Raw genomic sequence first — 57,671 nt, forward strand, 5'->3', positions numbered from 1 at the left:
GATCGGCATCAATCACTTCAACAGATCGCAAAGCTTTGACTTTATTGGCTACCGCACTTTTGCCTGATCCAATGCCTCCAATCAGAGCTATTGTAGGAATGAATGTGTGAGAAGACACAAGATGATTGTGACAACTTGCATTGGTGGAAAATGGTTTTCTTACACATTCCTTCGCAACAGAAACTTACCACACAGGAGGTTTGTGATTGCTGAATCCATTAGCAACATTTAGATGAGACACATTGGTATGTAATAGTATGGTTACCGATACCCAACTGATTGTCAACAAAAAAAAACAAACTTCCTACTTTTCTACTTAAATTTTGTGGTTTTGGCTCCGATTCTAATCATTGGAGATCAAGGTATCTTGATATGATTGCTGGCCGTTTCCAGTACCTAAATGAGGCTCAGGATTTAGAGGCTGGGGATTTATAGATTGGTTTGTTCAAGCCAGTTAGATCCGAACGACATGTCCACAATCAGCGGGACATCCAGTTCGATCGCTGATTCCATTTCTTCCCGAACAATCTGGCTAAGTGACTCTATTTCGGACGTGGGTGCTTCAAAGACTAATTCATCGTGTATTTGCATCAACATTCTTCCCGGATGCTGACCCTGTTTGAGACGCTCACCCACGTTGATCATGGCTTGTTTAATCAAGTCGGCTGCAGAACCCTGGATCACTGTGTTGATCGCCGTTCGTTCGGGCATGTTCAGTTGCTTTTGTAATCCGGAGCGTACACCTTGGATAGTCCGTTTTCGACCGCAGATCGTCTGCACAAACTGATTTTTAGAACAATCTTCCAGAATCTGGTCCAGGAATTCCCTGACACCTTGATAGCGCTGAAAATAGTCTTCAATGAATTGAGCTGCTTCCGATTGCGGAATGCCGATTGCTTCCGACAATCCGAAAGGGCTCTGGCCATAGATGACACCAAAGTTGACTGCTTTCGCCGTCCGCCGCATTTCACTATCGACATCCTCAGGTGAAACCCGAAAGGTCTCTGCCGCGACTGCAGTATGAATATCAGCACCTTCACGGAACGCCTGACTGAGTGCTGTATCCTGGCTGAGATGGGCGAGAACTCGTAGTTCAATTTGAGAATAATCGGCACAAAGCAATTTCCAGTCTTCATTCTCCGGGATAAATGCTTTTCGAATCTGTCGCCCCTCTTCAGTTCGGATCGGAATGTTTTGTAGATTGGGGTCACTGGAACTTAATCGGCCTGTAGCGGCCACGACCTGATTAAAACTGGCGTGAATGCGACCTGTTTCAGGATTCACAAGTTCTGGTAATGCATCCAGATATGTACTTTTTAGCTTGGAAAGGTGCCGATGCTCACTGATTTTTGCCGGTAACTCATGCAGGGGAGCTAACTTTTCCAAGACACTCTGGTCGGTACTGGGGCCGGTTTTCGTTTTTTTTATGACCGGTAGTTTTAATTCTTCAAACAATACCGTCCTCAATTGTAAAGGGGACGCAATGTTAAACTCGTGACCGGCAATTTCATGAATCTCCTGGATCAAATCCGTTAAGCGAAGGTCAAGTTGTTGACTCTGGTGTTTTAATTCATTTGTATCGACTTTGATTCCGTTGAACTCCATCTCTGCGAGTATGGGAATCAAAGGGCGTTCCAGATTCCAGTAAAGATCCCACAGTCCATGTTGTTTCAATTCTTCTTGAAGAATTCGAGACAATTGCCATGCGATCTCAGCATCCTCTACCGCGTATTCGGCGACTTTCTCAACATCGATTTCAAACATTTTTTTCTGTTGTTTTCCGGACCCAATCAGATTGGAGATGGGGATCATCGTATGCTGTAGATATCGTTCAGACAATTTATCCAGGCTATGCCCACGTTCGCCTGAACTAAGTAAATAACTGGCAACCATGGGATCGATGCTGACTCCCTGCAGAAAAACACCCACCCGCATCAACACTACCATGTCGTACTTAATATTCTGATTCGAAATCAGAATTTCCGGGTCTTCCAGGATTGGTTTGAGTTGTTTCAAAACAATTTGCGGATCGAGAGCTTTTTGACCTGTTGGCCCTTCAACGGGAATATAATAGCCATGATTTTTCTCCCAACTGATGGCCCAACCCACTATTTCTGCTTCGGCTGGTTTTAAGCCCGTTGTTTCCAGATCGACACAAAATTCGTCCTGTTCTTGTAACAATCTCAGGAATTTTTCGAATGCTTTATTGCTATCAACAGTTTCCCAGATTCGCTCCGATGGCTGCGGATCATCCTGTTGCGTGAAATCCTCTTTCATTTCCTCAGCAAAGCGGCGAAACCCAAAATCGATGAACAGTTGGCGTAAGCGTTCTCGATCCGGATGAGTTAAACGCGAGTCTTCCCAGTCTACGTTCAGATCAAGATTTTTATTCAATGTCACCAATTCCCGTGACATACGAGCTTGATCCGCGAATTCCTTCAGATTTTGCTGTAATTTCGGGCCTTTTGCCTGATCTGCATTCTCAAGAACTCCTTCCAGCGTGCCGAATTGCTCAATCAATGCTTGTGCTTTTTTGGGACCAACCAGGGGAACACCAGGAATATTATCAACGGCATCTCCCACTAAGGATTGAAAATCAATCACTTGCTCGGGACAAACTCCCCAATCCTTAACAACTCCGTCCGCATCCATAAATATGTTTTTGCGAATATTATAAAGCTGGACAGAATCGTTGATCAGTTGACGTGCATCTTTATCATTCGTGACGATGACCGTTTGAATCCCTTTTTCCTGGGCTAATTGTGCAATCGTAGCAAATACGTCATCGGCTTCCCAACCAGGTAATTCAATAATAGGAACCTGAAATCCTTTGACGACATCCATAATTGAAGATATTTGTGCCGCAAGATCTTCAGGCATTTCGGAGCGGTTCGCTTTATATTCCGGGAAGATCTCATTTCTGGTTCCCGGTCCACTCGAATCCATGGCAAAGATTAAATAATCAGGAGAATGGGTTTTTATAATGTTAAGAATATCGCGTGTGATTCCAAAAATGGCATTGGTTGGTTGACCGGCTGGTCCTGTCATTGCCGGTACAGCATGAAAAACCTGAAATACCAGAGAAAACGTATCAATGATGTAAAGTGTTTCTTTCATAAAGATTTAGCTTTACCTGTAATTTAGAAAAGAGATTGCCGAAAGTGAAAACATAGAGGATGTTGTTATCACAATTTTATTTTTTCGTAGTATTCCAATACGGAAATGTCAGAATTCCGTATTGCGTTTTTTATTATTGGTGAGACTCTGTCTGATCGCTATGAACAGGCGGGCCGAACTCGAAACTCTCTGAAATCTTTTGCCGGTAATTGTATCAATGATTTCGGGTATGTGTATTTTTGTATCCATTCTTTTGGGGTTCAACCTTGCTGGTGGAGTTAAAACCAATTGAGAACACATTAGATAGAATCAGAAACCTGCTTGACACTGCTTTTACTCCACTTAAAATAGCTTTATAGGGCCTGTTCTTTCAGAGTTTTCTGATTCACTTCATTTAGTTTTCCTGTAATTTGTGCGGGTTGCTGCACTAATCTATTGTGAGATGGATTGACATCTCAGGCTCATAAACTGCGAAGGTGCTACTTAGCATCTGAAAGTCACTTAAAATTCTTTAAGGTTCAATCACATGGCCGCCAGTAAACCAACCGCCGTTCATTTTTCATTGATCTTCTTTGTCATGGCAGCTCTCATCGGTGCAGTGATGGCATACTTAAACCATAAAGATCTGGGCGAGGCAAACGCCAAACTGGAGCAGGCTCAGAAAGATTCACAACGAGATGGTGCGGCGGTTCGTAAGTTGGATGAAGAGCTTCAGGCTTTAAAAAAGCTGATCGGAAATGAGCAGGAAGATGTGGGGCTTGACAGCAAGACTCCCAATACTGTGATTGGTGCCACCGAGCAGGATATCAAAACTCACGCGGAAGTTCTGGCAGAGCCCACAATCAAAAACACATTAATCAAGCTTTCGGGACAGTTAAACCAGACCAAAACCCAACTGGCTGAAGAACAGTCCGCCAAAAATGCACTGGAAGCACAATTCCTGGCATTGAAAGGTGAGTTAGACAAAGTCGTCGATACACATAAAACCGCTCGTGATAACGCAGAAAAAGATTTGGCAGATAATCAGAAGATCAAAGAAGAGGAAGTCTCTGCCAAGGATCAGCAAATTTCTGCTCTACAGAAAGAAAATGAAGAGATTCTGATCGAATTGGACCAATTGCGTGAAACAGATGCCAAAACGATTAAAGATCTCGAAAACAAAAATAATCGACTTGCCAGCCTTGTTGATACGCTTCGCAGTCGTCTCGATCAAATACAAAAATTCAGCTTTGAGAAGCCAGATGGTGTGATCAGAACGGTAGACAACAGTACTGGAGTCGTATGGATCAATCTGGGACAAGCGGATCGCCTTCCCAAACGAATGACGTTCAGTGTGTACCGTAAGTCTCATCAGGGGATTGGTCGAGGAGAGGAAGACATCATTGGAGCCATTGAAGTCACCAAAATCCTGGGCCCACATCTTGCTGAAGCGCGTATTGTGGGTGATGATATTTTTCAGCCTATCAGTCCCGGTGATCCCATTTATACACCGCTGTGGGGGGTAGGTCGTCCAGAAACATTTGCTATCTCTGGAATTATTGACTTGGATGGCGATGGAAAATCCGACATGGACCAACTTCGTCAAATTATCGAGAATGCGAATGCCAAGATCGACAATGAAGTGACAGAAGATGGTGAGCGACTCGGAAACGGGTTGACAGTACACACAAAATTCCTCGTCATTGGTGAGTCCCCCAATATCGATAATGCGAAAACAGATGAGCAACGAGACAAAATGCAAGAAGTTCTTTCCAAGATGAAAGAAATTAGTGACGAAGCCCGCCTGAAAGCAGTTCGTGTGGTCGGGATTAACGATTTCTTGAGCTACATTGGTTATAAACCACAACGTCGTCTGTATGTACCTGGTTCTGGTGTTCCCTCGAAAATCAAAGCAGGTGCCAAAAAGACGGGGACTACTGCTGGTTTAGCAAACAAATCCTTGACGGGGACCAGTCCAACTTCGGAGATATTTAGAGCCAAAAAGGGGCGTAAAAAACCAGCAAATCGTCCTTATTGAAACTGATAATCAAACAAAAGTAATTATGATTGACAACATAAAAAACCGTGCTGTGTACACAGCACGGTTTTTTATTGCTCATGTTCAAACAAAAAGCGGTAGTAAGAGTCAAACCTTCTGATGTTTGTGTTTATGCTTGCCTTTGAATCGTTTTCTCTTTACAGGCGAAGACGAATCAAATTGTTCGAATCGAGAAATATTCAACTGCTGACCTGCAACCCAGACACTTTTCAAAGCGCGGAAAATATCGCGAGGCATCCCTTCTGGTAAGTCAACCGTACTGTAATCATCAAAGATGTTAATTCGGCCGATATATTTGCTGTCCAGTTCTGCCTCGTTAGCAATGGCTCCCACAATGTTGCCCGGTTTCACACCATGGCTATGCCCGACCTGGAGCCGAAACCGCTCCATGCCTTCTTCAGGGGCTTCGTTGGTAGTACGTTTTCGAGGGGGACGCTCTTTTTGGAACTGACGTTCGGTTCGAGGTTGCCTGTTCCCCATTGGCTCACGTTGTTTTTTAAGTTTCTCTTTTTGTAGAGTCTCTTTCAATAATAATGGTCGCTTACCCTGAGCCATGCAAGCTAACGCCGCGGCAATCTGAATCTCGGAATGATTCGATTCCGATTGATATTCCGTCAGCAAGGTCTGGTAGAATTCAAAGTCTCGTGAATTCATCGCTTTGGTTACCGATTCTTTGAAACGCTCCTTGCGTCGTTCATTAATCTTATCAATCGGAGGTAGCTCCATACGCTCAATTTTGTGTTTGATGGCCCGTTCAATGCCTTGGAGTGATCGCGTTTCACGAGGAGAAACAAAGGTAATTGCTTCGCCTGTTCGACCTGCGCGACCGGTACGACCGATGCGATGCACATAAGATTCTGAATCTCCCGGCAGATCGTAATTGATGACATGGCTGATCCGGTCCACATCCAATCCTCGCGCGGCGACATCAGTGGCAATCACAATATTAACGTGTCCTGCTTTGAGACGGCCCACCGTGCGTTCGCGTTGTTTCTGGGGAATATCCCCATTTAAGGGAGCTGCCAGGAATCCACGGGCTTCCAATTTTTCGGAGAGTTCGCTGGTAATCGTCTTGGTACGTACAAAGATCAGCACACCATCGATTTCTTCTGCTTCCAGGATGCGTGTGAGTGCATCCAGTTTATGGAGGCCTCTTGATACCCAATGTCGCTGGCGAATGGTATCAGCCGTCCGAGTCTTTACTTTAACTGTCACTTCTGCCGGAGTTTGAAGATAGTTTCCTGCTATGCGTCTGATGGCTGCTGGCATGGTAGCGGAAAACAAGGTTGTTTGATGTTGATCTGGTGTTTGTTCCAGAATCCATTCCACATCGTCGATAAAGCCCATTCGCAACATTTCATCGGCTTCGTCTAGAACCAGACAGCGTAAGGCGTCCAGCTTCAATGTTCCCCGACGCATGTGATCCATGACGCGACCAGGAGTTCCCACAACCACCTGTACTCCACGTTTGAGGGGTTGTAATTGAGTTTTAAAGTCTGCACCCCCATAGATAGGTAAGACTTGCAGGCCTTTTAGTTTAGCACCGTATTTTTTAAACGATTCTGCAACCTGAATTGCCAACTCTCTTGTAGGAGCTAAGACCAGGACCTGTGGTGCCTTTAAATTTAAATCGATTTTCGAAAGCAATGGCAGGGCAAACGCAGCTGTTTTTCCCGTTCCTGTTTGCGCCTGTCCTACCAGATCTCGTCCATCCAGTAACGTCGGAATCGTTTGTGCCTGGATGGGGGTAGGGGTATCGTATCCAAGATCCTCCAGTGAATCTAATACGGGTTGGCAGAGCGCTAAATCTTTGAAATTAGCCTGTAATGAGACTTCTGTCGACATGTGTGTACCTTTTGACGAACCCTCAGCCTGTAGACTAAGCGTAGTCGTCACGTAAAAAGAAAATGGGTTGTGTTATGAAAGAAATAGGTGAGAGTCTGTCGTTCCGGACTCAGGATCCATTTTCAGGCAACTACCTGAAAACAATTCTCCTCGAAGCTCTGCCTCGTATCACCCCGTCGCTACAGTTAAATGCGGGACTCCGGTCTGGGAGTTCAAAAAAGTAGCAAAAACAACACGAAAAGATAGCAAACAGCTAATTCTTTTATCCTAGAGATTAAGGAGATCAATCAAAACTTGATCGAGCATTCTTTCTTGAACTCGACATTTTGATTATTTAACAGGCGGAGATTGTATCACCGCTATGATTTCATTGCACGCCCTGATTCAGGAATTCCTGAGATTTTCTGGTTTCCAAGTTGGTTCGCTTGAAAAATATAACATGACCTTTCAACTCACATAAGACTCATCTAAGATTTAACCTGTAATTGCAGCTGTTTACATCTTGATTTCATTTATAAAATCATTGGAGTTTAATGATGGGTTCTCCTGATATTCCTTCTGACAAAAGCTCAAAACCTGAGAATAACCCTGAACAGTCACTGCTTTGGTTGGAAGAAATCGAAGGTGAGCAGGCACTTTCGTGGGTCAGGCAGAAAAACGCCAGCACCTTGAACGCTCTGACCAGTGATCCCCGGTTTGAACAGTATCAGCAAGAAGCCCTGAAAATTCTTACTGCTTCAGATCGAATTACCTATGGAACCTTACGGGGTGATTTCGTTTATAACTTTTGGAGAGATAAGGATCATGTCCGCGGCATCTGGCGTCGCGCGACATTGCAGCACTTCAGAAAACATCAACCTGAGTGGGAAACACTGCTGGATGTAGACGAACTTGCAAAAAAGGAAGATGAAAACTGGATCTACAAAGGCGTCGATTGTCTGGGCCCCGACTATCAGCGTTGTATTGTCGAACTGGCACCGGGAGGTACTGATTCTGCTGTTTATCGCGAGTATGACATACAGTCCAAAGCATTTGTCAAAGATGGTTTTCAATTACCACTCGCCAAAACAAATCTTTGCTGGGAAAATCAAAATCAGTTGTTAATTGCAACGGATTGGGGCGAGGGCAGTCTGAATACTTCTGGATATGCTCGTATTCTGAAACGTTGGAAACGGGGGACACCACTCACGGCCGCAGAAACGCTTTTAGAAACGGATGTGGAGGAGACCTTCATTTATCCCATCAATATTGAGCATGACAAAGGTCAAACCTGTTTTGTGTTACGAGGACATGACTTTTATCATTTCAGCTTTTATCTTGTTCCAGAAACAGGCGACTTGAAACAAATCCCGTTGCCTCAGAAGTGCAGTTTGTCCGGTCTGTTTCAGGATCAATTGCTGGTCGAACTGAAACAGGACTGGCAGGGCTTCACGGCAGGATGTTTAATCAGTTTTTCATTGACTGATTTTCAACAAACCGGAAAACTCAAAAACATTCACCTGGTTTTTGATCCAGGGCAAACAGGTACGATCTCTCGGGTGCGACGTGCTAAAGATGCAATTTATATCACTGGGATCGAACATGTATCCAGTCAGATTCACGAGTTGACATTTCAGGATCACAAGTGGAAGCAACGGCTCATTCCTTTTGGTAAAAATGATGTGATTTCAATCAGCTCTTCTGATAGTCACAAAAATCATCTGTTGATTTCCCGAGATGGATTCCTTCAACCAAGCAGTCTGTATTATGTGAATTTTCAAGCAGGAATTGAAGAACTCATTCAAGAGACTCCTGCGCGCTTTGATACAAGTGGTTTGAAAGTCGAGAAAAATTTTGCCATTAGTAAAGATGGTACTGATATTCCCTACTTCATTGTTTATCCAGAAGAGATCAAGCTCGATCATTCTACGCCGGTCCTGCAATACGGTTATGGTGGATTTGAAATCTCGATTTTGCCTCATTATAGCGCTCTGATGGGCAAACTCTGGCTGGAAAAAGGAGGCGCATATGTGCTTGCCAATATTCGTGGTGGAGGTGAGTATGGGCCACGTTGGCATGATGCCGCCTTATTAGAAAATCGCCAGCGAGCTTATGACGATTTCTTTGCGGTTGCCGAAGCGGTTCAAAGTCGCGGTTTTAGTTCACCACAACATTATGGGGCTATGGGCCGCAGCAATGGTGGATTGCTAATGGGAGTGGCATTCACACAACGCCCTGAGCTATTCAATGCCATTGTGTGTGGAGTTCCCTTACTCGATATGAAACGCTTCAATAAACTGCTTGCCGGAGCGAGTTGGATGGCAGAATACGGTAACCCCGATATCCCTGAGCAATGGGAGTATATTAAACAGTATTCTCCATTACAGAATTTGAAAAAAGAGCAAGTCTATCCCAAAGTCTATTTCTTTACTTCGACTAAGGATGATCGCGTTCATCCGGGACACGCACGAAAGATGGCCGCCAGAATGGAACAAATGGGACATGATTTTTATTATTATGAAAACATTGAAGGCGGGCACAAGGGAATGGCCAACCAGAAGCAGGAAGCAATGCTGAGCGCACTGGAGTATTTGTATTTGATGCAGCAACTCTCAAAAAAAATATCGTGAATGGCATAGTTGCCCATACCATTGATCCCATTGAGTTTTTCTTCTTTATTAAAAACCTTGAGAGAATCTTCTATGAATCATCGACCAGTTTTATATTTCATTTTAGTATGTTTGCTTTGTGTTAGCTCCATCAGGCAGGCTTCAGCAATAGAAAAGCAAACGCGACAGCGTCCGAATATTTTGCTGATGACGGCAGACAATTTGGGTTACGGTGATCTGGGCTGCTATGGCAATCAAATTATGAAAACTCCTCAACTTGATCGACTAGCCCAACAGGGAGCTCGACTGACCGATTTTTACACTGCGTCCCCGACCTGTACTGTTTCAAGAGCGACACTGTTAACAGGTCGCTATCCACAAAGGATCGGTTTGAATCATCAGTTAAGTAAGGACGAAAATTACGGGGATGGATTACGAAAAAGTGAGTTACTGATTCCTCAGTATCTTAAACAACAGGGGTATCGCACTGCCTGTTTCGGAAAATGGAATGTGGGATTTTCACCTGGAAGCCGTCCGACAGAACGCGGCTTTGACGAGTTTTTCGGATTTGCAGCAGGAAACATTGACTATTATCATCATTTCTATGCAGGGAGGCATGACTTGTGGCGTGGATTGAAAGAGGTGTTTGTTGAAGGCTATTCCACAGACCTGTTTGCCGACGAAGCCTGCAAATTCATAGCTGAGAACAAGCAACAACCGTTTTTTATCTATTTACCGTTCAATGCACCTCATTTTCCTGGAAAACGTAATAAACAACCGGGCCAACCTAATGAGTGGCAAGCTCCAGATCGCGCCTTTAAGGATTATGGCTATTCTCCTCAAACCAAAAATCCTCAAGAACGGTATCGCGCTGTTGTGACGGCGCTCGACACCGCCATTGGTCGTGTTTTGCAGCAATTGGAAGAGAGCGGACTCAGTGAGAATACAATTGTCATCTGGTATTCGGATAACGGTGCGTTCATGCTGAAGGAACGAGGATTGGAAGTGGCCAGCAACAAACCGTTGCGCGATGGTGGTGTTACATTATGGGAAGGGGGAATTCGAGTTCCGGCAATAGTACGATATCCCGGACACGTCAAAGCAGGAACAGTGAACTCGAGTCAAATCATCAGCCTTGATATTCTTCCAACATTAATTTCATTGACAGGAGGAAAAGTTCCAGCGGATCGGACACTGGATGGTGAGAACATTTTCCCAATTCTCGAATCACCGGAATCAGCAGAACCACGAAGGTTCTTTTTTGAATATCGGAACTTTAGCGCGGTCCGAGATGGTAAATACAAACTGTTACGTACTAAGCCTGGCCGGAATTTTATGTTGTTTGATCTGGAACGAGATCTGGGAGAAACAAAAGATTTGTCTGCGAAACATCCGGAGATTGCTGCGAAATTAAAGAGTGCTTACCAAACCTGGAAAAGTGATGTCACATCCAGATAAGAAGAAACGGACTTCACATGATATGGAAATGAGCTAACGATCAAACGATAGGATCATCATCGTTCTCTTCGGAATCGCGTTTTAAAGATTCTTCAAACAGTAATTGCCGATCAGAAAATCCTTCGTCCAAATGATGCCAGTAGGCGATTTCTTCTTCACCATATTTCCAGCAGAGGCTGATTTCTTTACCTTCACGTAAAGCCGGAAAATTGACGACACCCATTCCAGGATCTTCTAACTCTACTCCCAAATCGATGAGTTCGGAAACGTATCCTTTGAGTTGCTCCAAATCATTTTCGATGTCCAATTCAGCCTGGATCAGTTCCTCACTATAGGCTGATTCTTCATCGCGAGCGGAAGCACCCGGTAGCCGCTTGATTTCTGCGATTCGTTCTTGTCGATCATTCAGATTTTGAAAGAGCTCAACAATGTCTTTGACAATCGCTTGCACGAGTGGTAACCGAAGACTGGCCTCTTCTGGTGTGAAAATCAGCTTTCTTTGTGCTTCAGCATTCATAACAAGACCTTTATTTCTTAAAGAAAGCAATCAACCCAAAAGTGTTGTTACTTGCTACTCATAATTACTCTTTGCTAATGATTCGAGCTTTGAAGAATTATAAGAGGATCACCAGATTCGGCAAGTCAACACGTTTGAAGACAGTCGCATTTTTTGTTTCTCTGTTACTTTTGACGTTTTAATCTCTATTAATATTACTGGTAAATTCGATGAGATGTTTGAGTTTTTTCAATACTTGTCCTTCATCGATCAGTCTTGAGACATTTTGAACAGCGTCATGCAGATTTGAGGTCTTTTCCGCTGCCATTAAGGCAGCTGAGGCATTTGCCACAACCATATCTCGCGCTGGCCCCTGTTCACCATTAAAGATGTCAAGAATCACTTGCGCGCTTTGTTCTGAGGATTCGACAAGCAACTGACTTACGTCACATTCTGGTAGTCCAAAATCAGCTGCAGACCATTCATAGGATCGCAAGTCGGAACCAGTTACTTCATGAATCAACGTTTTTCCCCAGAGGCTAATCTCATCAAGTTCTCCATTACCACAGACAACCAGTGCATGTTTTCGGCCTAATTTCAGTAATGCTTGAGCAATTTTTTCTGAGGCCTGTACAGAATTTGCCCCCAATAATTGGTATTCTGCATTTGCCGGATTCGTTAAAGGCCCCAGGTAATTAAAGATCGTACGAAATCCCAGTTCACGCCGAACAGGGGCCACGTGTTTCATTGCAGAGTGCAAAAGTGGTGCAAAACAGAATCCAATCCCTGTCTCTTCCAGGCACATTCCAATTTCTGCAGGCGATAAGTCTAAGCGGACTCCTAACGTTTCAAGTACATCTGACGAACCGCTGGAACTGGAAACACTTCGATTTCCGTGTTTTGCAACAGGAATACCCGCAGCCGCAGCAACGAGTGCAACAGCCGTACTAATATTAAACGTGTGAAGCTGATCTCCGCCAGTTCCACAGGTATCCAGGAGCCCTGAGCAATGTGTTGGTATCGCAAGTGCCCGTTCATGCATGGCTTGTGCTGCACCTACTAATTCTTCCGAAACTTCACCTTTCATGCGGAGTGCAGTCAAAAAAGCGGCAATTTGTATTTCACTACATTCGCCGCGCATAATAGAGGAGACTGCTTCGTAAGCAGCAGTTTGTCCCAGGTTTTCTCCCTGAAGTAATTGATCGATCGTTTTTTTCAGAGCTGTCGACATATGCTAAAATCCAAATGCCCGAAATAAAGCTATTCCTGTCCCGGTCCCAAATTGTATCAAGTTATCATGATAGAATCTGCCGATGATCGCGTGAATGGTGAATGTTAAATTTAATTAAACAAAGTCTCATTCTCACCTTAGTGACTTGAATCAATTGAAACGAAACTGTCATACTTGTAGGTGTGGGAATCAAATTGGTACAATATCGTCCTAAACTCCTTCAATCATTAAATGATCCCCAGATAATTGGTGGGTCAGTTTTATTACAGCGATCAATCTCAGGAGACTCCGATGAAGCGAAGCAGTTTTTTATTCTGCCTCATGTTCCTTTTCAGTTCTCTGATGACAGTCTGGGGGGCTGATGACATTGAACAACAAATTACGCAAATCAAGCAGGTTCAAAAAGAAGGCCAGGGAAATTTAACTGCCTCACAAGCGGTTCAAAAGCTCTCAAAATCAAATGCATCGGCTCTGATACCTATTCTTTCTGGTTTTAAAGATGCAAATCCCATCGCAGTCAATTGGTTGCGTGGTGCCTTTGAGGCGATTGCTGCAAATGCCATCAAACAGAAAACGCTTCCCACACAAAAATTGGAAAAATTTATTCAGGATAAATCACAGAACCCTCGTGCCAGACGTTTGGCATACGAAACTCTCATCAAAGTCGATCCGCAGGCTGCAGACCGAATCATTCCTGGCATGTTAAATGATGCCAGTGTCACTCTCCGACGCGATGCTGTGCAGCGCTTGATTGATGAAGCAAAGAGTCTGGAAAAGGCCGGAAAAAAAAATCAGGCAAAGAAAGTCTATCAACAGGCTCTCACCGGCGCTACCGATTCCGATCAGGTCAAAGCGATCGTCAAACCATTAAGGGCGTTGGGTGACAAGATTGATCTTCAAAAACATTTTGGATTTCTATCTGACTGGATGATTGTTGGACCTTTTGATAATCGAGATAAAAAAGGTTATGACACAGTCTATTCTCCAGAAGATAAAATTGATTTCTCTTCAACTCTGGAAGGAAAAGAAGGAAAAGTAAAATGGAAATCGGTGAACACTGAAGATGATTATGGGATTTTTGATATCGCGAAGTCGATTTCTCCCTATAAAGGAGCCGTCATGTACTGTGTAGCTGACTTCTATAGCCCACAGGAACAATCTTTGGAAATTCGGTTGGGCACTCCCAATGCCTGGAAAATTTGGGTGAATGGAAAACTACTGTTTGCACGGAATGAATATCATCGCGGGATGGTTGTGGACCAGTACAGTGTACCTGTGAAATTCAAACCTGGTAAAAATGTGATTTTGCTCAAACTCTGTCAGAACGAGCAAACTGATAGCTGGGCTCAACGTTATCAGTTTCAACTTCGCATCGCGCGTCCTTCTGGAATAGGGGTGCTTTCACAAAAAGCAGAAGCAACGACGCAACTGAGCCCCTGACTTTCGATATACCAATACGATTATGAATACTATGCTTCTTTCCTGTAGAGGATGAACTGATGAAATACGAATCCATCAAATTTCTGATACCATTGATTGCAGTTTGTTTGAGTTGCGGGGCTGATTGGCCTCAGTTCCGGGGGCCTTTAACAAATAATGTCGCTATTTCAGAAACGCCTCCTGCTAAAGTAGATCAGGAAAACATTGCCTGGACTGCTGAACTGGAAGGGCGGGGGGCTTCTGGCCCCATCGTGGTTGGTGATAAAGTTTTTATTACCAGCACAACGGGTTTCAAACAGGATCAACTGCATGTTCTTTGTTTTGATGCCAATTCTGGAAAACGTCTTTGGGAACGACAGTTTTGGGCAACCGGTCGCACGCAGTGCCATAAGAAAATGTCTGTTGCTACTCCCACTCCAGCCAGCGATGGAAAACGCGTCTTTGCTACTTTTTCCAGTAACGATGTGGTGTGTCTCGACCTGGATGGAAATTTACTTTGGATACGTGGGTTGTCACATGATTATCCCAATGCCAGTAATAGTCTTGGCATGGCTTCTTCTCCCATTGTTGTCGGCGAAACCTTAATTGTACCTGTTGAAAATGATGATGATTCATTTACCACTGGACTCGACGTGAAGACGGGAATTGCGCGTTGGAAAATCAATCGTCCGCGTGTTGCGAATTGGACTTCACCGGCGATTTTGCAATCATCTCCAAATGCTGAGCCTGTTGTATTGCTCCAGTCAAGTGAGGGCGTCGATGGGATTTATCCTGAAACAGGCGAAACTGCCTGGCAGTATGAACAAGGCGCCGGTCGGATTCCTTCTACCACAGTAGGGGATAACATTCTGTATGTTCCCTCTAATGGTTTGACTGCATTAAGTCCCGGTTCTAGCAGTGATCCTCCTAAAGTGCTTTGGAAGGAACAAAAACTCTCTCCCGGTACTGCCAGCCCTCTTGTTTATCAAAATAATGTATTTACTGTGAATCGGGCAGGTGTATTAAACTGTGCCAATCCACAAACAGGCGATTTGGTTTGGCGACTGCGCTTGAAAGGTCCCTTTAGTGCCACACCGATTGCCGCTGCAAACCATCTTTATCTGGTCAATGAGAAAGGGTTGTTGCAAGTGGTACAATTGGGCACAGACAAAGGAGAAGTCACGGGAGACATCGATTTGAAAGAAACGATTCTGGCTACTCCAGCGATTGCCAATAACTCGCTATTTATCCGCAGTGATAAACACCTTTGGAAAATTTCTTCTAAATAACAAGTATCTTCTCTCCAGAGGGTCGACTGAGAAAAGGAACGATTTGTGTCACAATTGCTGGCTGTCGGATTAGGTGGATTCGTCGGAGCTGTTGCGCGATATAGCATTACGGAATTTTTAGCAAAGAAATTTCCGGGAAGCTTTCCTGTAGGAACCCTTGTTGTAAATGTAGCAGGTTGTCTTGTGATTGGCATTTTGATGGCCATCGTGACTCATAAACAACAAGTTCATCCTTCGATTCGACTGCACGAACATGTCAGCCTATTTTTGATTTCGGGTTTCTTGGGCTCGTTAACTACTTTTTCGACTTTTGGATATCACACAGTAAGTCTGTTAAGAAATTCCGAAGTGAATCATGCTTTTCTCAATATCACGGGAAATTTAATCGTCGGTCTCTTTGCGGTCTGGCTGGGTTGGTCTTCGGTCGTCTTCTGGTTGGAAAAGTAGTCTACACTTAGCTTAATTGCGTCTCTTGCTACTCTGAGTTCTTGGATTTGTCTGAGTTGACTGTGTTTCCTAATCTCTCAGTGGCTCTTTATAATTGTTAAGATTTTCTGATTATAACAATTAAGATGCAGGAGAATTCTGACCGATAACAAAACCATACGGGGGGAATTCTGCCTGACCTTCTCGTCAGGCGGAATTATTTTTTAGATTCCCTAACTCCATAAATAGCAGGGAGTATCCCCCGAAATGTCCTATTGGCTTCGACCTCTGCGTTTTCTCGCTAGTGCTCTCAGTGGTGCATGTTCTACCCATCAATTAGCACTCGGGTTCAGTATGGGAATGGTAATTGGCCTCGTCCCCAAAGAGAATTTGACAGCAGTCATTTTGCTCTTCATCCTGGCTGGATCAAAAGTCAATCTCTGCTCTGCATCATTATCAACAGTTCTTTTTTCCTGGCTGGCTTTAGTACTCGACCCACTGAGTCATCTGATTGGACGCAGCGTTCTTCTGGCTGAACCATTACAGGATTTTTGGCACTCATTTTATGAAGTACCTCTGATGCCTTGGACAGACTTCAATAATACCATTGTGATGGGCAGTCTGATTCTGGGACTTTTCTTATTCTATCCCACTTATCGCATTTCGAAGCCTCAGTTTGAAAAATATACTCCGTTGGTTTCTCAGAAATTAAAGAAATATCGAATCGTTCAAATTCTCTGGGGCACTGAAATCAGTGCGATTACGGGGGAAGTCGCATGAGATGGAATTACTTGCTACCTCGTTTCACAATTGCTGCCATAATCTGGTTCTTTTTTGCTTTTGCATTCGATCCTCTTGTACGAAGTAGTCTGGTCAGTTTGGGACAAAAGGTAACTGGTACGAAAGTAGATGTCTTCGGTTTACAAACAGGTTTCTTTCCTCCTTCAATCAAAACGGGCCCGGTTACGATCGCCAGTCATTCTAACGAACAACGCAACCTTGTTCGATTCGATCAGATCGAAATGAAACTTGCCGGCAAGCCACTTATGCATCGAAACCTGATCGTCGAAGAAGTGACAGTCTCTGGTATGGAGTTTGACGCGCCTCGAACGACATCAGGAAAACTCTCAGAGACGACACCAGGCCAGTCGGAAACCAGATTCCATTTTGACACTAATCCGTTTCGTAAAACTTCAAAAGAACTGGGGAAATCCTGGTTGAGTAGTCTGACGAGTTCACTCACCGAACAACTGGACCCCAATCGCCTGGAAACAGTGCGCGTTTCCAAAATCGTTCAACAAGAATGGAAACAACGTTTTTCACAATACGAAACACGGCTTCAACAGATTAAGCTGGAAGCGGATTCGGTACAAAATAAAGTAAAAACTGCAGGTGGCAAGACGTTAAATAAAATCAAGACTTATGCCCAATCAGCCGAGCGAGTGGATCAACTTATCAAGGAAGGCAAGCAAATTCGCAATGAGTTGAAATTGCTTCCTCAAATTGCACAGCAGGATTACCAACGTATTGAAGAAGCGAAAGAGCGAGATCTGACAAACCTTGATCAGATGTTGGAGTCTATTTCACCCGATCCACACAAGATCTTACATGCATTACTCGGTGAGGAATTATCCCGGCAACTAAATCAAGTATCGGGTTGGTCGAATATGATTCTCCAAACCGTCAGAACTCTGCAGGATGAACAGGAACCAGATCGCTCTCAGGGAGAATGGATTGATTTTCGACGTGATACCAGTTTACCACAAGTTCTGTTTAAAAAAATTCGACTAACAGGTGCTGTGCGAGTGAATCAACAGAAATATTCATTTGTTGGAATGATCAAAGACCTTTCCTGCTCTCCAAAACTATATCAAGAACCAATCACAATCCAGGCACAGATCGAGGCCGAAGCCAATATCAAAATGGCAGGAGATCTTAAGTTTTATCAAGAATCACCCACACACGAATTTGTTGTGTTAGTCAAACTTCCTCATCAGAAAAAGATCACTCTCGAAAATTCAGAAACGCTTTCACTTTTTCTGATTGCGGATCAGACAGAATGTAAATCCCACATTTCATTTAGAGAAGAGGACTTCCAATGTCGTCTGGAATTTAAACAGACGCCGGTTCGTTTTCAGCTTTCCAGTCCCAAAACCAACCATCAGGCAATAAGGAGCATCCTGGAACATTCTTTAGCTTCCATCGATTCTATTTCTGCTACGTTGAATTATTCTGGTTCTTATGAAAATCCAGAATTGAAAATTGAGTCTGAGTTAGGGCAGAAAATCGCCGAAGGTTTGAATATGGCGTTAGAAGCTGAATTCAATCGACAAAAGCAAGAAAAGGCACTGAAAATTGAGCACTTAGCGAGTCAGGAACGAGAGAAACTGATCCAAAAACTCAATGGACAATATTCTGAAATCATCGCTCATTTGGAAGAGCAGGAATCGAAAGTGCAAGCCGTCATCCAAAAAGTATCAAATCGTCCTTTGGATATCCGCCAGCTGCTGCGTTAAGCGAACTGCTCATTTGCTCAAGCATTTTCACATCTCCGCAAAAAGTGGCTATGGTTGCGCTGGTTCCCATAAATTCCCCTTGATTTCTCTCTGATTCTGATATTATTAATGATAGCAGGAATGGAGTGCGATGCAGGATGCCTTTATTCGCCTTATTTATTGCCTTATCTGGCTGCACCTCTCCAGCTCGCTTTTCGTGATTGTTTTATTCATTTCTCGAATCGTCCGGTTCTTTTGTTCGATGAACTCCGGTTCACATTTGATTCATAACAATAATTGATGCGAAACTTAGGATTATTGAGTTATATACTCGAGAAAGACTTGACTTAAACAATATTCAATACAAAACTCATTTAAAGAGATCAACATTCAAACATACGTATCTTGAAGGGTCTGTTGCGTGTATTTGATGAATAGTCTGTAATCTATCCAGTCTGGAGTTTTTTATGACTATCGTGGCAGTAAATGCTCATGCCCCCATCTCTTCAGGAGAAATACCCACGACAGACCCAAGACGTGCGATTGACGTAGACCAGAAGCAGCAACAAGTTTTCGAACTTCTGGAAAAGAATCAGCTTGATGCGTTACTCTTGCAGTTGCCTGATAATATTTCCTGGTTTACAACAGGCGCAGATTTATCCCGTCCTGGCTCGACTGAGAGTATCGCAGCGGTATTTGTTACTTCAGATGCAAGGCTAGTCGCCTGCAATAATGTGGATGCCGATCAAATTTTTGATCGCGCAATTCCCGGCCTAGGTTTCCAGGTAAAATCCAGACCATGGTATGAGCCCTTATCGAAATTAATAAATGACCTTTGTAAGGGAAGAAAAGTCGCCAGCGATACGGGAATCGATCAGACATTGAATATTTCTGAGCAATTAAAATCCCTGCGGTTTCCGTTTACTGAGCTGGAAGGCGAGCGCATTCGCGAAGTGGGGAAACTGGTTGCACATGCAGTGGAGGCGACGGCGAGAAGTGTGGAACGCGGTGCTACAGAACAGGAAATCGCCGGTTCGCTCTCTCATCGACTACTAAAACGTGGTGTCACTCCCAAACGCTTGCAGGTCATGGCTGATGGCCAAAGTATTCGTTATCGTCATTGGGGCTTTGGTGAAGATCGCCTGGAGCGATATTGTATTATCTCTGCCGTTGGTTCTCAAAATGGCTTACATGCCGCAGCGACAAGAACTGTTTCATTGGGAAAGCCGCCATCCAGCTTTATCAAGTCGCATCATCTGGCGTTATTAATGCAAGCGACCGGCATGTATTTTTCCAAACCCGATTGGGCATTATTTGATACTTGGAAACGAGTAAAGCGAATCTATGAAAAATATGACTGTCCCGATGAATGGCAGCACGCCGATCAGGCAGATATTATTGGATATTTGCCTGCAGAAACATCGATTCTCCTTAATAGCGAGTTTAAATTGAAAACTGGCACGGCTGCGTTCTGGCATCCTTCAGTAGGGCCGGCGATGACCGGGGATACGATTCTTGTTGAAGAGGATAATACCATCCTGATAACGCCGATGGAGCAATGGCCGACCGCAAAAATTATGGTGAAAGAACATCAAATTGCTTTGCCTGATATTTTGATCCTGCCAGACTAATTCAAAATGTGAAATCCGTTACCGACTGGAACTGGAAAACATCAGAGTTTATTTCATACTCACCATTTCTCACTTGTCAATTCTTCCTGGTTGAACCAAGATAAGTCAAGCCGGGTCGGCAAAGGAAATCGTTTGGCATGCTTTAATTACATGTTTTCACCATAACTCACTTTGATGTGATACTGTTTTAATGGTTGCTTCTGATCCCCCAGATAATTCCAGCTCTCTCACTCAAACCCCCGTATTGGACGTGTTCCCGGAACGCTTAGAACTATCAGAAGATGTTTCTCGTCTCCGTCGAAGGAGAACAGCCAGACTCATCAAAGTTTCCTGGATGGGGATTTCTGTTCGTTTGTTTGTAATTGTCATGGAGTTTACGGGGCTTTGGTTTCTGGGGCATTCTGTTCTACTCGTAGATGCACTGGCGAGTAGTGCCGATGTTTTGACATCATTCGCTATTTTATTCGCGATTCGTCTAGCAGAGCGCCCACCTGATGATGATCATCCTTTTGGTCATGGTCGCTATGAACCTCTGGCAGGCTTTCAATTAGGCTTGCTGATTCTAGTGGTGGGGGCAGGCACTTTTGCCTATCAATTGTTCGCCGCAATCAGTCATGCCCAATCTGAAATTATAGGCTGGGTCAGTTGGATGATTCCCTTGTTTGCCGCGATTTTGCTGGAGATCACTTGTCGTGTTGTTTTGAAAATGGCGAAACAGGAAAAAAGCTCAGCGATGATAGCAGAAGCATATCACTATCGTGTTGATGCGATTACGAGTCTGGTGGCTGCCTTCGGTTTGGTTATCGCCAGCCAGATTTCTGAGTATGGCCATTTAATTGATCATCTCACTGCGATGATTCTTGCAGTCATCATGATTTATTTGGGGTGGATTGCTGCCAGAGAAAATCTTAATGAACTGACAGACAAGATTCCTCATCAAAATTATTTCGATCAGGTCAAGCTATCAGCATTAAAAGTAGAAGGTGTTCTAGATGTGGAAAAGGTGAGAATCCAGGCAGCAGGACCTGATGCACATGTAGATATAGATATCGAAGTCAATCCTAACGAAACGGTCGCTGAAGCTCACTTAATGGCACAACGAGTACGCCACCAGATCCAACTCGATTGGCCTAATGTGAGAGAAGTAGTTGTACACGTAGAGCCCTATTACGAAGCAGATCATTAGCCCTGTCTTGCGAGGCTTCCGAATCGCAACTCAATTAGAACCGAATGATTACATCGCCACCAAGTAAGACCTGATAGTCAGCCTGGAAGTTACGGTAGGGGCCTTGTACGTTCAATAAAGGGGAACTTGTGTCAGACCAGTCAAATCGTAACTCTGGACGAACTGTGACACATGGGTGAGGTTTCCAGTTCGCTCCCACAGTTAGTTCAAAGTAGTTGCCACCCGATGCAAACGGGGGAGCTAACTGTACGACGCGAGAGAAATCCTGATCACGGAACCATTCAAATCGGGCTCCCCATGCTAATGTATCAGATACATCATAATACAGGTATTGATTAATTGAATACCATTTCGCAGGGACCACTTGAAATTGATTATTGATTGCGCCATTGTCCTGGATTCCGAAGTCACTCTGGAACACATAGGTCAGGCAGTCGTTGAATTGGTGTGACAAAACAAAGCTGATTATTGTACGGTTCGCACTGGCATCGACATTGGTGTCCTGATCACCGGAAGATAAGGCGAGATTCACGTTTGTTGCCTGATCACTGCTGACCCAGCCAATCCCCGCCAGTAATTCCGCATCATCGTTAGGATCTTCCCAGGCATCCCAACCTCGGGCGATACCAGCCAGCAATTGGAGTTGATCGCTTACCTGGAATGTCGACAAAATGCCGGTGTGGGTAAATGGCTCGCCATACTGCATGGAATAAGAATGTGAATAAAAGAAGTTGTCGGGTGCGGTTACTTTTTCATATCCAATTGGCGTATAGAAGTGCCCCGCTTTAATGCTCACACCCGAAAGCCAGGGAATATAAAGTTCTGCATACAATTGGGGAAGTGCGACACCATACATGGCAAATGTATTGCCACCGCTACGTCGTGGACCATTAGCGCTATTCCAGTGAGCAGAGCCATCACTGTTCGTTTCGAGCCCGATTGCGGTAGTGAAGAAATAGTCGGTACCATAAAGGATGTCGGCGCGGAAACCCCAATCCAGTTCATCCCCTCCAAAGTCAACTTCACGTTCCATAAACAGATAAAGCTGGTTCATCTGATATTCGTTGGAGCGGTCATTAAAAGTGACAGGTAGATTGAAATTGTTTGATGGTTTCTGAAAGTTGCCTGTAAATCCCTGGTCGAGCCAGCCACCTACTCTGATTCTCTGAGAATTCATCGAAGGGTATAGTGGTGAACGACTCATAAGGAACTGCTCGAGGAAATTACAGCACTGGCATTCCGGCAGGCATAATTCATCAACACAACAGGTTCCAGCTTCATCAGTGGTGTCGCAGCTTGTGTCAACATAGTCTAATGACACAGGTTGGTATACGCTTTGATCTTCTTCGAACTCAAACGCAGAGTCATAAGAGAACGCATTCTCTAGTTGATTTTGCTGTCCGAAAACGACTCCTGGCATACATATAATGACGCCAAACACAATCCATTGTGAGTATTTTTTTATTCGCATCTTAATCCAAACATGTGCGATAAAATGACTAATGAACTGCGAATCTTATAATTCGCATATCGCTGGTAGTATTCCGTCCTTGGAAACAGTTTCCCCATCTCTCATTGAATGGAACTATACATATACAATCGGCATTAAGCTGCTTGAAAATATATAGTTATACGGTTCTGTGGCTCAATAGTGGGCTAAAAGTCAAACAATGAGGATAAGGACTCTTCCTCTTTCTATTTCGGTTTGGATGGTTGGGGAAACAGAAGCTATTTATTTGTAAAGTAATCTCTTAACACTCATTTTGAGGTTTAAACGTCAGGCTCACCTCTGATTTGCCTATTTTAAGATATCAGTATTAGTAGTACTTTTTTTTCATAGACTGATTGGTTCTTACCCAACCTTTTCTTCTTTGAGATCTGTTTGAGGAATGACTCCTATTTATCGAAGCAGAATATTGTATGGAATGTACAGTTCCCTTGACGAAGATGTTTCTTAAGTTAAACAATCATGTTGACTTAAAGTAACGTTACGGCTCATTCCTATTACTGGACAAAATTCATCTCTTTATGATGACCTTCACGATGGTCCTATAACCTGAACAGCATCTCCTAAACCTTGCAAATTGCCTTTTTATTAATTGCAATTGGGTCCTCCATGGGCAAAGATATTTCTCATGTTGGATTAATATCTGCATTCTTTAGCCAAAAATGCGTAAGCAAAGAAGAAAAACTGTTTAGACAAGGTATGGCTTACTGTTAGATTTAATCCCTTTAATCGTCAAACTAAGTGACTATTTCAACAGTAAATACCCTCTCGAATCATACCAATCAAAAATTTGACCACTATTCAAGTTACGAGTAAAAATCATTATGAAGAGCCTGAAGAGATTGTTTGGCCGTAAATCTGCTCGCAAAATTAATCGTCGTTTGCCATTTCGGGTCTCTCGCCCGATTGGCTATGCGAGCCATGTCGAACGGCTTGAAGATCGAACTTTACTCGCCAGCAATATTCTGGCTTCGCTCGAAAGTTCAGTAAATCAGCCCAATGACACGACGGAACTGACCCTGAATGTCGGGCCAGGTAGTTCACCCACATTGGGATTTGAAGTTAGAGCGGCCGCCAACTCTGTCTTTGATCCGGCAGCGATCCGCATTTTCGATGCTAATACAAATGCAGTTGTTCCCCTAGAACTCGCTGAAAATGATCATAATGGTTCGACGAACTCACTTGCCTTGGCTACTTTGAGTCCTAGTACTTCATACCGAATCGAAGTCAATGGGCAAACTTCTGACATCGGTGGTTTTATTGTTGATGTGTTCCTACCCGGTGACATGGATGGTAGTGGTTCTGTTTCTGATACCGAACGACTACACGCATTTGTAGCCATGCAACAGCATCTATTTGGTTTCAATGGTGTCACACCTCACTTGGTACAGCAACTGGGATTGGACCCCAGCGCCAGCTTCTATTCAGAAGAGTTAGATGGTGACAGAGATGGTGACGTCGATAATTACGATTTGGAATTGGTGGAAGGAAATCAAAACCTCCCCGCCGTTCAACTCGAACTGATTGGTGATCAGGATGCACCTCAGATCATTGCTGGTTTGCAAATCGATTCCGGTGTTTCCGATTCCGATGGGATCACTAACGATTTAACCATCTTGGGGAATATCTCTGATGAGAGCTTGATTACACAATTTAAAGTAGGACTGGATGGCGCTCCCCTGGTCGATTTCGTTGATATTTTCCCACTCATTTCTGGTGGTGCGAATGGTGGCTCGTTTACGCTTTCTCGTAGTTGGATAGAGACCAATCTGAATAATGGAAATTCTCTGGAGGGCGGCACGCATACTCTCAGCTTCTTTGCACAGGATGAGCATGACAACAATAATGTCGATTCCTTCTTCGATGTGACTTTCGAGTTGGATGTAACCGATCCCACTGTTACAGGAACACAGATTACAAATCAGAATGAAGATGAAGATTTTGGTTCACTGGATCTGGGACCTCTGACCAACTTCTTCAATCAGAACGGTGGAACGGCACTCAGCTTCCAGGTCGATAGTATCACGAATCCGATTGTCACCGTGGACTTCTCGTCTGGAAATTTAGTCTTGAACTCTATTCAGGATGCCTTTGGCTCAACTGACATTGTGATTCTGGCAATGGATTTAGCTGGTAACTCTGTTCTCTCAAATTTATTTTCCGTTGATGTAAATCCACAGAACGATGCGCCAGTCGCCATCGATGATGCTTTTACGACAGACGAAGACACGGTATTGAACGGTGGCAGCAATGTATTTGCCGCGAACCCCACAACGCCTGATTCGGATGTCGAAAACGACCCCTTCACTGTTACTGAAGTCAACGGAAATGCTGCGAGTGTCGGCAATCAGATCACACTAACATCGGGAGCACTGTTGACTCTCAACTCGGATGGTACATTTACTTATAATCCCAACGGTCAGTTTGAGTATTTGGCTGCTGGGGCATCGGCAACTGATAGTTTTACGTATACCATTGATGATGGCACAGGCAACTTGATTACGACCGATACGGCCACGGTGACGATCACGATCAACGGTGTGAACGATGACGCCTTGATTGGTGGTGACAATGCGGGTGACATGACGGAAGACGAAGCCGGTGACAGCGGCACGCTGACAATTACGGACGTGGATGATGGGGAAGATGTGTTTGTGACACAGTCATCGACAGTGGGGACACATGGTACCTTCTCGATTGACGCGGCCGGCAACTGGACCTATACCCGGACAGCGGATCTGAATGCGTTGAATGCCGGGGATCAAGTCACCGACACGTTCACTGTGACCTCCAGCGATGGTACGGCGACCGAGGATGTGACGATCACGATCAATGGTCTGAACGATGACGCCTTGATTGGTGGTGACAATGCGGGTGACATGACGGAAGACGAAGCCGGTGACAGCGGCACGCTGACGATTACGGACGTGGATGATGGGGAAGATGTGTTTGTGACACAGTCATCGACAGTGGGGACACATGGTACCTTCTCGATTGACGCGGCCGGCAACTGGACCTATACCCGGACAGCGGATCTGAATGCGTTGAATGCCGGGGATCAAGTCACCGACACGTTCACTGTGACCTCCAGCGATGGTACGGCGACCGAGGATGTGACGATCACGATCAATGGTCTGAACGATGACGCCTTGATTGGTGGTGACAATGCGGGTGACATGACGGAAGACGAAGCCGGTGACAGCGGCACGCTGACGATTACGGACGTGGATGATGGGGAAGATGTATTTGTGACACAGTCATCGACAGTGGGAACGCATGGTACCTTCTCGATCGATGCGGCTGGCAACTGGACCTATACCCGGACAGCGGATCTGAATGCGTTGAACGCCGGGGATCAAGTCACCGACACATTCACCGTGACCTCCAGCGATGGTACGGCGACCGAGGATGTGACGATCACGATCAATGGTCTGAACGATGACGCCTTGATTGGTGGTGACAACGCGGGCGATATGACGGAAGACGAAGCCGGTGACAGCGGCACGCTGACAATTACGGACGTGGACGATGGGGAAGATGTATTTGTGACACAGTCATCGACAGTGGGAACGCATGGTACCTTCTCGATCGATGCGGCTGGCAACTGGACCTATACCCGGACTGCGGATCTGAATGCGTTGAACGCCGGGGATCAAGTCACCGACACATTCACCGTGACCTCCAGCGATGGTACGGCGGAGGATGTGACGATCACAATCAATGGTGTGAACGATCCTCCGGTCGCGGAAGCGGATGCGTTTACGACGGACGAAGACACGAGTACCGGCGGTGATCTGTTTGCCGATAACGGGAGTGGTGTGGACAGCGATCCGGACAGTAGCGCGAGTTTCACAATCACGGAAGTCAATGGTGTATCCGGTGATGTGAATAACCCGATCATTCTGGCATCGGGTGCGACGCTGACAGTGAATTCCGATGGTACGTTTACTTACGATCCTTCAAGTTCGAGCCAGTTCAATGCTCTGGCAGCCGGTGCGCAGGACACGGACAGCTTCAGTTATACGATCGACGATGGGTTGAGTGGTACAGATACAGCCACGGTGACGATTACAATTAATGGTGTGAATGATCCTCCGGTCGCGGAAGCGGATGCGATTACAACGGACGAAGACACGAGTACCGGCGGTGATCTGTTTGCCGATAACGGGAGTGGTGTGGACAGCGATCCGGATAATGGGGCGAGTTTCACGATCACGGAAGTGAATGGTGTATCAGGTGATGTGAATAATCCGATCGTCCTGGCATCGGGTGCGACGTTGACAGTGAACGATGATGGTACTTTCAGCTACGATCCTTCAAGTTCGAGCCAGTTTAATGCTCTGGCAGACGGTGAGCAGGGCACGGACAGCTTCAGTTATACGATCGACGATGGGCTGAGTGGTACGGATACGGCCACAGTGACGATCACGATCAACGGTGTGAACGATCCCGTCACAGCACAAGATGACGCTGTCACGACTAGCAAAAACAACACGATTGAGATTGATGTAACAGCCGACAATGGGAATGGTCCTGATACGGATCCTGATACGAACGATGTATTGACGGTGATTGTAATTGACGGTCAAAACGTTACTTTAGGTCAGACGATCACATTAAGTGGAGTGGATTCGGTCGCTACAGTCACACTCAATAATAATGGGACCCTAACCTATGATCCAAATGGCCAATTCGATGGTTTAAATCTACCTTCAGAGACAGCGACGGATACATTTACCTATACGATTGATGATAATAATGGTTCAACTTCGAGTGCTACAGTAACTGTTACCGTCACTGGTAGTAATGAATTATTGCAAGTGACGAATGAGTTGCCTGATATCTCTCGGGATGGTCTGACAACCGAAATCATCAACTTGGACAACCATTTTGATGATGCTGATCCCGGTGACGTAGTCAGTTACAGCGTTTTCTCCGCAACTCTGGTTGGTGGAGATCCTTTGCCGGCAAACTTCTGGGCGAATAATATCTTTATTTCCGGAATTGATTCAAATGAATTGCATATCGAATATAGTGATTACGCTGCGAACCAGGTTCGTCTTCCTGTAGAAATTACTGTTCAAGCATCTTCAAGTGACGGGATCTCGAATCCTGTTACCAGTACGTTTATTTTATCTCCTGATCCTCAGGAAACAGTTGATATTCGACTGATAGCTCGTTCTACAGCATCTTCAGGCCGTGACTTTACTTATTTCCGGGCTGAGCGATCTTTTGAACAAATTATAACTGAAGCGGGTGCAGGACAATTCCATCTCATAAATAATGGACAGGATTTGGACTATACAATCTTTCTGAATAGCTATGACATTGACCTGAATACTGATTTGCAAGCAGTACGGATAATCGATACATCAGATGGAGATGCGGTTCAATTTACAATTTTCAATAAAGTAGCTGCTGATGATAATCCGGTAATCGACACGTCAATAGGTGTTAATACTCTGTCAGGAACATGGACTGCTGGTGAAGGATTGACAAGCGAGATTATAGACAAACTCTACAATGGAGTTTTGGCAATTCAAGTAGAGGAAGTAGGAGGTACAATCAGCATTGCTTCCGGTAATAATATTACTGTTTCACCAGAAGTTGATGATGTTAATAATCTACCAACGGGACAGACTGAATTTTTCACAGAAGAAGATTACGTAATAGAGATCTGGATCAGCGATCGACTGTCTCAAGTTTTAGCAGGACAATCAACGACTGGTTTATCTGGTATTACATTTGATCTAACTTGGGAAGGAGAAGGCAATATTCCCCAAGCTCTGCAGTCATTCGCTGGAAATGGGGCTAGCGCCTTCCATTTACTTCCAGATGTAGCTAACCCTGATAATGACAATAATATCGTTGCTGATTTCCGAGGTTCGGGAATTAATCCTGGTGTTGGAGACGGGCCACGCTATGCAAGAGTCGGTTACGTATCATTCAACGCAGACTCTGAAACGCCTGTGGGGAATCCAGTTGATTACACGATTAATTTTAGTGCAGGTGATTCTGTTTCTAGAAATGGTGTCGGAGAGATTGATCTCAGTCAAATTTCAATCGTTGGGGCTGCGGTTACTCATCTTCCGACTCAGGAGTTTCTTGTTCAAACAGATCAAAGCAGTATCTCTGTTTCAGGGACTGTAGACCTTAATGGCGAAATAGTGAATTTAACCCCTCAGGCTGTTGGGCTAGATGAAGCTAGCATGAGTGGTCGTTTCAATGTTTCTCTCGATGATCTTGATAATCCGACGATGATTCAAATTGTAAATTCATTTGTCGAACTCAATCCTTCTGGTTTAGCAATTCCAAATCGTGGTGCAACTGGTGGACTAAGTGATTTTGATTTAGCCGATTTCGGTTTGGTAGGAAATAGTACAAATGGTCCATTAAATATTGCCTTACGAGATGCAATTGCTGCAGTATTTTCCAGTCAACAGTCTCTCTCTGGTGGATCATTCGATATTACAGAAGCATGGCAACTTGAGAATGGGCAAATAGATTCATTTCTCGTGGTAGGTGGTAATTTTCCAGTAAACGAAAACTCAGAGTCGACGAATGGTCTTTCAATGACCTTCTTTGATCCCCAAACAACTCCTCCTGCTGGGTTAGCTTCATGGAGTCATGCAGAATTGACTGAAGTATCACCGGGAATCTACGAATTGATTATTCCAATCAGTCGTAGAATTTCATTTACCGATTCAAACGGAGCTGTGATTGAATTAGATTTCGTTGGATCTATCGCAACTATATTCAACTCTGATCAATCGGATCAGTTTGGTGATACCATTGCTACTGCGGAAGAAACCGGACTGTCATCTTCTAATCTAGGGACACAGGTTTTTCAGGGAACGATTGGTAATAACAGCTCGCTAGATGATCCCCTGACTGATGTGGATATGTTCAAGGTTGAATTAAATGTCGGTGATACTGTCACAGTAGATGTCGATGCAGATATGTTTGGGACTGGACTTGATAGTGTGATTTACATTTTTGATTCAAATGGAAATCAGGTTGCATTTTCAGATAATGACTTGGATGCTCCAAATGAATTTCTTATAGATCTCGGAGCAAAAGATTCATTTGTCTCATTCACGAACCAGACAGGGAGTCAAGACACGTTTTATATTGGTGTGAGTGCTTTGAATGATGCTTTTGATATTTCAACGCCTTACAATCCAGAGAATCTTGTTGACCGTGATGTTGATAATAATCCAAACGTAAATGTTGATGTATTCGATATTGGCAGTTATGACCTGACTATAAGTGTCAGTACTGGAGCAGCACCTTTACATGGAACACAAACTGGTACAAACAATGAAGTTTTGACAGAAGGTACTGCCGTTGATCTGGTTGTTGTGCGAAATCAGACTGAGATTGATTCAACCGGTCATGTTAATAGTTTGCCAAGCAGTGATACCTGGATCGACGAATGGAGTTCGTTCTGGGTAGAAATCTATATAGAAACCGCTGATGCAAAAGCAATCACTGAAGCTATGGCAGATTTGAATTACAACACAAACTTCTTTACTGCCACAGAAATTGAATTTGGTAAGGCCTTCGCTGATGATGGAAAAGCGGTAATTGATGATTCCACTGGCGTCGTGAGTTCATTGAGTGGTACAACAACCATTGAGCGAACAGGAAGCTACAAGAAAGCTCTATTGGCACGTGTTAAGTTTGAATCGCTGGAGCAGGATGATGTTTCGATTGACTTCGAAGACAAATTCATCGGTCCTCATGCATTGGGACTTTCACTCAGCAATGTCAACGTGGGACTGACTGATGATGTTAATACAAACATCATTGTCGGGGATGCCCCTGAAACGGACTTATGGGCCATTGCCTATGATGTAAATGACGATGATACCATCAATTTCCGTGATCTAATGATCTTAGCCTCCGTCTATGGCCAGAACGTACTCGATACGAACTCTCCCTATGTCTGGGCCCTCGATGCCGATAAAAGTGGTTCAGTTAACTTTAAAGATTTGTCGTTCTTTGCCACCAACTATGGGGTGTATAAAGGTGGTAATAGAGAAGTCGTTTATCCTTCAAACTTCCTGCAACGTTGGTATGGTAACACAACCGACATTACCGGTGATTCTTCTATAGATGATGTAATGCAGGAGGCTCTCGGAATCTGGCAGGATGCATTAGGGCTGGAACAACCGCTTGATATTCAACTGGTAATTACCGATCTGGGGGGAACCCAGTTGGGTGAGGGGCAGATTACGGCCGTCGATGAAGAGGGACGTCCCATTGCCGGGATTGTGACGCTCGATGATGATGCAGCCGGATTAGGCTGGTATTCTGATATCAGCACCACAGCCTTTGGCGGTACTGAATTGGAGGGGGGAGTCGCTCATACTGCTGATAGTAATTCGGACGCAGTCGGCCGATATGACTTGCTGACGGTATTACTACACGAAATTGGTCACGTCGCCGGGTTTACTCAAACGTATGCACCATTCGGCAGTCATGTCGAAGTGGGTGTGGGTGGAACTTTAAGCTTCGTCGGTAGCGGATTTGAAGCGACATTGACGAATGACGGTTTACACCTGGATGAAACTGTTCATGCAGGCGATATCATGAATGCGACCTTGGATCCGGGAGTTCGCAAACTGCCTTCGGTACTGGATACACTCATTCTGCAGACTGCACATGAAACGGCGGCTAATGGGAACTTCGAAATTCAGGTTGGTGTCAATGCTCCTCTGATGGCGAATCTGCCGACTACTGATCAGTTAGTAGCAGACTCTGCCATGAATCAACAGTCAATAGACGTTATCACTGATGTCGAATCGTTTGTTGATTTGGAACCGAGTGTCATCCAAATTTCCAGCAATCTCTCGGATCAGAGCAATCGCGTGCTATCACAATTCAATCTAGCGTCAAATCTCTTGAATCTTAAAGATTCCGGGTTGGACCAGGACGAACTCGATCTGACGGTACTCGAAGATTTGGTCAGTGACCTGCGTCAAAATGGATTAGCAATTGTGGGAAGTGGTGAAACGAACACTGTTTTTGACTCTGATTTGGATGAGACAGAACTGGATCTATTCGGTTTGGATGAACGAGTTGAAGCCGGATTTGATGACGTCTTCTCTGACTGGACAGGACCAATTCTCTAGGCCCCTGTTTCTAATTCATCATTATCTATGAGCCCTTATGTGTGTGAGAATACCATAAGGGTTCTTGTGTACTATTATAGAAATAATCATTGATTAGCTGTTGTAGGGGAGATGGGTAGTCGAGTTGATTTTTGTCAACATATACTCATTTTTGTTAGGGTTGAGTGATTCTATTAGAAGAGTTTCGAAGTCTGTGCCTTCTGTTCTTGAATACTGAACAGGCTGATGTTATGTTTCAGAAGTCTTGGAGTACAGCAGGACAGACAAGTTAATTATGTGGGTTGGGCTGCTTTTAAAACAGGCAACTTCAATTCCAGAACAGTTCAGGTCCCTATTTCTGGAACCAATTATCTCTTAAGATTTTGTTACATTGAGGAGAAATTAAGCGTGAGTGCTAAGAAAGATGACAAACCAGCTGAAGAAACAACGGAAACCGCTCCAGAGGAGGCTCAAGCTCCAGCCCAACAGCAGCAACAGGTCAAAGTCAATGATACTGATGTCGCTGCCAGCTATGCCAATTTCTGCCGTGTTTCAAGTACTCCAGAAGAATTAATTCTGGACTTGGGATTGAATCCACAACCACTTGATCCTGCTAACACAGAGATCAATGTTGGTCAGCGTATTATCCTGAATCATTATACTGCGAAACGATTGCTGAGTGCCCTCTCAATGGCGTTACAAAGGCATGAGCAGGCGTTCGGAGTTTTGGAAACAGACATTCGTAAGCGGGTTGTACGTCAGCAGACCTAGTGTTTTGACACAAAGTAAGTTGAACTAGACTTATTTTCTGACCGTCTCGATACAGCTTTCATCGGGACGGTTTTTTTGTGCGCCAGAAGCACTCATCTTTTACAAGAATTTAGACTTATCATGAGTCGATTCTGGGGTATCATACCTAATATTCTGGTTTTTCCTGAGATTTTGAATAAAAGTTTAGCATCAATTGAGTAGGAAAGCGAAAACGAGTTTGGTAACTTTCTGTATGACAGCGCAAGTCAACTAGAGTGGAGCACTTTAAAACTCTGATGTAAGATATAATACGATATCGTAAGTCCGATTCATACAAGGCTTGTTTCCACAATAAAGCATTTGTTTTTAAGTGCGAATTTTAGATATTTAAGACACGTTCTTCTCTCAGCCCGGAGAGGGCACAATGCTTGATAAACCAGATTCTGCTTCATCCAATTTCAATGGTAATGGTCACCATGAAGCTCAATTACCGACAGAGTTGATCAATGAACTAAGCTCAGAGTCATTGACGTTTGTTGAATCCCTATATACGAGCTATCTGGAGTCACCAGCTTCCGTTTCACAGGAATGGCAGGACTATTTTGCCAGGTTTCCCGCGAAAGTCACCAGAAGTCAAAAATTGAGTTTTGGCCCGTCGTTCAAAAGACATACGATGTTCAATCCTCCCGGGAAGCAGAAGCGGGAGGGATCCGAACGTCAGACAATGAAAATTGCGGATCGTCAGGAACGTCTCGACCAGCTGATTCGAAATTACCGGGTGCGTGGACATATTCTGGCTTCGCTGGATCCACTGGGGAAACAACGAGCCACTCCTGCAGAACTCATGCCCGAATTTTACGACTTTTCAGAGAAGGACTATGATCGAGTCTTTTCCACTTCGTCGTTTGGTGGTCCTTCTCAACGTACTTTGCGGGAAATGATTCAATGGCTGCGCAATACGTACTGTCGATCGATAGGTGCTCAGTTTATGCACATCGACAGTTTACACGTACGCAAGTGGCTGCAAACACGTATGGAAAGTACAGCTAACTTTCTTAAATTCGAGCGGCCGGAAGCAATTCGTATATTACGCCGCTTAACGGACTCAGTGGTCTTTGAAGAGTTCATACAGAAGAAGTATGTTGGTTTAAAAAGCTTCTCGCTTGAAGGGGCAGAAAGTCTAATCCCTTTGCTAGATCTTGCTGTAGAGAAAGCTGGTGAGCAAGGAGTTGATGAAATCGTTTTTGGAATGGCCCATAGAGGCCGTCTCAATGTTCTCACAAATATTATGGGAAAGAAGCCTCGTGAAATCTTTCGTGAGTATGAAGATTCCGTTCCAGAAATCAGCGTTGGTCGTGGAGATGTCAAATATCATCTAGGCTATAGCTCTGACTGGATGACTGAGTCAGGCCATAATGTCCATCTCACACTTTGCTTTAACCCCAGTCATCTGGAGTTCGTGAATCCAGTGGCTATGGGGCGGATGCGTGCCAAGCAGGATCGCTGGGAGAACATTGATCGCACCAAGGGAATTGTATTACTGATTCATGGAGATGCTGCTTTTGCTGGTGAAGGTGTGGTACAGGAGAGCTTGAATCTTAGCGAGCTAAAGGGGTATAGAACCGGTGGAACGATTCATGTGATCGTCAATAACCAGATTGGATTTACGACAGATCCCGCTCAAAGTCGTTCTTCAACCTACGCCACCGATGTGGCAAAGATGTTGCAGATTCCAATTTTTCATGTGAATGGCGAAGATCCGGAAGCAGTAGCCCAAGTTGTCAGGCTGGCAATGGACTTTCGAAAAGAATTCCATCGCGATGTTGTAATCGATATGTATTGCTATCGTCGACGTGGTCACAACGAGGGCGACGAACCCTCTTTCACTCAACCTCAAATGTACAATACTATTGCGAAACGTCCATCAGTTCGAGATAGCTTTTTGCAACGAATGCTAGAACGAAAGTCAGTCACACAAGAAGATGGTGACCGCTTACGAGAAGAGAGTATTTCACATCTGGAAGCAGAACTGGCTGCAGCCAGGGTAGAGAACTATCCACATACGGTTGAACTGCCAGCGGGGATCTGGGCAGGTTATAGAGGAGGAGACGAATTACCTGCTGATCAGGTTGATACAGGAGTTCCAGAGGAGAATCTCGTCAATCTTTTATTAAAGCAGGCTGAGGTCCCAGAAGGTTTTACTCCACATAAAAAAATCCAAAGGCTCTTGAATATCAGAAAAGAGATGGCATCGGGAGAACGGAAGCTGGATTGGGGAACAGCCGAGGGGCTTGCTTTCGCTTCGTTGTTGACAGAGGGATATCGAATTCGGGTGAGTGGTCAAGATGCTCAGAGAGGTACATTCAGCCATCGCCACTCTGTGATACATGATGTGAAAACAGGTAAAAAGTATACACCCCTTAAACATTTAGTAGAGGGGCAAGGAAAATTTGAGGTTGTGAATAGTCCGCTTTCAGAAGCAGGCGTTCTTGGTTTTGACTACGGATACAGTTTAGATTGCCCCGATGGTCTGATAATCTGGGAAGCACAGTTTGGTGATTTCTGTAATGCGGCTCAAGTGATTATCGATCAATTCATTGTGAGTGCCGAAGACAAGTGGCAGCGCTATAGTGGAATCGTGCTTTTGTTACCTCATGGATTTGAGGGACAAGGACCAGAGCATTCCAGTGCACGATACGAACGATTCTTACAAATGGCAGCAGAAAGCAATATTCAGATTGCCGTTCCCACTACGCCAGATCAATTTTTCCATCTATTACGACGCCAGGTCATTCGAAAGTGGCGCAAACCTTTAGTTGTGATGACTCCAAAAAGTTTACTTCGGCATCGGGACGCAGTCTCCAGTTTCAGTTCGATGAACTCAGGATCTTTTTTCAAAGTGATCGCCGATCCTTCGGATATCGATCCCAGTCAGGTAAAACGAATCCTACTTTGTGCTGGAAAAATCTACTATGATCTCAATGAGCATCGCAAGCAGGCAGAACGCGATGATGTGGCAATCGTTCGGATGGAACAACTCTATCCTGTTCCAACAGAAGAGCTGGAAAAGGCGTTAGCTCCCTATCCTGAAGGGACACCCGTTTACTGGGTTCAGGAAGAACCCGAAAATATGGGATCCTGGAGGTTCATTTATTGCCAGTTCAAAGGAAATGTATTTGGCCGACATCCTCTAAAAGGGGTTTATCGCGCAGCGAGTGCCAGTCCGGCGACTGGTTCGGGTAGAAGCCATCAATTTGAACAGGAAATGTTGATCTCAGAAAGTTTTCGAAAAGAAGAGTAAACCTAGCGCCAAATGATGGTTTTAATCGATCAGGTCCCGAAGATGGAAGTGGTGTTTGCCGAGCTTGCCTCCATAGTTGCCGGCAGTGACCTGGAGAATTCCCGGTTGTTGGCAGACCGTTTGTAATCCTACTTTCATTGCCTGCTGAACCGGATCGAACGAAACCCCGTCAATCACAATTTCGTAGACGCAGCCAGTACCCAGAGGCAAATCTGATTTTGTTTGTGCACGGATTGTGGGACAATAAGCGTCATTGGTGCTGGCTTTCAATTTCGAATAGCGCGATCCCACTTTACTGCCACTTCTGACGATTCCGCCTGGGAAAGGAAGGATTGTGTGTTCTACTTTTTGCATTGCTGAAACGGCTGCTTCGGTAGCAAGTAGCCCGTTTTGTTGATCTGTCGCACAAATGATTAGATTGCCTCCTGCTACTCCTTTAAATGATCCTACCTGATCTTCACAAATGAATTCACCATCCATGACTGGAATCCTCCAGAGACGTCGGTTGTCCCATTTTTTGGACACCTGGAAACCATCACCAAAAAAACGTAACTGATTTCCTAAAGCGATGTTTTTTTCCTTGTCCGAGCCTGAATAACCTGAATAACAAGCTGTTGAAGGACAGGTAAGTATGCATTGACCAACACGATTCGTGACTGCTTTTTCCAAGGCCGAACGGCCAAAAGCAAAAAACATCAGACTGACTCCCGGTCGACCATCGGGGCTTTCGTCGGGAGTTAAGAATTTTTCTGTCCCCGCTTCTGCATCACAGGCAATGACGCTCGTCGCATAACCACATACTTCAGCTGCAGCAGTCCTGGCCCAAGACTCTGTCATTGCAGTTACAATGATCCGAGTTCCCACCGTTGTGAAAGCTTCCGCAAAAGTGTCACAAATGGAAATACCGTTTAATTCCAATTCAGTATGAATGTTCAAGTTAATTCTCAAATCATCTGTAAAAACAGATTTTGTCTATCATTTTTTATGTTGATTTTCACGCAAGATCTAAGACTTAGATTAAAAAGTCACTTAATTATTCTCATTAAACATCTCTTTTAATTTGCAGATCCATTTGAATTAATTTGGGAACACTTTTTGCCTTCATCTTTTTCATAATCTTCGCGCGATGTGCTTCAATGGTTTTAAAGCTGACATTCAATATTTCTGCAATTTCACGACTGGATTGCCCGGAAACGACGTGTTCCATTACTTCAAGTTCCCGACGCGTTAGAGACTTTTTTCGTTCCAAAAGTTCTTTGTTTTCTAAGCGGTTCTTTTTATTATTTATATCTCGTTCAATTCCTTTTTGAATATAATCCAGGAGGACCTGATCACTTACAGGTTTTTCCAGAAAATCGACAGCTCCAGCTTTCATGGCACGCACGGCCATGGGAACATCACCATATCCAGAAACAATGACTACAGGAATGTCATAGCCTCGATCCCTGAGTTTTTCTTGCAGTTCCAAACCACTCATTCCAGGAATTCTCACATCAAGTACCAGGCAGCCTGGTGAGTCCGGTGAGTAACTCTCTAAAAAGTCGCTTGCCAGTTCGTGTGTTTCCACTTTTAAACCGACAGACTCAATAAGCCAACGTAACGATTTTCGAATTGCAGGGTCATCATCGACCACAAATACAGTTGCTTCTTTTTCGATTGTCATTTCAGCTAACACCGTGAGTATCTCCATTTTTCAGGGGAAGAGTGATGATAAAACTCGTTCCTGTCTTATTTCTACGAGGGGACAGAGTACCTCCATGAGCCTCAATTATAGTTTGGCTAATAGATAACCCGACACCCAGTCCTTTTTGTTTAGTTGTATAGAATATTTCAAAGATAGATTTTTCTTCCTCTTTTTTCAAACCTATACCACTATCTGTCACAGTAATCAGTAAATTATTATCCTTGTCTTGATCAGACTGAATAAGTAACTTTCTTTCTTCAGGCGGTATCTCAGACATGGCTTCAATGGCATTGAGTAAAAGATTGACCAAAACCTGTTCAATTTGAATTGCATCGCCAATTGTTTCTAATGGTCCCGGACTTAGTTCTAGATGTAAAGCGGTCGAATTTCGCTGGATTTCATGTTCGAGTAAGGAAATGGAATTTTCAATGACGACATTAATATCAAGCGGTTTATACTCGACTTCACTTTTTTGGACGTGACGACGCAGACGTTTAATTGTTTCACTCGCACGTTGCGCTTGTCTTGAAGTTTCTTCAAGTGGTTCTATCAGCGTTTCAAGACTGGTTGTTCCCGAACGAATTCTACGAATACAACCGTTAGTGTAATTGTTAATCGCCGCCAGAGGCTGATTTAATTCATGTGATAATTCTGCAGCCAGTTCCCCCATTGTGGAAAGCCGCGAGAGATGTGCGAGTTCTGCGCGGCGCCTGACTAACTCTTGTTCTGCTTGTTTCTGTTGAGTGATATCTGTGGCAATGACCATTGCGGCAATGGTTTCTCCACCACTTACCATCGCTCCCACCCGACAGGAATAGAGAGCATTCGTTCCATCGGCACTATGCCCTTCCGTGACCATTACCTGTGGTTTACCGGTATCAAATACTTCCTTTAATATTTTTTTTGCTTTCGGGACTTCGGCTTGATTCATATATTTATAGATAGAAGAACCAATAATGTCTTCGATTCCCATATTCGAAATTGTATGGTTAAGGTAGAGGATTGTTCCATCACCATCCAAAGTCAAGATGGTATCTGGTGCATTCGTCACCAGCGAACGCCACTTTGCTTCTGTTTGCTGAAGTGCACGGTAAAGTCGGTTTCTTTTTTTATGTTCTTCATTCAGGATCGCATGCGCATTTTGGAGTTCTGCGGTTCTGGCAATGACTCTGGCTTCGAGGTGTTCATTCAGAGTTTCGAGTTCTTTCAGTGCTTCACGTTCTCTGGTTACATCTTTGATACAGGATAGTAAAAATGTTTCTCCACGGAAATAAATCAGAACTGCTGACAATACCGTACATAAGCGGTTACCTGCAGGATTTATGAAGTCGAAATAGAGGTCACTTACCTTTCCTTCTTTGATTACCGTATCAATCATTTTCTTACGTTGAGCTTCGCTAGGCCAGAAACCGACATCAAAGGCGCTTTTTTTGAGAACTTCTTCACGGCTGCACTCTAGCGCTGACAGAAAGCTGTCATTGACTTCTATAAATACTCCTGTTTCGATTTCTGAGATGCACATCGCAACTGGATTCACCTGGAAAATTTTACTCAAACGTTCTTCAGAAAGGCGAATCTTTTCCTGTGAAGCGATTTTCTCAGTGATATCAATTGCTACAGATAGAAAACCATCTACCTCTTTTTGATCGTCGTAGATCGGGGTATATTCGACATCCAGAATCAAGTCGCCAGTACGTCTTTCAATATGGTTGGCTTCCCCATTCAGGGTTTTTCTGAATATTGAAATTAATTCCTTATCTTCAGCGAACTCTTCTAGAATCGATCTTCCTACCCATTCTCCTGGTTCATAACCAAGCTTTGCAAGGCCACCACCTTCAGAGAGTGTAACGATTCCATTTCGATCGACGGCCCAAATGATCAAGGGGGTATTCGAGAGGAATTTTCTTAAGAGTTTATGATCGAACTCAGCGATACTCTGTAAGACTTCACTGGTTGTCAATTTGGAAAAATTGTCGATTGATGACTGAGAACGAAGAGCCGTATTCTGAGGCGATTCATCGTGCTTCATTCTTCACCTCTTAAACACATTTTCTCGATTTCTTTCGCTACAGTAGATATCAGAACGGTGCATACGCACCGCATGATATGATCATTTCTGGTTACTCATCTCGAGCAAGTCATTTGGTAGGATTATCGATATGTAGATTTATGCACTATCCATTATCCTACACAAGTAATAAGCGAAAAGTCAAACTTTGGTATGGAATGAAATATTGATTCAGGATCAATTGTAGTAGTCTGGATCATGCTCTACATGAAGATCCCTACCTGCTTGTCCACTCAGAGATTGATCCAGTTGCTTATGGTCTGTTAAATCATAATTGAGCGGAGTGACGGTCACAAATCCCTCTGAGAGTTCCTGGATGTCAGTACCATCTTCTAGTTGATGATTAGAAGATGGATCTAATCCACTCCAATAATAAGGTCGTCCGCGTGGATCAGTTCGTTTTTCCATGACATCAATGTGGCGCTTGACTCCCAGAGAAGTCCATTTCACTCCGCGTGGCCAATTTTCTTTGGTTTCTGGAAAATTCACATTCCATAGTCGGCCTGATTTGGAATTTTCTTTCAGTAGCCTTTGAATAATGGGAATGCTCTGCACGGCACATTCATCATAATCAGGTTTGATGTCATTGGAGAAGCTGCTGGCAGCAGAAACTGCAATAGAAGTAATCCCAGCAAAAGCGCCTTCAATCGCGCCAGCAACGGTACCTGAATAGAGTACATTGATGCCTACATTCGAACCAGAGTTAATCCCACTAACAATGAGATCTGGACGTCGCGGACAGAATTCCAGAATGCCCAGCTTTACACAATCTGCCGGACTACCGGCTACGGCCCAACCCCAGTGCTTCTCTCCTTCGTACTCCTGGTGTACCATGAGAGGGTGTAAATAAGTAATGCTTAAACCGACTCCACTTTGTTCAGACAAAGGAGCAACGACTTCTACCTCTCCCAATGTCGAAAGTGCTTTTTGTAAGCTACGGATACCAGGAGCATGAATGCCATCATCGTTGGTTAACAATATTTGCACAAAATTACCTCAAATCAAGAAAGAAACCAGTTTTCAATAGAAATGAAGATTCCTACTCTGTAATCAGTGAGTGATACTTTTCATTTATCTAAGGACATCTTATCTGAATGACCACTTTAAATACACCGCCGCGACTGTTTGCTATTATTCCTGCCGCTGGAATGAGCCGTCGCATGGGAATGCATAAGTTGCTACTTCCTCTCGGTAAGGAAACAGTCATTCAACGATTGGTTCGGGTATTAAACGTCTCTTTTATTACAAAGATCATTATTGTTGCCCGAAAAGGGGATGATCTTTTAAAAGCACATCTCTCTGACTTAGACATACAATTAATTCAACCTGAAATCGATCCCCCCGACATGAAAGCCAGTGTACAACTTGGATTGAGATGGATCGACTCTCATTATCATCCGGCTGAAGATGATAGCTGGTTGTTAATTCCAGCAGATCATCCTGTTCTCAGTCATTCTGTTATCGAGGACCTGAATCAAGCCTGGCAGAGCAGTCAGGCTTCAGTCATGATTCCCACATTTCAAAATCGAAAAGGCCATCCTGCTTTTTTTCGTTGGTCTGTTTCGGTTGACGTTTTTCAACTCTCAAACGATGAAGGAATTAATGCTTTATGGAATAATCAAAGAATTGTTCCGCATTTATTTGAATGTATTCATCCGGAAATACTGATTGATCTGGATACACCAGAAGATTATGAGCATGTGAAGCGACAATATTCGTTCGATATCTGAACTCTAATCCATCCAATCATTTAGATGTTTCTATATCAAAGACACGTTGATAAATTCGTGTGTGGATTTAAGTACTCATGTTGATATCTCGCAATAGTTTAAGTCTCAAATATGTTGATTTTGTGAAACTTTGCAGGTAGTAACGATTATAAAGTGAAACAAGAAAAGACCTCTCAACTAAAGTGACATATCCCCCTTTTTTCCTCAAGTTGCCAAAACTATGTGATCTATGTTTGAGTGCTAGATGTAACAATCCGATGCGATTTTGTTTTTTCCATATGAGACGTCAGCTTTTGGTTTGCATCTTTTTTCTGGTCATGTCAATAATGCAGACAGTCATGTATGAAATGGAAATTCGGAAAACGCACGCTTTCATCATGTGACGAAACTTTTTTGGAGGGGAAAAAATGAGTAAAACCTTGGCCTTGGCATTTGCCACTGTGGCGATGTTGGCTGTCAACGATTCCGCTGAAGCTTGCAGGTATTTTGGAGCAGCAAGTTATAACTGTTGCCCTACGGTAGCCTGCCAACCGACTGCTTGTTATACGGCCTGTCGCGTTGAACGCAAAACATGTTATCGAACTGTTTATGATACTGTTTTAGAGCCTCAGCAGTATACCGCCTATCGTACGGAATATGAGACAGTTTATGAAGACAAGCAGGAAACCTGTTATCGCATGGTAAATGAAACTGTTTACCGAGATGAAGAATACACGGTACAGAAGCCTGTATTTGAAACATCTGAACGTGAAGAACGTTACACAGTGCGACGCCCTGTCATGGAAACGAAGTACCGCGATTGCAGTTACCAGGTACAGCGTCCTGTGTGGGAAAACCATGAGCGCGAGTGCCGTCGTACGGTAATGCGACCTGTTGTGGAAACAATCGAACAGGAATGCCGACGAACGGTAATGCGTCCAGTGACTGAAACCGTTAATCAAGAACGTTGTTACACTGTGATGAAACCGGTAACGACATACCGAACCGTCCATCGTTTACGTGGAGTTTGGGAAACTCGTCAAATTAACAAACCTGGCAAGTGTCGCCCCTGCTGGTCGACAGATGCGTGTGGACGGCCTGTAATGAGCATGGTGCAAACTCCTGGTCGAACTCACTGCCGTAAGGTTTGGAGACTGCGAAGAGTTGCCTGTCAGGTTCCTTGCACACGGTATGTTCCTCAGGTCGTTCGTCAGAACTGTCCAGTTCAGGTGACACGATACGTTCCTGAAGTGATTGTGAACAAAGTGCCTGTTAAAGTTTGTAAAATGGTTCCTGAAGTGGTTGTCACAAAGGTTCCTTACCGAACTTGCCGTTGGGTTACTGAAACTGTAGCACAAAAAGTTCCTTATCAGGTTTGTAACTGGGTTTGCGAGGAAAAAGTTCGCAAAGTTCCCGTTCAAACTTGCAGAATGGTTTCTGAGAAGTGCACCAGAAAAGTCGCTGAGTGTGTTACTCGAAAAGTTCCTTTTACTGTAACACGTCGTATCGCACGTTGCGTTCCTAAACAGGTAGCCGTCAATTGTACTCGATACGTTTCAAAATGTGTTGCCCGTAAGGTTCCTTACGAAGTTTGCACGATGGTTCCTACGACAGTTTGTCCAACAACTGCCTGTGCAACAGGTGATTGTAATCTTGCTCCAGAAAGTCGGGAATCGGCCAAGCCAATCGCTCCTAAACCAGAGCCTGAAGCTAATCCGAAAACCGCACCGGCGAAACCAAAGGTTTCAGCCTGATTCTGACGAGTTCGTTGGATGTTAATTCAAAAGAAGCAGGTTTATTTATTAAACCTGCTTCTTTCTTTATATAATCTAACTCTGACAGCCCAATATAACAAAAAAGAACAATCTCTTTCTCATCACTGTTGAGTCTTATCTTCCGTTTTCGGAAGGTAGTCCTTCTGCACCACAAACAATGTCACAAGAAGTGTTTCTGTCACAATCATCAAAAGCATCATCAAACTCACTGCCGAGTACATAACTTTTTGTTTTGCCGCGGCTGCCTGCCCAGAATCCAGTAAATGCATATGTTTGATTGAGAGCGCCAATGGCGTTAGAAACGTCGTTTAACTCTGTATTGACGGCGACAGCCACTTCGCTTAGACCAACGATCATGGCCAATACAGCAATTGTTAAAACCAAGACAAGTTCAGCAGAAACGATAAAGCCTGCTTCGTCATTGTACAGACGGTGCATGATATGCAACATTTTTGAGTCCCCTTAAATGGTAGTAGGCGCCGAAACTTTGACTTTCGGCAGAGTGAGAGAGTGTTTCTTTTCGTGAGAGAGTAGAAAACATTTTTAGCCGATTTGTTTTGAGATATCGCTCAAACAAAACTGCCGGAAATTATTTACGCAGGGTATGTGCCAAAAGGGCAGTCATGATGAGCAAAACACTAGAATTGAGGATTCAGGAGAGGTTATATCTATAGCAATAGATTATATTTACGACTATTTGTGTTTGAAAGGGTTCAAAACATCAATTACAGGCAACTCTTGCGAAATGTAAAGCAAAATGAACATGTTTCTGTACAAAGTGTTTTACCCTTTGATCGTAAAAAGAGCTATTGTAAAGCTTGAGGGTTTGATACGTTTGGAGTAGATTTTTTTGGAATTATGGAGTCAAGGCTTCAGAAGTGGTTACAACAACAGCACCAGTTACCAAATCACAGGTCGTGTTCAGATCACAGTCATCAACAGCGTCATGAAAGCGAGAGCCAGCAACAATGCTTTTGACTTTGCCATCCACACCATCAATACCAAAAGTACTTCCTAAGAATCCGGTATATGCGTAACTTTGATTCAAAGCTCCGATGGCATTTGAGACATCGTTCATTTCTGTATTTACAGAAACTGTCACTTCGCTGAGTCCGACGATCATGGCTAAGACAGCAATCGTCAAAACAAGAACTAATTCAGCAGAAATGACAAATCCACCTTCTTCATGCCATAAAGTATGTATCATGATTTTTGATTCCGTTTGTGAAAGACTCTGTTCAAGAAAATCCCGAACAGAGTCATCCAAATTAATTAACACTCAATTTATAGATTAGGGTGTTTCTGCTACAGTCACACCGGCAACACCTGTGACCAGGTCACAAGTCGTGTTGAGGTCGCAGTCATCAATGGCATCATTCCATCGTGAACCAGCAACAACACTTTTCGCTTTTCCATCGCAAAAACTGCTACCTGAAAAGCCTGTGAATGCATAGCTCTGATTCAAAGCTCCGATGGCATTTGAGACATCGTTCAATTCTGTATTGACAGAAACTGTCACTTCGCTGAGTCCGACGATCATTGCCAAAACGGCAATTGTCAAAACAAGAACTAATTCCGCAGAAATGACAAATCCACTTTCTTCATACAATAAAGCCCGCATCATAATATTTGTTCCTTTTATGAAAAAAGACTCTGCTCAGGAAAGCTCCTGAACAGAGTTGTCCAAATTCAAGAAAAACCCAAATTATGATTAGGGAGTTTCTGCTACAGTCACTCCTCCAACACCTGTAACTAAATCGCAAGTTGTGTTGAGGTCGCAATCATCAATGGCATCATTCCATCGTGAACCAGCATAGTGGCTCTTAAGTTTTCCACCGTCACCCTGAAAACCAGTGTAAGCATAGCTCTGGTTTAATGCTCCGATGGCGTTTGAGATGTCATTTAATTCAGTGTTAACAGCAACAGCAACTTCGCTCAGTCCAACGATCATAGCCAATACAGCGATGGTCAGAACAAGAACTAGTTCTGCTGAAATTACGAAACCTGCTTCATCATTCCAAAGTTGATTTAACATTCTAGTGAGTTCCTTGGTTTTTAAAATTAATTGAGAGACTAACTTGAGGATTGATTTCTATAACTCTGAAAAAAGAAAATTCAGATGAGAAAACAATCCACAACAAAAAATAAATATTACGGGTGTAATATCTATCCCTGAACCGGAATATGAGCGTTAGCTCCATTCAGGCACATGTGTGAAATTACTGGCCGGTAATTTCACGGTACAAACTGCAGTATTGTTTCTTTGAATGATCCAGTAAGCACACGTTATGACCCGTGGAGCAATGGAAGCCCAGTAAATGACGTAGTTAACATCATTTGCATTGGATGCTCTCTCACCTTCATACAATGCAGATGGCTTCTCTTCTTCTTTCGGGGACAAATCACATGAAAATGAAGAAGCCTCAACACGGGTCACAACGCTGCGAATCAATGAGTGATTTCTATTTGCTAACTCAGATCTATGTATTTCTTCTTATTGAATTTGAATCGACTTATTTTACTCCGCTCGATTCATGTCGCAGTCGGTGTGCCAGATCTTGGTGAAGAATTGATTACAGAACTCCACAGAGGGTGTGTTACAAAAGAAACACGTCTATGAAATCGATACAAATGTAATCAGCAATAGAATTTAGATAGAGTGACTTTGAGTGAGTGACAAAGACGTAGAAAGAGTGGTTGGTTGCTTTTAGGCAACCTGTCTTATCAATGATTTTGAACAGTGTGTTAAAGAGACTGTCAAAATATTGAGTGTATTTTAAACATGGAAACCAGTTAGAGGAGTTCGTTCTCTAATTAGGTCTGGTTCCAATTGTGAGGATTATTACGGAGTTTCAGCTACAGTGACAGCAGCGGCACCAGTAACTAAATCACAGGTGGTGTTCAGGTCGCAGTCATCGACTGCATCGTTAAATCTGGAACCTTCAACTACGCTTTTTAGTTTACCGCCGACTCCATCAACGCCTCGAGAACTTCCTGTAAAACCTGTATAGACAAAACTCTGATTTAAAGCTCCGATGGCATTTGATATGTCATTTAATTCTGTGTTAACAGCAACAGCAACTTCGCTCAGTCCGACGATCATAGCTAAAACGGCAATCGTCAGTACCAGGACTAACTCTGCTGAAATCACAAATCCACTTTCTTCATGCCATAAAGCGCGCATCATTTTGTTCCTAAAGACTCTGTCCAGGAAAACCCTGAACAGAGCCATTCAAATCTAACTTATAAATCGAATTATGGAGCTTCTGCTGCAGTAACAGCACCAGCACCGGTAACCAGATCACAAGTTGTGTTTACGTCACAGTCATCGACTGCATCATTAAATCGTGATCCAGCGTATCGACTTTTGAGCTTTCCTCCGTTACCAAGAAAACCAGTATAAACATAGCTCTGGTTTAAGGCTCCGATGGCGTTTGAGATATCATTTAATTCTGTGTTAACAGCAACAGCAACTTCGCTCAGTCCAACAATCATGGCCAATACGGCGATAGTCAGAACGAGAACCAGTTCTGCAGAGATTACGAAACCAGCTTCGTCATTCCAAAGTTGATTCAACATGTTGTGAGTTCCTTAATTTTTAACTTGAGAGTAAATAAATTCGATTCAGATCAAAAGATCATAAATCACGAGAGGCAATCCCTATTTGAAACCACATAGAGATTCAGCATCAGCCATTGACTGTTCAGAGAAGCCAAATTGGCTTATCAGATACATCCAATAACCGGGAACTTGAGTCGACCGAACGGAAATATGAGAACCGGTTACTCACATAGCGTTTGGGGATAGGAACCAGTGATTCACGGGCCCATTTCACAGAATTCCCTGTCTGCTGATCGAGATGATCGCACAGGTTATGCCATAGGGTTAATCTTTACAGACCCTACAAAGCACAAATGTGGAAGAGTTTACCTAACGTCTTTTATTGCTCAAGTTTAACAATTGTTAGCCTAAGTAACTCGTGGTAAGAACGGCGAGTTGAGGATTAGACATTGTAAAAATATTGAAACACTTCTTTTACATTTCATGTTTACGAATTCCTACAAAGACTTACATTGAATATAACTTCTCCCTAAAACATGAACTCCGGAAGAGATGTATCTCTTCCAGAGTCCTGCCTCTCAAGTATTTTAAAAACTAAGGGTTTTTATCTTCCCTTTAGATGTTTAGAAGCCTGTCTCTATTCCAGTCACAAAGATCGCGCCTGTTACCAGATCACAAGTGGTGTTCAGGTCGCAATCATCAATGGCATCGTCCCATCGCGAACCAGCATAGAAGCTCTTGAACTTCCCTCCATTTCCACGAAAGCCTGTATAAACATAGCTTTGATTCAGGGCTCCAATAGCGTTTGAGATGTCGTTTAATTCCGTGTTAACAGCAACAGCAACTTCGCTGAGTCCAACGATCATGGCCAGCACAGCGATCGTCAGTACCAGGACCAGTTCCGCAGAGATAACGAAACCGGCTTCGTCATTCCAAAATTGATTTAACATGTTTGAGTTCCTTTACTTCGTAATTAGAGAGTAATACCGATTCGATTCAGACTGAGAAATCATGAATCGTGAGAGACTACAATAAGGAAATGAGAACCAGTTCACTCATATTCCAGTTGGGGAGAAGAAATCAGTTATATTGAGAATTTCAAATCCACCGGTTGTATCGATTGCACAGATCATGCCGGATGTTCTGTTTTTATCGATAGTTTGGAATACCATATAGATGAATTTCTCTAACACATTTGCTATTCAAAGTTAACAGCTCATTTTTTATATAAACACAATTGAACTTGATTGAAAAATTTTTTTGAAATGTAAGGAGAATGAAACACTTCTTTACATTTCACGTTTACGAATTCCTACAAGGGCTTACATTGAATATGATTCATTAGAGATCCTTTCGAATCTGAGTCACCGTTTCACTTAGGTCTGAGCAATTTGCTAAAATGTTATAAACTTAATTGAGAGCCATTTAACTGAGGGACACAATGTGCGTTCACTAAATGTGGAAAATCAATAACTCAAGAAAGTCTTTGAAGATATGCAGGTCACCATTACAGCAGTTGGACCCGATAATCGTGGTTTGGCCGACCCCATCGTGCATTACGTGACCGGAGTAGGCGCGAACATTCACGAAATACAAATGTATGATCATGACTCAGAACGGCTGTTTGCCATGTTTTTACGGTTAGATTGGCCAGCTGATGTAGAGCCAATTCCCGTTTTGAGAGAACGGATCATGCAGATTGGCACACAAAAAGGGCTCACATTACGTGTCTGGGCGCGAGATGAACAAAATCGGCTACCCCGTATTGCTATTTGTACGACTTATCGTAGCGAACCTGCTGAAGCCGTATTGAATGCTATCAAGGAAGGGGTGATTCAAGCGCAGCCCGTAGTGATTATTGGAAACCGGGACCGCTGCCAATCTTTAGCTGAAAAACATAATCTGGATTTTCATAACATTGGTGACGAACGTGGAAATCCTGACAACACTGAGATGGTCAATCTCTTCGATTCCTATGATGTCGATTATGTATTGCTTGCTCGGTATATGCGTGTGCTGCCCCCCAACATCTGCTGGAGCTTTGCTGGCGGGAGGATTATTAATCTGCATCATGGCCTACTCCCTTCGTTTCCAGGGTTTCAGCCCTATGAGGATGCATTTAGCCATAATATGCTCACATTTGGTGCCACCATTCACTTCATAATTCCGGAGCTGGATGCTGGCAATCAAATCATTCACCAAAATGCGTTTGCTGTCTCACCGGGGACTCCATTAAAAGAGATAAAACGCATTGGCGAAACTCAACATGAGCCGGAATGCCTGGTGGAAGGAGTGCGTCGTGTCATTGATCGTGAGGTGGAGCTGCATTTTCATCGAGTAGTAGGTATTGAACCAATCTAATTTTGAAAATGGTTTCTAAATCGGCTGTTTATGGTTTTTCTTTCAGTTTTGATTTGACCAGCTCAAAAACGGAATCAAACATCGGTTCGGTTAGTCGCCCTGTGAATGTATTTTGCTGACTGGGGTGATAACTACCCACCAGCCAAATACCATCCGAGAACTGGTAATTCGCTCCATGTGAAAATGGAGGACGCTTTCCATTCAATTGCCCCTGCCGTTTTTTGAAATCAAGGACTGATTTCCAGCCGATCTGACCCAATGCAAGGAATACTTTCACGGGTAGTAATTCTACCGTTTGTTCCATCCATGTATGACAGTGTTCGATTTCATCTCGGCTTGGTTTATTGGCCGGTGGTGCGCAGTGGCAGGTTGCTGTAATAGCACAGTTTTGTAATCGCAGACCATCAGAGCTACTTTGGGCTTCTGGCTGATTGGCAAATCCTGCTTTGTGCAAAGCACGATAGAGCCAGTCACCGCTTCGGTCACCGGTAAACATTCTGCCTGTTCTGTTGGCACCATGAGCGGCGGGAGCCAGTCCTACGATTAATAACTCTGCTTGCGGATCACCAAAATTAGGGACAGGTTTTCCCCAGTAATCCCAGTCCTGAAAAGACTTTCGTTTTTCCGCTGCAATCTTTTGGCAGTGGGCAAGTAGTCGATCACAACTTGTACAACGAATGATCTTTTGATTTAACTGATGCCACTTGGATTCAGGTTTCATTTTCTCTTTGTTTCTGGCTGATGAGGACGATGACCAAAGTCCGGCTATAGCGATTAAATGCAATATATCTGCACTATCAATACCAGCAAATAGGAGTTGCAGTCAAACTGGACTCTCTATTTAGAGCAGGCATTTTGAAATACAGGCTTGAAATAGCACCTGAGTCCTATTTACTATAGAGAACAACCTCTCTATTTTCCGGTCACAACCGGAATAGACTTAGCTATAAATTCACTGCTCTTAAGTCCTTTTCAGGAAAAGTGATTGTGTCGAAACTACAACTTCCATTGATGTCGCTGGTAGCTGCAATACCTGGTGCCTATGTGGCCTATTTGTTGGTCATGGCTTTTCTGAATCATGCAGAATCCATGTCTGCCACCTTACTTGGAGTGGCAGGACTGACATTGCTTTTGTGTGGCTTTCTGGCGCTGATGCCCATCGGTGCCCTGGTCTTAGGACCGAAAGGAGCTACGAAGAAAAAAGGGAAAGGAAAGGATCAGCCAGAAGAGGCGGCTCAAGATGACGAAGACGAAGAGGAAATGATAAGCGATTCAGCCGCAGAACTTTCAGATGAGTTCGCCGACGAAGAGGTTGAGGATGAACTTGCTTCAGGAGATGAATTTGAGTTTGACGAAGTCGATGAGTTCAGTGATAGTGAAATGAGTGACAGCGAAGCCAGTGGTGAAATCTCAGATGGTGATTTTGACTTCGCAGATGATGACTATGAGTTTGATGAAGAGGACGATGAGGACATAAAATAAATAGTGCCCCCATCCATCCTCACTGTTTTTGGTTATTTCAGGTGATTCTGAAAAAACTGGTCCATGTCTGCCACCATGTCATTGAACCAGGGCAATTGGTTCCAGCAGCCATGTTTTCCTTTCGGATAAATTTTCACGTCAGTATCGACTCCCAGTGATTTCAGTTTCTCACGAGAAGGTGCATTACGTTCTGGTAAATCAAACTCACCCACCATGAATAAGAGTGGTGGTGTTTTCTTAGAGAGGTGCAAGTACGCGTCACTGAGTTGATACAATTCTGGGGCTTCATCAATCGTCTTGCCCAACCACTGATTCGAATTTGATTTTTTCGGATTCTTGCGAGAGCGATCAGCTACCGAGCCAGAAGCCATTTGCATCGGACCGGCCATAACGATTGCAGCCTGTAGATTTGAAAGCTGATCTTGATTACCTGCGCTACCTTGCAACTGTTTTACATGAGGTGCTGCTGCCATCAGACCCACAAGATGTCCTCCCGCTGAGCCACCCACAGCACCAATTTTTTGAGGATCAACATGGTACTTTTGTGCTTCTCCCCTTAAAAAACGAACCGCGGCATTGCAATCCTGAATGCCTGCGGGAAATTTGGCTTCATGTCCCAGTCGATATCCGACTGCCATGGTAACATATCCACGTTCACACAACGCAAGAGCCAGTGCGCGGAATTTTGCTTTATCACCGTTTAGCCAGCCTCCGCCATGTACTACAACGATAGCAGGAAATGGTCCTTTTCCTGATTTCGGGACAAAAATATCAGCTAATAATTTTCGATGTCCTACTTGACCGTAAACGACATTCAGGTGAGAAGAAACTGTTTTGGGAATCATCGTCGAGGGGCGTTTAGGGTTTTTAATTTTTTCTTTCAGAGCCGGTTCTGGAAAACACCCATAAGTATTCATTCGCTGACGGTATAAACCACCAAAGCCGGTAATGTATAAAGAACGCATATCTTGATCGCCGAACGTGCAGTTTATGGGACGTGTTGGTGTATGGATTTTTGCCAGCAATTTGCCTTTGGGATTCCAGATCCAGATATCAGCAGGTCCCGCACAGTAGACATTACCTGCGCGATCAACTGTCATTCCATCAGCACCTTTTTCAGGACCGGAATCCATTTTGGCAAAAAGGCGACCGTTTTCTACAACCCCAGGTTTGGTTACTGTATACGCCCAAATTTCTTTAGGTACATAAGCCGCCACATAAAGTGTTTTACCATCGGGAGAAAGAATCAAGCCGTTTGGCGTTTTAATATTTTTAATAACGATGTGTTGCTTACCTTCGGGTGAAATCCAGACGACTTCACCTGCTCCTGTGAGTGTATAATAAATACCACCTTGCTGATCGACCACGAGATCGTTGGGCCTGCGGGGAGGCTTGGCATCTCTCGGTTGACCCGCGATTCGTGTTTTCTGTTTGCCGTTCAGCACACTGATCTGACTGGCACCATTATTTGACAAGAACAGTTTTCCATGGTTGAAGTAGGTAGCACTGATACGCCCAGCATTGTTGAGAAAAACCTGAACCTTGCCTGACTTCGGATTGTAGCGATATAGCTTCCCTCCTTTGACATCAGGAAAATAGAGATTTCCACCTCCATCCCAGGCAGGGCCATCTGCCAATCCAAAATCGGTAGCAATTGTTTCAAGAGGCGACGAGGTATCAACAATCGAATCCGCGGCGTTATTGGTATTGTTAAAAAAAGCGAGCGATAATAGAAAAATAGCAAGCCGTTTCATAAATAGTTCCTGTAAGCTGAGGCTGTGATGAAAAATCAGTGATCTTCTCTTGTTGAAGCTCGTTTATTGACGAATCAGACGTATTTGACGTACATCCATAATAGCATTCTTAGCTTTTTGTTTTGGCTTTAGTTGTAATGATTGGGCACCGTCTTTACTGATAGTCAGTTTGCCAATGGGTCGCTCTTTGAAGTTCTGAAAATGCCCGGTATCTTCCACGGTGAAGTTGAGTCTGCTTTTATTGACAGACAGTTCGACTTTGCTACCGCCTTGTCCCTTGCCACATCCCTGGAGAATATAGACATCGAAAATACCGGGAGCATTCGGCTTAAATTTCCATTCACACCAGTCTTTCTCTTTCACCCAGTAGCCAACTGTATTTTTATGCGGTTGCGGTTCAAATCGTAACATTTCACCATGTACGATCGCATCTTTTGCATCCAGGATAATTTGTTTCTTCTGATTCTCTTGAATCACTCTAGGCTTTACCGGTAAATAAGGGGGCTCTTTAAATTCAACAACCACCGATGTAGGGAATGTTAATTCGTTTTTTGCAGACAAGCGGATTTCCCATTCATTTACGCCAGGTTTCAGATCAAGCGGTTTCTTATCAGCGTCCTGAGCAATATAAACAGATTTGATGCGATTATTCATTCGCGGAATCAGGAGCTTTTCTTTTTGCTGTAACTGAGAGATCTCTAGCTTCAGACCTTGAGGTAGAGTGTTGATGGTACCCCACTTTTTCTGGATGGGAAATGATGTATCACTGGTCTGGGACGCGGACTTCGTCTCACCTACAAGTTCGATGCCATAGAAAAGACAAACTGCTGTGTTTATAATGAGAATCAGGGAAAGAGTGCGGAGAAGATTTCTAAAATTTGGGGTGAACCTGAACGGTAAGTTGAGCATCATCAAACTAGCGCCTCTTTATCATAAATGAAAACGACTTATATGTCTGAGTGTCTATTCTTGATGATCTGAATCTTCAGTTCAATCAATAATCATGTGAATGAGAGAGTTCTCCTGAAGAAACATAACTGAGCAATGTTTCTAAAATACTGCTGGGACTGGCAAGGAATACAAATATAGATGAATGACAAGAATCAGGAATCCGATCAAATCATTGCTGAGACGCGCTTCTTAAGATTAATAAAACGGGGACGCTGGGAATTCATTCAGCGTGCGAATGCAACAGGTGTGGTTTGTTTGTTCCCACTCACTTCTGATTATCAAGTGATTTTTGTGGAACAGTTTCGACCACCTGTGGATGCGCCAGTAATTGAATTTCCGGCTGGACTGGCTGGTGATATCCAGGGGCAGGAGTCCGAAGCCCTTCAAACCGCAGCTCTACGTGAGCTCATGGAAGAAACTGGCTATGAATCACAAACAGTAATACCACTCGGGCCAACAGTTTCTTCGGCTGGACTGACAGATGAAACTGTTCACTTTTTTCTCGCATTGGATCTGACAAAAGTTGCTGCAGGTGGAGGCGATGATTCAGAAAACATTACTGTGCATAACGTTCCTTTTGTGGATATTGAAGAGTGGCTGAACGCAGCGGAAAAGCGAGGTTGTCTGATCGATGCGCGGATTTATGCCGGGCTATATTATTTATCTAAATACATCACTTAATACCGCTGGTACAGTTCCTCATTTCCTTATTAAGCCGTTATGCACTAAAATGATCTCAGCTTGATGATCTGAAAATAAGTCCTTAAAGAAAAGAATATGAGCGATATGATTGAAGAATGGATTTCTGACCGCATGCATCTGATTGATGCATCTGGAATTCGCAAAGTTTTTGATCTGGCTGCCAATATGAAGAATCCGATAAATCTCAGCATCGGGCAGCCTCACTTTGATACTCCGGAACCAGTTAAGGATGCTTTGTGTCAAGCCGTGAGAGATGGTAAAAATGCCTACAGCCAGACTCAGGGGATTGCGCCCTTAATTGAGAAGATCCAGGCTCGTGTGGATGCTGAATATCATCACGACGATCGTCAGGTTTTCATTTCCAGCGGTACCAGCGGTGCACTGATGCTGGTTTTAAACGCACTCGTCAATCCTGGCGATGAAGTGATCGTCTTCGATCCGTACTTTGTGATGTACTCACATTTGGCGAAAGTGGTTGGAGCTAAACTGGTTTTTGTGGAAACCTATCCCGATTTCTCGATTGATATTGAGAAAGTTCGAGCCGCAATCACAGATCGTACAAAATTAATTTTGTTTAATAGCCCCAGCAATCCTACTGGTTATGTAGCAACCGAAGCAGAAACCCGTGATTTGGCAGAGCTGGCTGCGGAAAAAAATGTGGCACTGGTGAGCGATGAAATCTATCGTTCCTTTTGTTACGACCATTCTTTTGTTAGTCCAGCGAGATTTAATGAAAATGTGATTGTGATTGATGGGTTCAGTAAATCACATTCAATGACAGGCCACCGACTTGGTTTTGTGCATGGCCCTCAAAGTATCATGCAGCAGATGATCAAGTTACAACAATATACGTTCGTTTGTGCTCCCCAGCCAATTCAATGGGCAGGCTTAGCCGCGCTGGACTATGATGTTTCTGAGCGAGTAGAAGAGTATCGCCAAAAACGTGATTTAATGCGTGATCGATTATCAGGACGATACGAGATTTCAGGCGCTGAAGGAGCATTTTATATGTTCCTGAAAGCTCCGTGGGGAACAGGGACCGAATTTTGTATGGAAGCGATCAAAAACAATCTCTTGATCATTCCCGGTAATGTGTTTAGTAACCATGATTCGCATTTTCGCATTTCTTATGCTCAGGAAAATCCGATTCTGGAACAGGGAGCCGAAATCCTAAATCGGCTGGTAGATCAGATAGGTAGTAAAAACTAGTGAAAAAATGATGAGATCAGTAATGGGGGGTAAGTTTTTTCTGACAAATAAAAACTTTCTCTATACCTGAAAGGGTATCACCTTTATTATAGAGAATGTATGTAGCTTTCCTTCAGGCATTCATTGACTTACCATATTGCCAGATAACGACTTATGCCATCTGATAAACCGCAGAAAAAAATGAGCAATGTTCCCACGGGGACGCCTGGTGAAAGTTCCGCATCACCCCCGGTGAAAGGGGCAGAATCTCGTACTCAACGATTATCTGGTGTTGAAGATTCTGATCCCATGGGCCAGACCGTCCACCAGACCACCGACTCCTCTCCGTCACCTCGTGAAACCCAAGCAGTGAATCTGGTGGGCAAGCAGTTAGGTGACTTCAAAATTTTGAGGAAATTGGGGCAGGGGGGGATGGCGACTGTCTACCTGGCTGAGCAGGTTTCTCTCAAACGTGAAGCCGCGATCAAGGTCATGCATGATGAATTGTTAAGTGATGAAACGCATCTCAAGCGTTTTGAACGTGAAGCAAAAGCGGCCGCGGGACTTACACATCCTAATATCGTACAGGTTTATATGACGGGAGAGTTTGAAGGAACGCATTATATTGCTCAAGAATATGTGCGTGGTATTAATCTGAGAGAATATCTTGCGCGTTATGCTCCCCCAGACTATGCTTTGATTATCAGGATCATGCGACAGATCGCTGCTGCATTAAATGCTGCCGCAGAAAAAGAAGTCGTTCATCGGGATATCAAACCCGAGAATATTATGATGACGTCCAAAAAACAGATCAAGGTTGCCGATTTTGGACTGGCACAAATTGCTCAGTCTGATGAACGAGTCAATCTGACTCAAGTTGGCATGACGATGGGGACTCCTTTGTATATGAGTCCAGAGCAAGTCAATGGCGGAGTACTTGACCAGCGTAGTGATATCTATTCACTGGGGGTGACTTGTTATCACTTGATTTCGGGGCGACCCCCCTTTCATGGTGAAACGGCACTTTCCATTGCCGTCAAACATTTAAATGAGGCGGCTCCTCCACTAGCAGATCGACGTCCGGATCTACCAGTGGCGCTTTGTGATTTAGTCCATCGTATGATGGAAAAGGATCCCGATAAACGGCCTGCGAACGCCACCGAGCTAATGCAGGAAATAAAAAAAATTCCGGAACAGGTTTCCGACAGTCAGCAAAACAACTGGAGAGCGTTTCTTCCTTTTCAGGGGAATCGAAATATTCAGAGGCAACTTGCCGCGTTTCTGTTGGCTTTCCTATGTGTGGGCAGTGTGGCTGCCGCCTTTGGATGGATCAATCGTCCCGGAGATCCGTTGAATGCTCCTTTTCTCCAGCAAGGGGACAATGCAACTGATCAAAATATGATACCAAAAGAAAAATCAGCCATGACTCAGTATTTCCTGGCAGTCAGGTTGGTAAACAGTGAATATGCATGGAAGGCCGTTATTACTAACTTTCCGGATGACGAATTTTACAAATCTCGTGCACAAATTCGATTGGGGCTGTTACTAATCAGAGAAGGTCGATATGGGGATGCAAAAAAGATTTTCCAGGAACTGATTGATTCTGGTCAGTCTGTTTCTACTATAGTGAATGGTTATGCAGGCCTGATGGCACTAGAAAGCATAGGAGGCGATGCTCAAAAGTCTCAGGAAATATGGAATCTCCAGGTTGAAAATCCACTGAGAGATCCGGATATAGAACTGGATACAGAAATGGTTGAATATGTTTCACGGGCTCTTAGAAATAACCAAAGTGTCCTTGGTATTGATAACGGCAAAGAACTCGATGAAATCTTCGATCTGCCTAATGCAGATGAAGCAGATCGATCATAAAATTGATACATGAAACATCATTTCCCTGAAAAGAAAGAATGACTTTTATAATCTTGAGTAGTCTTGATGACAGGGAAGATGTCTTTTAGAACGGAACAGATTATAATAGTGTAATGTTCAGGTGTGGTAGCAAGCTGCTTCGCATCTGAGGGAATTCAAAGAATGGCTGTCGTCGATCAGTAACCTAACTGATAAAACCGCTCCAGACAGTCAGTCGCATTCAAGTTAAGTCGGGCACTATACTATCGTGGCGATTTTACAAATTTTAAAAGGGAAGGTTCCCGAACAAATCATCGAGTTAAGTGGCGATCGTGTGATTATGGGCCGCCACCCTAACTGCGAAATCGTACTTGATAATGTCGCGGTTAGCCGTTATCACGCGCAGATTCTGGAGAGTCACGGTTTCTTTTACCTGGAAGATCTGCATAGTCGAAATGGGACGTTATTGAATGGGGCTCCCATCGAAGGAAGGACCGAACTGCACGAAAGCGATACTATTAGTATTTGTGATATCCAGATGCAGTTTTTATTGAACTATCAGGATCATCCCGATTTTCTCGATTCATCCATTCAACAGACGATGGAAGTTAGTAATTCTTCTTTGAAACAGGAAGCACATTTGCTGGCCATCGACGAGAATTCGGAAGAAGGTGTTCTAGATGGTTCATCGA

41 protein-coding genes (2 of these 41 cut by a window edge) are annotated in these 57,671 nt (G+C 43.9%); 21 read left to right on the forward strand and 20 right to left on the reverse strand.

Going from position 1 to position 57,671, the window contains the following annotated elements; translation table 11 throughout:
* Nucleotides 1–118: the start of a dephospho-CoA kinase gene (coaE, locus tag V144x_RS10210; RefSeq protein WP_144985065.1), read on the reverse strand. It extends 530 nt beyond the left edge of the window; only the first 118 of its 648 coding nucleotides appear in the window; it begins with the start codon at nt 116–118; its stop codon lies beyond the left edge, outside the window.
* A 311-nt stretch (nt 119–429) separates the two neighbouring features.
* Complete coding sequence (gene polA, locus V144x_RS10215; RefSeq protein ID WP_144985066.1) at nt 430–3,117, reverse strand: DNA polymerase I; 2,688 nt, start codon at nt 3,115–3,117, stop codon at nt 430–432.
* A gap of 526 nt (nt 3,118–3,643) precedes the next feature.
* On the opposite strand from polA, the gene V144x_RS10220 reads away from it, so the two are divergent.
* The gene (locus V144x_RS10220; protein WP_144985067.1) at nt 3,644–5,134 is read left to right on the forward strand and encodes a hypothetical protein; all 1,491 of its coding nucleotides are present in this window, start codon (nt 3,644–3,646) and stop codon (nt 5,132–5,134) included.
* A 108-nt stretch (nt 5,135–5,242) separates the two neighbouring features.
* Here the strand turns inward: V144x_RS10220 and V144x_RS10225 are convergent, their stop codons facing one another.
* Entirely contained in the window at nt 5,243–7,000 is a 1,758-nt protein-coding gene (locus V144x_RS10225) for a DEAD/DEAH box helicase (RefSeq protein WP_144985068.1), read from the reverse strand.
* Between the two features lie 533 nt (nt 7,001–7,533).
* Here V144x_RS10225 and V144x_RS10230 point away from each other — a divergent pair.
* Complete coding sequence (locus V144x_RS10230; protein WP_144985069.1) at nt 7,534–9,609, forward strand: prolyl oligopeptidase family serine peptidase; 2,076 nt, start codon at nt 7,534–7,536, stop codon at nt 9,607–9,609.
* 72 nt (nt 9,610–9,681) lie between these two features.
* Complete coding sequence (locus V144x_RS10235; RefSeq protein ID WP_144985070.1) at nt 9,682–11,046, forward strand: sulfatase-like hydrolase/transferase; 1,365 nt, start codon at nt 9,682–9,684, stop codon at nt 11,044–11,046.
* Nucleotides 11,047–11,086: 40 nt separating this feature from the next.
* Here the strand turns inward: V144x_RS10235 and V144x_RS10240 are convergent, their stop codons facing one another.
* Nucleotides 11,087–11,563 (reverse strand): DUF2203 domain-containing protein, encoded by a 477-nt coding sequence (locus V144x_RS10240; RefSeq protein WP_144985071.1) that lies wholly within the window; start codon nt 11,561–11,563, stop codon nt 11,087–11,089.
* A gap of 178 nt (nt 11,564–11,741) precedes the next feature.
* A complete protein-coding gene (gene trpD / locus V144x_RS10245) occupies nt 11,742–12,773 on the reverse strand; it encodes an anthranilate phosphoribosyltransferase (protein WP_144985072.1) in 1,032 nt (343 codons plus the stop codon).
* Nucleotides 12,774–13,064: 291 nt separating this feature from the next.
* Here trpD and V144x_RS10250 point away from each other — a divergent pair, with 291 nt between their 5' ends.
* The 7 genes from V144x_RS10250 (at nt 13,065) to V144x_RS10280 (ending at nt 21,219) form a co-directional block, all read left to right on the forward strand.
* Entirely contained in the window at nt 13,065–14,213 is a 1,149-nt protein-coding gene (locus V144x_RS10250) for a hypothetical protein (RefSeq protein ID WP_144985073.1), read from the forward strand.
* 59 nt (nt 14,214–14,272) lie between these two features.
* Complete coding sequence (locus V144x_RS10255) at nt 14,273–15,481, forward strand: outer membrane protein assembly factor BamB family protein (protein ID WP_144985074.1); 1,209 nt, start codon at nt 14,273–14,275, stop codon at nt 15,479–15,481.
* 45 nt (nt 15,482–15,526) lie between these two features.
* Nucleotides 15,527–15,928, forward strand: a complete 402-nt coding sequence (gene crcB / locus V144x_RS10260) for a fluoride efflux transporter CrcB (protein WP_144985075.1) — start codon at nt 15,527–15,529, stop codon at nt 15,926–15,928.
* A 246-nt stretch (nt 15,929–16,174) separates the two neighbouring features.
* Nucleotides 16,175–16,687, forward strand: a complete 513-nt coding sequence (locus tag V144x_RS10265; RefSeq protein ID WP_144985076.1) for a TIGR03546 family protein — start codon at nt 16,175–16,177, stop codon at nt 16,685–16,687.
* Nucleotides 16,684–18,423 (forward strand): TIGR03545 family protein, encoded by a 1,740-nt coding sequence (locus tag V144x_RS10270; RefSeq protein WP_144985077.1) that lies wholly within the window; start codon nt 16,684–16,686, stop codon nt 18,421–18,423. Before V144x_RS10265 ends, V144x_RS10270 begins: the two co-directional genes overlap by 4 nt.
* Before the next feature lie 446 nt (nt 18,424–18,869).
* Complete coding sequence (locus V144x_RS10275) at nt 18,870–20,033, forward strand: M24 family metallopeptidase (RefSeq protein ID WP_144985078.1); 1,164 nt, start codon at nt 18,870–18,872, stop codon at nt 20,031–20,033.
* Between the two features lie 190 nt (nt 20,034–20,223).
* A complete protein-coding gene (locus tag V144x_RS10280; protein WP_144985079.1) occupies nt 20,224–21,219 on the forward strand; it encodes a cation diffusion facilitator family transporter in 996 nt (331 codons plus the stop codon).
* A 34-nt stretch (nt 21,220–21,253) separates the two neighbouring features.
* On the opposite strand, the gene V144x_RS10285 is transcribed toward V144x_RS10280, so the two are convergent.
* Nucleotides 21,254–22,690, reverse strand: a complete 1,437-nt coding sequence (locus V144x_RS10285; RefSeq protein ID WP_144985080.1) for a porin — start codon at nt 22,688–22,690, stop codon at nt 21,254–21,256.
* Between the two features lie 878 nt (nt 22,691–23,568).
* On the opposite strand from V144x_RS10285, the gene V144x_RS10290 reads away from it, so the two are divergent.
* From V144x_RS10290 to V144x_RS10300, 3 genes are all read left to right on the forward strand, one after another.
* Nucleotides 23,569–31,863: a VCBS domain-containing protein gene (locus V144x_RS10290; protein ID WP_232102778.1), complete on the forward strand. Its 8,295-nt coding sequence runs from the start codon at nt 23,569–23,571 to the stop codon at nt 31,861–31,863.
* 387 nt (nt 31,864–32,250) lie between these two features.
* Nucleotides 32,251–32,613 carry a DUF3467 domain-containing protein gene (locus V144x_RS10295; RefSeq protein WP_144985082.1) on the forward strand — a complete coding sequence of 121 codons (363 nt, stop codon included), beginning with the start codon at nt 32,251–32,253 and terminating at the stop codon, nt 32,611–32,613.
* A 403-nt stretch (nt 32,614–33,016) separates the two neighbouring features.
* Nucleotides 33,017–35,893, forward strand: coding sequence for a 2-oxoglutarate dehydrogenase E1 component (locus V144x_RS10300; protein WP_144985083.1), 2,877 nt, complete (start codon nt 33,017–33,019; stop codon nt 35,891–35,893).
* Between the two features lie 21 nt (nt 35,894–35,914).
* On the opposite strand, the gene fhcD is transcribed toward V144x_RS10300, so the two are convergent.
* The 4 genes from fhcD to surE form a co-directional block, all read right to left on the reverse strand.
* Entirely contained in the window at nt 35,915–36,829 is a 915-nt protein-coding gene (gene fhcD / locus V144x_RS10305; protein ID WP_144985084.1) for a formylmethanofuran--tetrahydromethanopterin N-formyltransferase, read from the reverse strand.
* 106 nt (nt 36,830–36,935) lie between these two features.
* Nucleotides 36,936–37,568, reverse strand: coding sequence for a response regulator transcription factor (locus V144x_RS10310; protein WP_232102779.1), 633 nt, complete (start codon nt 37,566–37,568; stop codon nt 36,936–36,938).
* On the reverse strand, nt 37,558–39,606 hold the full coding sequence (locus V144x_RS10315; protein WP_144985086.1) for a PAS domain S-box protein: 2,049 nt from the start codon (nt 39,604–39,606) through the stop codon (nt 37,558–37,560). Before V144x_RS10315 ends, V144x_RS10310 begins: the two co-directional genes overlap by 11 nt.
* Nucleotides 39,607–39,822: 216 nt before the next feature.
* Complete coding sequence (gene surE / locus V144x_RS10320; protein ID WP_144985087.1) at nt 39,823–40,632, reverse strand: 5'/3'-nucleotidase SurE; 810 nt, start codon at nt 40,630–40,632, stop codon at nt 39,823–39,825.
* Between the two features lie 107 nt (nt 40,633–40,739).
* On the opposite strand from surE, the gene V144x_RS10325 reads away from it, so the two are divergent.
* Entirely contained in the window at nt 40,740–41,375 is a 636-nt protein-coding gene (locus V144x_RS10325) for a nucleotidyltransferase family protein (RefSeq protein WP_144985088.1), read from the forward strand.
* A gap of 407 nt (nt 41,376–41,782) precedes the next feature.
* Entirely contained in the window at nt 41,783–43,108 is a 1,326-nt protein-coding gene (locus V144x_RS10330; protein WP_144985089.1) for a hypothetical protein, read from the forward strand.
* 135 nt (nt 43,109–43,243) lie between these two features.
* On the opposite strand, the gene V144x_RS10335 is transcribed toward V144x_RS10330, so the two are convergent.
* The 7 genes from V144x_RS10335 to V144x_RS10365 form a co-directional block, all read right to left on the reverse strand.
* Complete coding sequence (locus V144x_RS10335; protein WP_144985090.1) at nt 43,244–43,579, reverse strand: hypothetical protein; 336 nt, start codon at nt 43,577–43,579, stop codon at nt 43,244–43,246.
* 406 nt (nt 43,580–43,985) lie between these two features.
* Nucleotides 43,986–44,336, reverse strand: a complete 351-nt coding sequence (locus V144x_RS10340) for a hypothetical protein (RefSeq protein WP_144985091.1) — start codon at nt 44,334–44,336, stop codon at nt 43,986–43,988.
* Between the two features lie 84 nt (nt 44,337–44,420).
* Complete coding sequence (locus V144x_RS10345) at nt 44,421–44,753, reverse strand: hypothetical protein (protein WP_144985092.1); 333 nt, start codon at nt 44,751–44,753, stop codon at nt 44,421–44,423.
* Nucleotides 44,754–44,840: 87 nt separating this feature from the next.
* Entirely contained in the window at nt 44,841–45,164 is a 324-nt protein-coding gene (locus tag V144x_RS10350; RefSeq protein ID WP_144985093.1) for a hypothetical protein, read from the reverse strand.
* An 807-nt stretch (nt 45,165–45,971) separates the two neighbouring features.
* Nucleotides 45,972–46,316, reverse strand: coding sequence for a hypothetical protein (locus tag V144x_RS10355; RefSeq protein WP_144985094.1), 345 nt, complete (start codon nt 46,314–46,316; stop codon nt 45,972–45,974).
* A gap of 68 nt (nt 46,317–46,384) precedes the next feature.
* Nucleotides 46,385–46,708 carry a hypothetical protein gene (locus V144x_RS10360; protein ID WP_144985095.1) on the reverse strand — a complete coding sequence of 108 codons (324 nt, stop codon included), beginning with the start codon at nt 46,706–46,708 and terminating at the stop codon, nt 46,385–46,387.
* Nucleotides 46,709–47,313: 605 nt separating this feature from the next.
* Nucleotides 47,314–47,640: a TroA family protein gene (locus tag V144x_RS10365; protein WP_144985096.1), complete on the reverse strand. Its 327-nt coding sequence runs from the start codon at nt 47,638–47,640 to the stop codon at nt 47,314–47,316.
* Between the two features lie 544 nt (nt 47,641–48,184).
* Here V144x_RS10365 and V144x_RS10370 point away from each other — a divergent pair.
* A complete protein-coding gene (locus tag V144x_RS10370) occupies nt 48,185–49,051 on the forward strand; it encodes a formyltransferase family protein (RefSeq protein ID WP_144985097.1) in 867 nt (288 codons plus the stop codon).
* Between the two features lie 28 nt (nt 49,052–49,079).
* On the opposite strand, the gene V144x_RS10375 is transcribed toward V144x_RS10370, so the two are convergent.
* Nucleotides 49,080–49,772: a uracil-DNA glycosylase gene (locus tag V144x_RS10375; protein ID WP_144985098.1), complete on the reverse strand. Its 693-nt coding sequence runs from the start codon at nt 49,770–49,772 to the stop codon at nt 49,080–49,082.
* A gap of 266 nt (nt 49,773–50,038) precedes the next feature.
* Between V144x_RS10375 and V144x_RS10380 the strand changes: the two genes are divergently transcribed.
* Complete coding sequence (locus V144x_RS10380; RefSeq protein WP_144985099.1) at nt 50,039–50,533, forward strand: hypothetical protein; 495 nt, start codon at nt 50,039–50,041, stop codon at nt 50,531–50,533.
* A 32-nt stretch (nt 50,534–50,565) separates the two neighbouring features.
* On the opposite strand, the gene V144x_RS10385 is transcribed toward V144x_RS10380, so the two are convergent.
* Both V144x_RS10385 and V144x_RS10390 read right to left on the reverse strand, forming a co-directional pair.
* Nucleotides 50,566–52,287 carry an SMP-30/gluconolactonase/LRE family protein gene (locus V144x_RS10385; RefSeq protein WP_144985100.1) on the reverse strand — a complete coding sequence of 574 codons (1,722 nt, stop codon included), beginning with the start codon at nt 52,285–52,287 and terminating at the stop codon, nt 50,566–50,568.
* A gap of 63 nt (nt 52,288–52,350) precedes the next feature.
* The gene (locus tag V144x_RS10390) at nt 52,351–52,941 is read right to left on the reverse strand and encodes a DUF5077 domain-containing protein (protein WP_144985101.1); all 591 of its coding nucleotides are present in this window, start codon (nt 52,939–52,941) and stop codon (nt 52,351–52,353) included.
* A 435-nt stretch (nt 52,942–53,376) separates the two neighbouring features.
* Here V144x_RS10390 and V144x_RS10395 point away from each other — a divergent pair, with 435 nt between their 5' ends.
* The 4 genes from V144x_RS10395 to V144x_RS10410 all read left to right on the forward strand — a co-directional run.
* The gene (locus tag V144x_RS10395) at nt 53,377–53,919 is read left to right on the forward strand and encodes an NUDIX hydrolase (protein ID WP_144985102.1); all 543 of its coding nucleotides are present in this window, start codon (nt 53,377–53,379) and stop codon (nt 53,917–53,919) included.
* 105 nt (nt 53,920–54,024) lie between these two features.
* On the forward strand, nt 54,025–55,149 hold the full coding sequence (locus V144x_RS10400) for a pyridoxal phosphate-dependent aminotransferase (RefSeq protein WP_144990824.1): 1,125 nt from the start codon (nt 54,025–54,027) through the stop codon (nt 55,147–55,149).
* Between the two features lie 153 nt (nt 55,150–55,302).
* Nucleotides 55,303–57,000: a serine/threonine protein kinase gene (locus tag V144x_RS10405; protein ID WP_144985103.1), complete on the forward strand. Its 1,698-nt coding sequence runs from the start codon at nt 55,303–55,305 to the stop codon at nt 56,998–57,000.
* A gap of 247 nt (nt 57,001–57,247) precedes the next feature.
* Nucleotides 57,248–57,671, forward strand: the 5' end (the start) of a protein-coding gene (locus tag V144x_RS10410) for a SpoIIE family protein phosphatase (RefSeq protein ID WP_144985104.1). It continues 1,301 nt past the right edge of the window; the window shows 424 of its 1,725 coding nt (coding positions 1–424); it begins with the start codon at nt 57,248–57,250; its stop codon lies beyond the right edge, outside the window.

The sequence above is a fragment of the Gimesia aquarii genome, assembly GCF_007748195.1.
Taxonomy (GTDB): Bacteria; Planctomycetota; Planctomycetia; order Planctomycetales; family Planctomycetaceae; genus Gimesia; species Gimesia aquarii.

Excerpts from the sequence above, each read along its gene's own strand:
- polA (WP_144985066.1), bottom strand. The coding sequence starts at position 3,117 with ATGAAAGAAACACTTTACATCATTGATACGTTTTCTCTGGTATTTCAG.
- V144x_RS10220 (WP_144985067.1), top strand. The coding sequence starts at position 3,644 with ATGGCCGCCAGTAAACCAACCGCCGTTCATTTTTCATTGATCTTCTTT.
- V144x_RS10225 (WP_144985068.1), bottom strand. The coding sequence starts at position 7,000 with ATGTCGACAGAAGTCTCATTACAGGCTAATTTCAAAGATTTAGCGCTC.
- V144x_RS10230 (WP_144985069.1), top strand. The coding sequence starts at position 7,534 with ATGATGGGTTCTCCTGATATTCCTTCTGACAAAAGCTCAAAACCTGAG.
- V144x_RS10235 (WP_144985070.1), top strand. The coding sequence starts at position 9,682 with ATGAATCATCGACCAGTTTTATATTTCATTTTAGTATGTTTGCTTTGT.
- V144x_RS10240 (WP_144985071.1), bottom strand. The coding sequence starts at position 11,563 with ATGAATGCTGAAGCACAAAGAAAGCTGATTTTCACACCAGAAGAGGCC.
- trpD (WP_144985072.1), bottom strand. The coding sequence starts at position 12,773 with ATGTCGACAGCTCTGAAAAAAACGATCGATCAATTACTTCAGGGAGAA.
- V144x_RS10250 (WP_144985073.1), top strand. The coding sequence starts at position 13,065 with ATGAAGCGAAGCAGTTTTTTATTCTGCCTCATGTTCCTTTTCAGTTCT.
- V144x_RS10255 (WP_144985074.1), top strand. The coding sequence starts at position 14,273 with ATGAAATACGAATCCATCAAATTTCTGATACCATTGATTGCAGTTTGT.
- V144x_RS10265 (WP_144985076.1), top strand. The coding sequence starts at position 16,175 with ATGTCCTATTGGCTTCGACCTCTGCGTTTTCTCGCTAGTGCTCTCAGT.
- V144x_RS10270 (WP_144985077.1), top strand. The coding sequence starts at position 16,684 with ATGAGATGGAATTACTTGCTACCTCGTTTCACAATTGCTGCCATAATC.
- V144x_RS10275 (WP_144985078.1), top strand. The coding sequence starts at position 18,870 with ATGACTATCGTGGCAGTAAATGCTCATGCCCCCATCTCTTCAGGAGAA.
- V144x_RS10280 (WP_144985079.1), top strand. The coding sequence starts at position 20,224 with ATGGTTGCTTCTGATCCCCCAGATAATTCCAGCTCTCTCACTCAAACC.
- V144x_RS10285 (WP_144985080.1), bottom strand. The coding sequence starts at position 22,690 with ATGCGAATAAAAAAATACTCACAATGGATTGTGTTTGGCGTCATTATA.
- V144x_RS10300 (WP_144985083.1), top strand. The coding sequence starts at position 33,017 with ATGCTTGATAAACCAGATTCTGCTTCATCCAATTTCAATGGTAATGGT.
- V144x_RS10315 (WP_144985086.1), bottom strand. The coding sequence starts at position 39,606 with ATGAAGCACGATGAATCGCCTCAGAATACGGCTCTTCGTTCTCAGTCA.
- V144x_RS10325 (WP_144985088.1), top strand. The coding sequence starts at position 40,740 with ATGACCACTTTAAATACACCGCCGCGACTGTTTGCTATTATTCCTGCC.
- V144x_RS10330 (WP_144985089.1), top strand. The coding sequence starts at position 41,783 with ATGAGTAAAACCTTGGCCTTGGCATTTGCCACTGTGGCGATGTTGGCT.
- V144x_RS10335 (WP_144985090.1), bottom strand. The coding sequence starts at position 43,579 with ATGTTGCATATCATGCACCGTCTGTACAATGACGAAGCAGGCTTTATC.
- V144x_RS10340 (WP_144985091.1), bottom strand. The coding sequence starts at position 44,336 with ATGATACATACTTTATGGCATGAAGAAGGTGGATTTGTCATTTCTGCT.
- V144x_RS10345 (WP_144985092.1), bottom strand. The coding sequence starts at position 44,753 with ATGATGCGGGCTTTATTGTATGAAGAAAGTGGATTTGTCATTTCTGCG.
- V144x_RS10350 (WP_144985093.1), bottom strand. The coding sequence starts at position 45,164 with ATGTTAAATCAACTTTGGAATGATGAAGCAGGTTTCGTAATTTCAGCA.
- V144x_RS10355 (WP_144985094.1), bottom strand. The coding sequence starts at position 46,316 with ATGATGCGCGCTTTATGGCATGAAGAAAGTGGATTTGTGATTTCAGCA.
- V144x_RS10360 (WP_144985095.1), bottom strand. The coding sequence starts at position 46,708 with ATGTTGAATCAACTTTGGAATGACGAAGCTGGTTTCGTAATCTCTGCA.
- V144x_RS10365 (WP_144985096.1), bottom strand. The coding sequence starts at position 47,640 with ATGTTAAATCAATTTTGGAATGACGAAGCCGGTTTCGTTATCTCTGCG.
- V144x_RS10370 (WP_144985097.1), top strand. The coding sequence starts at position 48,185 with ATGCAGGTCACCATTACAGCAGTTGGACCCGATAATCGTGGTTTGGCC.
- V144x_RS10375 (WP_144985098.1), bottom strand. The coding sequence starts at position 49,772 with ATGAAACCTGAATCCAAGTGGCATCAGTTAAATCAAAAGATCATTCGT.
- V144x_RS10385 (WP_144985100.1), bottom strand. The coding sequence starts at position 52,287 with ATGAAACGGCTTGCTATTTTTCTATTATCGCTCGCTTTTTTTAACAAT.
- V144x_RS10390 (WP_144985101.1), bottom strand. The coding sequence starts at position 52,941 with ATGAATAATCGCATCAAATCTGTTTATATTGCTCAGGACGCTGATAAG.
- V144x_RS10395 (WP_144985102.1), top strand. The coding sequence starts at position 53,377 with ATGAATGACAAGAATCAGGAATCCGATCAAATCATTGCTGAGACGCGC.
- V144x_RS10400 (WP_144990824.1), top strand. The coding sequence starts at position 54,025 with ATGATTGAAGAATGGATTTCTGACCGCATGCATCTGATTGATGCATCT.
- V144x_RS10405 (WP_144985103.1), top strand. The coding sequence starts at position 55,303 with ATGCCATCTGATAAACCGCAGAAAAAAATGAGCAATGTTCCCACGGGG.